The sequence below is a fragment of the Arthrobacter sp. SAFR-044 genome (assembly GCF_051965175.1).
Taxonomy (GTDB): Bacteria; Actinomycetota; Actinomycetes; order Actinomycetales; family Micrococcaceae; genus Arthrobacter.
This window is the reverse complement of sequence record NZ_JBQCMK010000018.1, coordinates 1-57,173: the sequence shown is the minus strand read 5'-3', so window position 1 is coordinate 57,173 and position 57,173 is coordinate 1. Positions and strand designations below refer to the sequence as shown.

50 protein-coding genes and 1 pseudogene are annotated in these 57,173 nt (G+C 66.2%); 34 read left to right on the top strand and 17 right to left on the bottom strand.

Annotated elements, in window-relative coordinates; translation table 11 throughout:
- Positions 1–69: 69 nt before the first annotated feature.
- Positions 70–1,005 (bottom strand): PaaX family transcriptional regulator, encoded by a 936-nt coding sequence (locus tag ACTHQS_RS19885; protein ID WP_440172318.1) that lies wholly within the window; start codon positions 1,003–1,005, stop codon positions 70–72.
- Between the two features lie 170 nt (positions 1,006–1,175).
- Here ACTHQS_RS19885 and ACTHQS_RS19880 point away from each other — a divergent pair, with 170 nt between their 5' ends.
- The 6 genes from ACTHQS_RS19880 to ACTHQS_RS19855 all read left to right on the top strand — a co-directional run bounded on the left by ACTHQS_RS19880 (position 1,176) and on the right by ACTHQS_RS19855 (position 7,222).
- The gene (locus tag ACTHQS_RS19880; protein WP_440172316.1) at positions 1,176–2,546 is read left to right on the top strand and encodes an MFS transporter; all 1,371 of its coding nucleotides are present in this window, start codon (positions 1,176–1,178) and stop codon (positions 2,544–2,546) included.
- Between the two features lie 31 nt (positions 2,547–2,577).
- Positions 2,578–4,323, top strand: a complete 1,746-nt coding sequence (locus ACTHQS_RS19875; protein WP_440172314.1) for a CocE/NonD family hydrolase — start codon at positions 2,578–2,580, stop codon at positions 4,321–4,323.
- A complete protein-coding gene (locus ACTHQS_RS19870; protein ID WP_440172311.1) occupies positions 4,320–4,787 on the top strand; it encodes a DUF3237 domain-containing protein in 468 nt (155 codons plus the stop codon). Before ACTHQS_RS19875 ends, ACTHQS_RS19870 begins: the two co-directional genes overlap by 4 nt.
- A gap of 105 nt (positions 4,788–4,892) precedes the next feature.
- The gene (locus ACTHQS_RS19865) at positions 4,893–5,717 is read left to right on the top strand and encodes a class I SAM-dependent methyltransferase (RefSeq protein ID WP_440172309.1); all 825 of its coding nucleotides are present in this window, start codon (positions 4,893–4,895) and stop codon (positions 5,715–5,717) included.
- A 148-nt stretch (positions 5,718–5,865) separates the two neighbouring features.
- Positions 5,866–6,582 carry a Pr6Pr family membrane protein gene (locus tag ACTHQS_RS19860; RefSeq protein WP_440172306.1) on the top strand — a complete coding sequence of 239 codons (717 nt, stop codon included), beginning with the start codon at positions 5,866–5,868 and terminating at the stop codon, positions 6,580–6,582.
- 160 nt (positions 6,583–6,742) lie between these two features.
- Positions 6,743–7,222, top strand: a complete 480-nt coding sequence (locus ACTHQS_RS19855; RefSeq protein WP_440172304.1) for a hypothetical protein — start codon at positions 6,743–6,745, stop codon at positions 7,220–7,222.
- Between the two features lie 102 nt (positions 7,223–7,324).
- Here the strand turns inward: ACTHQS_RS19855 and ACTHQS_RS19850 are convergent, their stop codons facing one another.
- Positions 7,325–7,792 (bottom strand): MarR family winged helix-turn-helix transcriptional regulator, encoded by a 468-nt coding sequence (locus ACTHQS_RS19850; RefSeq protein WP_224027260.1) that lies wholly within the window; start codon positions 7,790–7,792, stop codon positions 7,325–7,327.
- Positions 7,793–7,922: 130 nt separating this feature from the next.
- Here ACTHQS_RS19850 and ACTHQS_RS19845 point away from each other — a divergent pair, with 130 nt between their 5' ends.
- The 9 genes from ACTHQS_RS19845 to ACTHQS_RS19805 all read left to right on the top strand — a co-directional run bounded on the left by ACTHQS_RS19845 (position 7,923) and on the right by ACTHQS_RS19805 (position 18,731).
- Positions 7,923–8,864, top strand: a complete 942-nt coding sequence (locus ACTHQS_RS19845) for an SDR family NAD(P)-dependent oxidoreductase (RefSeq protein ID WP_440172302.1) — start codon at positions 7,923–7,925, stop codon at positions 8,862–8,864.
- A 2-nt stretch (positions 8,865–8,866) separates the two neighbouring features.
- Complete coding sequence (locus ACTHQS_RS19840; RefSeq protein WP_440172300.1) at positions 8,867–9,757, top strand: amidohydrolase family protein; 891 nt, start codon at positions 8,867–8,869, stop codon at positions 9,755–9,757.
- A gap of 1 nt (position 9,758) precedes the next feature.
- On the top strand, positions 9,759–10,988 hold the full coding sequence (locus ACTHQS_RS19835) for an acyl-CoA dehydrogenase family protein (RefSeq protein WP_440172298.1): 1,230 nt from the start codon (positions 9,759–9,761) through the stop codon (positions 10,986–10,988).
- A gap of 53 nt (positions 10,989–11,041) precedes the next feature.
- Complete coding sequence (locus tag ACTHQS_RS19830) at positions 11,042–11,497, top strand: MaoC family dehydratase (RefSeq protein ID WP_440172296.1); 456 nt, start codon at positions 11,042–11,044, stop codon at positions 11,495–11,497.
- Positions 11,498–11,621: 124 nt separating this feature from the next.
- Positions 11,622–12,947, top strand: a complete 1,326-nt coding sequence (locus ACTHQS_RS19825; RefSeq protein WP_440172294.1) for an MFS transporter — start codon at positions 11,622–11,624, stop codon at positions 12,945–12,947.
- Positions 12,948–12,954: 7 nt separating this feature from the next.
- Positions 12,955–14,517, top strand: a complete 1,563-nt coding sequence (menE, locus tag ACTHQS_RS19820; protein WP_440172292.1) for an o-succinylbenzoate--CoA ligase — start codon at positions 12,955–12,957, stop codon at positions 14,515–14,517.
- 111 nt (positions 14,518–14,628) lie between these two features.
- Positions 14,629–15,645, top strand: a complete 1,017-nt coding sequence (locus tag ACTHQS_RS19815; protein WP_440172290.1) for a bile acid:sodium symporter family protein — start codon at positions 14,629–14,631, stop codon at positions 15,643–15,645.
- Between the two features lie 141 nt (positions 15,646–15,786).
- Positions 15,787–18,252 (top strand): molybdopterin oxidoreductase family protein, encoded by a 2,466-nt coding sequence (locus ACTHQS_RS19810; protein WP_440172286.1) that lies wholly within the window; start codon positions 15,787–15,789, stop codon positions 18,250–18,252.
- Positions 18,249–18,731 (top strand): hypothetical protein, encoded by a 483-nt coding sequence (locus tag ACTHQS_RS19805; RefSeq protein WP_440172284.1) that lies wholly within the window; start codon positions 18,249–18,251, stop codon positions 18,729–18,731. Before ACTHQS_RS19810 ends, ACTHQS_RS19805 begins: the two co-directional genes overlap by 4 nt.
- Positions 18,732–18,734: 3 nt before the next feature.
- Here ACTHQS_RS19805 and ACTHQS_RS19800 read toward each other — a convergent pair whose 3' ends face one another.
- Positions 18,735–19,520 (bottom strand): MerR family transcriptional regulator, encoded by a 786-nt coding sequence (locus tag ACTHQS_RS19800; protein WP_440172281.1) that lies wholly within the window; start codon positions 19,518–19,520, stop codon positions 18,735–18,737.
- 236 nt (positions 19,521–19,756) lie between these two features.
- On the opposite strand from ACTHQS_RS19800, the gene ACTHQS_RS19795 reads away from it, so the two are divergent.
- From ACTHQS_RS19795 to ACTHQS_RS19780, 4 genes are read left to right on the top strand one after another with little or no spacing between them, the layout of a single operon-like run.
- A complete protein-coding gene (locus ACTHQS_RS19795) occupies positions 19,757–20,638 on the top strand; it encodes an alpha/beta hydrolase fold domain-containing protein (RefSeq protein WP_440172279.1) in 882 nt (293 codons plus the stop codon).
- Between the two features lie 59 nt (positions 20,639–20,697).
- Entirely contained in the window at positions 20,698–21,573 is an 876-nt protein-coding gene (locus ACTHQS_RS19790; protein ID WP_440172276.1) for a fumarylacetoacetate hydrolase family protein, read from the top strand.
- 26 nt (positions 21,574–21,599) lie between these two features.
- Positions 21,600–23,339, top strand: a complete 1,740-nt coding sequence (locus ACTHQS_RS19785) for an FAD-dependent monooxygenase (protein ID WP_440172274.1) — start codon at positions 21,600–21,602, stop codon at positions 23,337–23,339.
- On the top strand, positions 23,317–24,552 hold the full coding sequence (locus tag ACTHQS_RS19780; RefSeq protein ID WP_440172272.1) for a DUF3500 domain-containing protein: 1,236 nt from the start codon (positions 23,317–23,319) through the stop codon (positions 24,550–24,552). Before ACTHQS_RS19785 ends, ACTHQS_RS19780 begins: the two co-directional genes overlap by 23 nt.
- A 75-nt stretch (positions 24,553–24,627) precedes the next feature.
- Here ACTHQS_RS19780 and ACTHQS_RS19775 read toward each other — a convergent pair whose 3' ends face one another.
- The 4 genes from ACTHQS_RS19775 to ACTHQS_RS19760 form a co-directional block, all read right to left on the bottom strand.
- Positions 24,628–25,698 (bottom strand): quercetin 2,3-dioxygenase, encoded by a 1,071-nt coding sequence (locus ACTHQS_RS19775; protein WP_440172269.1) that lies wholly within the window; start codon positions 25,696–25,698, stop codon positions 24,628–24,630.
- 120 nt (positions 25,699–25,818) lie between these two features.
- Positions 25,819–26,118 (bottom strand): DUF4193 domain-containing protein, encoded by a 300-nt coding sequence (locus ACTHQS_RS19770; RefSeq protein WP_141158469.1) that lies wholly within the window; start codon positions 26,116–26,118, stop codon positions 25,819–25,821.
- A gap of 73 nt (positions 26,119–26,191) precedes the next feature.
- On the bottom strand, positions 26,192–28,123 hold the full coding sequence (locus ACTHQS_RS19765; RefSeq protein ID WP_440172266.1) for a glycoside hydrolase family 15 protein: 1,932 nt from the start codon (positions 28,121–28,123) through the stop codon (positions 26,192–26,194).
- A 10-nt stretch (positions 28,124–28,133) separates the two neighbouring features.
- Positions 28,134–28,610 (bottom strand): hypothetical protein, encoded by a 477-nt coding sequence (locus ACTHQS_RS19760; RefSeq protein WP_440172264.1) that lies wholly within the window; start codon positions 28,608–28,610, stop codon positions 28,134–28,136.
- A 196-nt stretch (positions 28,611–28,806) separates the two neighbouring features.
- On the opposite strand from ACTHQS_RS19760, the pseudogene ACTHQS_RS19755 reads away from it, so the two are divergent.
- Positions 28,807–28,911 (top strand): annotated as a pseudogene (locus ACTHQS_RS19755) (SDR family NAD(P)-dependent oxidoreductase); the annotation flags it as partial.
- 328 nt (positions 28,912–29,239) lie between these two features.
- Here the strand turns inward: ACTHQS_RS19755 and ACTHQS_RS19750 are convergent.
- From ACTHQS_RS19750 to ACTHQS_RS19740, 3 genes are all read right to left on the bottom strand, one after another.
- Positions 29,240–30,619 (bottom strand): MFS transporter, encoded by a 1,380-nt coding sequence (locus ACTHQS_RS19750; RefSeq protein ID WP_440172262.1) that lies wholly within the window; start codon positions 30,617–30,619, stop codon positions 29,240–29,242.
- A 270-nt stretch (positions 30,620–30,889) separates the two neighbouring features.
- Positions 30,890–33,067, bottom strand: a complete 2,178-nt coding sequence (locus ACTHQS_RS19745) for an amylo-alpha-1,6-glucosidase (protein ID WP_440172260.1) — start codon at positions 33,065–33,067, stop codon at positions 30,890–30,892.
- 265 nt (positions 33,068–33,332) lie between these two features.
- A complete protein-coding gene (locus ACTHQS_RS19740; RefSeq protein WP_440172258.1) occupies positions 33,333–33,896 on the bottom strand; it encodes a hypothetical protein in 564 nt (187 codons plus the stop codon).
- A gap of 332 nt (positions 33,897–34,228) precedes the next feature.
- On the opposite strand from ACTHQS_RS19740, the gene ACTHQS_RS19735 reads away from it, so the two are divergent.
- Complete coding sequence (locus ACTHQS_RS19735; RefSeq protein WP_440172256.1) at positions 34,229–35,437, top strand: aspartate transaminase; 1,209 nt, start codon at positions 34,229–34,231, stop codon at positions 35,435–35,437.
- A 45-nt stretch (positions 35,438–35,482) separates the two neighbouring features.
- On the top strand, positions 35,483–36,178 hold the full coding sequence (locus ACTHQS_RS19730; RefSeq protein ID WP_306863596.1) for a 4-carboxy-4-hydroxy-2-oxoadipate aldolase/oxaloacetate decarboxylase: 696 nt from the start codon (positions 35,483–35,485) through the stop codon (positions 36,176–36,178).
- A gap of 150 nt (positions 36,179–36,328) precedes the next feature.
- On the opposite strand, the gene ACTHQS_RS19725 is transcribed toward ACTHQS_RS19730, so the two are convergent.
- Both ACTHQS_RS19725 and nac read right to left on the bottom strand, forming a co-directional pair.
- The gene (locus tag ACTHQS_RS19725; RefSeq protein WP_307487537.1) at positions 36,329–36,571 is read right to left on the bottom strand and encodes a hypothetical protein; all 243 of its coding nucleotides are present in this window, start codon (positions 36,569–36,571) and stop codon (positions 36,329–36,331) included.
- Between the two features lie 122 nt (positions 36,572–36,693).
- Entirely contained in the window at positions 36,694–37,644 is a 951-nt protein-coding gene (nac, locus tag ACTHQS_RS19720) for a nitrogen assimilation transcriptional regulator NAC (protein WP_440172254.1), read from the bottom strand.
- A gap of 392 nt (positions 37,645–38,036) precedes the next feature.
- Between nac and ACTHQS_RS19715 the strand changes: the two genes are divergently transcribed.
- From ACTHQS_RS19715 to ACTHQS_RS19670, 10 genes are all read left to right on the top strand, one after another.
- Positions 38,037–38,822 carry a LamB/YcsF family protein gene (locus ACTHQS_RS19715; RefSeq protein WP_440172252.1) on the top strand — a complete coding sequence of 262 codons (786 nt, stop codon included), beginning with the start codon at positions 38,037–38,039 and terminating at the stop codon, positions 38,820–38,822.
- Positions 38,823–38,824: 2 nt separating this feature from the next.
- Positions 38,825–39,556: a 5-oxoprolinase subunit B family protein gene (locus tag ACTHQS_RS19710; RefSeq protein ID WP_440172250.1), complete on the top strand. Its 732-nt coding sequence runs from the start codon at positions 38,825–38,827 to the stop codon at positions 39,554–39,556.
- A complete protein-coding gene (locus ACTHQS_RS19705) occupies positions 39,553–40,566 on the top strand; it encodes a biotin-dependent carboxyltransferase family protein (RefSeq protein ID WP_440172248.1) in 1,014 nt (337 codons plus the stop codon). The genes ACTHQS_RS19710 and ACTHQS_RS19705 overlap by 4 nt, the downstream gene beginning before the upstream one ends.
- A 141-nt stretch (positions 40,567–40,707) precedes the next feature.
- A complete protein-coding gene (locus ACTHQS_RS19700) occupies positions 40,708–41,469 on the top strand; it encodes an SDR family oxidoreductase (RefSeq protein ID WP_440172246.1) in 762 nt (253 codons plus the stop codon).
- Between the two features lie 46 nt (positions 41,470–41,515).
- Positions 41,516–42,469, top strand: a complete 954-nt coding sequence (locus ACTHQS_RS19695) for a 2-hydroxyacid dehydrogenase (protein WP_440172244.1) — start codon at positions 41,516–41,518, stop codon at positions 42,467–42,469.
- Between the two features lie 54 nt (positions 42,470–42,523).
- On the top strand, positions 42,524–43,294 hold the full coding sequence (locus ACTHQS_RS19690; RefSeq protein WP_440172241.1) for an SDR family oxidoreductase: 771 nt from the start codon (positions 42,524–42,526) through the stop codon (positions 43,292–43,294).
- Complete coding sequence (locus ACTHQS_RS19685) at positions 43,294–44,370, top strand: L-idonate 5-dehydrogenase (protein WP_440172239.1); 1,077 nt, start codon at positions 43,294–43,296, stop codon at positions 44,368–44,370. The genes ACTHQS_RS19690 and ACTHQS_RS19685 overlap by 1 nt, the downstream gene beginning before the upstream one ends.
- Complete coding sequence (locus tag ACTHQS_RS19680; protein WP_440172236.1) at positions 44,367–45,002, top strand: gluconokinase; 636 nt, start codon at positions 44,367–44,369, stop codon at positions 45,000–45,002. Before ACTHQS_RS19685 ends, ACTHQS_RS19680 begins: the two co-directional genes overlap by 4 nt.
- 65 nt (positions 45,003–45,067) lie before the next feature.
- Positions 45,068–45,679, top strand: coding sequence for a TetR/AcrR family transcriptional regulator (locus ACTHQS_RS19675; RefSeq protein ID WP_440172235.1), 612 nt, complete (start codon positions 45,068–45,070; stop codon positions 45,677–45,679).
- Positions 45,676–46,686 (top strand): DMT family transporter, encoded by a 1,011-nt coding sequence (locus tag ACTHQS_RS19670; RefSeq protein ID WP_440172233.1) that lies wholly within the window; start codon positions 45,676–45,678, stop codon positions 46,684–46,686. Before ACTHQS_RS19675 ends, ACTHQS_RS19670 begins: the two co-directional genes overlap by 4 nt.
- Positions 46,687–46,731: 45 nt before the next feature.
- Here the strand turns inward: ACTHQS_RS19670 and ACTHQS_RS19665 are convergent, their stop codons facing one another.
- The 3 genes from ACTHQS_RS19665 to ACTHQS_RS19655 all read right to left on the bottom strand — a co-directional run bounded on the left by ACTHQS_RS19665 (position 46,732) and on the right by ACTHQS_RS19655 (position 48,768).
- Positions 46,732–47,028, bottom strand: coding sequence for a DUF3040 domain-containing protein (locus ACTHQS_RS19665; protein WP_440172231.1), 297 nt, complete (start codon positions 47,026–47,028; stop codon positions 46,732–46,734).
- A 92-nt stretch (positions 47,029–47,120) separates the two neighbouring features.
- Entirely contained in the window at positions 47,121–47,645 is a 525-nt protein-coding gene (locus ACTHQS_RS19660) for a DUF488 domain-containing protein (protein ID WP_440172230.1), read from the bottom strand.
- Positions 47,646–47,721: 76 nt separating this feature from the next.
- A complete protein-coding gene (locus tag ACTHQS_RS19655; RefSeq protein ID WP_440172228.1) occupies positions 47,722–48,768 on the bottom strand; it encodes an aldo/keto reductase in 1,047 nt (348 codons plus the stop codon).
- Between the two features lie 368 nt (positions 48,769–49,136).
- On the opposite strand from ACTHQS_RS19655, the gene malQ reads away from it, so the two are divergent.
- Positions 49,137–51,359 (top strand): 4-alpha-glucanotransferase, encoded by a 2,223-nt coding sequence (gene malQ, locus ACTHQS_RS19650; RefSeq protein ID WP_440172226.1) that lies wholly within the window; start codon positions 49,137–49,139, stop codon positions 51,357–51,359.
- A gap of 69 nt (positions 51,360–51,428) precedes the next feature.
- Here malQ and ACTHQS_RS19645 read toward each other — a convergent pair whose 3' ends face one another.
- On the bottom strand, positions 51,429–54,581 hold the full coding sequence (locus tag ACTHQS_RS19645; protein ID WP_440172224.1) for an alpha-amylase family glycosyl hydrolase: 3,153 nt from the start codon (positions 54,579–54,581) through the stop codon (positions 51,429–51,431).
- Positions 54,582–54,767: 186 nt separating this feature from the next.
- Positions 54,768–55,829, bottom strand: coding sequence for a lactonase family protein (locus tag ACTHQS_RS19640; RefSeq protein WP_440172222.1), 1,062 nt, complete (start codon positions 55,827–55,829; stop codon positions 54,768–54,770).
- Positions 55,830–55,983: 154 nt separating this feature from the next.
- Here ACTHQS_RS19640 and ACTHQS_RS19635 point away from each other — a divergent pair, with 154 nt between their 5' ends.
- Positions 55,984–56,907 carry a putative protein N(5)-glutamine methyltransferase gene (locus tag ACTHQS_RS19635; RefSeq protein ID WP_440172220.1) on the top strand — a complete coding sequence of 308 codons (924 nt, stop codon included), beginning with the start codon at positions 55,984–55,986 and terminating at the stop codon, positions 56,905–56,907.
- The last annotated feature ends 266 nt before the right edge of the window (positions 56,908–57,173 follow it).

The following is a 57,173-nucleotide window of genomic DNA, read 5'->3' as shown; positions in this document are numbered from 1 at the left end:
CTGTCAACAGAACCACGACCGGGTAGGACAAGCCACGACTGGGAAAAGCGGCCCACCGGCAAGGAGGCTTTAGCCCTTCAGCACGAAGGCCCTGCTGTGCCCGGCCACCTCGGGCGCCAGCCTCGCAGCCTCCTCCTCCGCGTAGGAACGGGCATCCTCCAGCAACGGGTTGTAGAGGGCGACGAGGATGCGGCGCGCCTCGAACAAGGGGAAATCGCGGGGCAGCAGCTCCGGGGGGAGCCCGGGGTCCTCCCAGGGGAACGCCCGCCAGGCGTCCATCACCTCGGTCCTCAACCGAAAAGCCTCTTCCCCCGGGAGGCGTCCTTCGGCCAGGACCTCCGCTTTCTGGCGGTAGGCGTTGATGAAGGGGGTGTACTGCCGGCGCACTTCGTCCAGGTCCCAAGCCTCAATCAGCGGCCGCCCGCGGAGCCCTTCCCCGGCACTGCGGAAGATGACGTAGTTCTCCACGCCCAGGTGGCGGCAGGAATCCTCCAGATCGTCCGCGGTATCCCACGCGGAAACCCACACCGCCCCATACAGGGGGGCGAATCCCAGCCATTTGAGGCGGCTCCGCAGCAGTTCGCGCAGTTCGCGCGAGCGCTCCGGAACACTGAAGGCAACCACGGTCCACATGCCATCCCAGGGGCGGTCCTCGGAGCCGAAGCCGCTGATCTGGCGCACACCGATTTCCAGGCGGGCCCTCGCCTCCGGGGTGAACCTGTAGCGGGAAGCACGCCCGGCACTCGACTGTTCCAGGACGGCGCGCCCTGCGAGCCTGCTGAGGGCTGTTGAGGCAGCGGAAGAGCTGACGCCCAGGGCCGCGGCCAGGGACACAATCAGCCGGGAGGGCAGCCACCCGGTGTAGTCGCGCCAATAGTCCGCCAGCATCGTGACCACCAGGTGCTGCGACGCCGAGCCCTTCAACGGGCGCGGGAAGTTGACTTCCTCGGCGGCCACACGGGGCTCGGTGGGCCCGCCAGGGAAAGGATGCGGCTCAGAAGTCACACCCCATCTTCGCAGGCTGACACGTCGCAGCAAATTTACTTTGCACATTTATTGACGGTCGTCGTAATAAGCGCATAACATTTAGCTCAGTGATCCGGCCCACATCCCGCGCCGGCACGCACAGTCCCCAGCAGGCGCCTGCTGAATCATCACTTTCCAGGAGATCCGCAATGACCGCAGGTCCCATCGGCCCGGTGACACCGTTGTCCCCGAGTGCCACACCAGTTTCCACACCAGCGCAGGCAGGCAGCGCCAACGCCCGCCGGGCCGCCATGGCCAGCTTCATCGGAAGCACCCTTGAGTACTACGACTTCTTCATCTACGGATCAGCCTCCGCCCTGATCTTCAACAAGATCTTCTTCCCGGGCATCGACCCGTCGCTGGGCATGGTGCTTTCCATGGCCACCATCGGTATCGGATATGTTGTGCGGCCCGTTGCCGCAGCCGTGATCGGACACTTTGGTGACCGCGTTGGCAGGCGCCAGATGCTGGTCCTGACGCTCGTCCTGATGGGCATCGCGACGTTCCTGATCGGCTGCCTGCCGCCGGCATCGGCCATCGGGGCCGCCGCACCAGTCCTGCTTGTCTTCCTCAGGGCCGTGCAGGGGGCGTCGGCCGCCGGCGAATCCGTTGGCGCAGTGACCATGACCATGGAGCATGCCCCCAGCAACAAGCGCGCCTTCTACGCCAGCTGGGTCAATACCGGCGCTGTGGCAGGCATCATGCTCGCGTCCCTCGCCTTCCTGGCCGTGTCACTCCTGCCTGAGCAGGAACTTCTTTCCTGGGGATGGCGGCTCCCGTTCCTGGCCAGCCTGCTGGTGGTCGGCATCGGCCTTTACATCCGCCTCCGCCTGCCCGAATCCGAAGTTTTCGAAGCCGCCAAGGAAACAGGAAGCCAGCGGGAGCTGCCCATCAAGGTAGTGCTTCGCGACCACTGGGCAACCATCCTCAAGGTGATCCTGTTCGGCTTGTGGAGCGTCGTCTCCTCGGTGTTTGCGGCTTTTGGCCTCGCCTACGCCGGAAAGCTCGGAGTTCCCGCCGCCGTGATGCTCACCGTTACCATCGTCACCGCCGCCCTCGGCATCGTCGTCCAGCCCTACGCCGGCATCCTGGCGGACCGGATTGGACGGAAACCGGTGTTCATCACAGGCAACATCATCTGTGCAGTGGCAGCCTTCGCCTTCTTCTGGTCAATCAGCATCGGATCGGTCCCGCTGATCTTTGCCACCGCCATCCTCTTCATGACGGTGGGCTACGGCATGGTCAACCCGCTGGGCCCGTCCATGACAGCGGAAATGTTTGAAACCAGGATCCGCTACACGGGGGCCGCCACCGCATCCCAGCTGGGCCTGGTGGTGACAGGCTTCGCGCCCGCCATTGCCGCGGGAATCGTCCAGCCCGGCCCCGTCGGCTGGCTTCCGGTGGCCATCTTTACCGCGGCATGCTGCCTCATCTCCGCCCTGGTGACAGCCGTGTGGGTCAAGGAAACATACCGTGTCCGCACCGAAGACCTCGGCAGGCAGCCTGCCGCCACGGCCTAGGCACCCCACAACGCAAACGAAAGGCACGCACGTGCGCTACCCGGTCGTCGTCGACGGCGATATTGAAGCAACCATGACCGACGGAACCATCCTCCGGTCCACCGTCTACCGGCCGGACGCGCCGGGCGGCACCTTCCCGGTGCTGCTGACGCGGACTCCCTATGGGCGGGACCTGGCGGTCAACTCGGCCTACTTCAATCCCGTCACCGTTGCGGCGGCCGGGTACGTGGTGGTGATGCAGGACTGCCGCGGCAGGTTCGGCTCGGACGGCACCTTTGAGCCGTCCGTCAATGAAGCGTCCGACGGCGCCGCAACGGTCGAGTGGGCCGCGCACCTGCCGTGGTCCAACGGCGCGGTAGGCATGTGGGGCCGGTCCTACTTCGCGGAAACCCAGTGGCGGGCGGCCCGCTTGGCCCCCGCCGGGCTCAAGGCCCTGGCGCTGGGTGTCTCGGCGGGCGGCAACGCCAACAACGGTGCCCTGTACCGTGGCGGCGCGCACGAGCTCGGCAGCCGCCTCGCCTGGGGCCACGCCTCGATATCGCTCAACGAGCTGATGCGTGAGCATGGCGACGATCCCGAACGGCGCGGCAAGGAACTCCGGGAATGGCTTGCCCTGGACGCTGGATTCGCCGACGGTTCCTGCTACGGGGTCCTGCCTCTGCGGGACTTGGAACCCCGGGTGGGGACCTTCCTCCGCACCCATGTGACGCCATCCGCCGGCCAGGATCCGGGAAGCAGCTTCTGCCGGCTGTGGGATGCCGCGTCGGCCGAACCCGTGCGGCTGCCAACCCTCCATATCGGTGGATGGTTCGACATCTTCGCACCGAATACCCTGGACCAGTACCGCCGCCAGGCAGCCCTCAGCCGCACCCTCCACGGCATCGAACCCCGCCTCATCCTGGGGCCCTGGACGCACACCAACCTCTCCGGCGGTTACCCGGACATCCACTTCGGGGCGGCCGCTTCCGCCGGCATCGTCGACGGCCATGGAGACCTTTCCTCCCTCCACACAGCGTGGTTTGACGCCGTCCTCAAAGCGGATGAGCAAGCAATGGCGGACGTCCCCAACGTGCTGGTCTATTTCCTGGGCGAAAACCGCTGGCGGGCCTTCGACACGTTGCCGGAACCGTCACGGCAACAGTCGTGGTTCCTTTCCGCCGCAGGGGAGCTGCTTGACCACGCCCCGGATGACGGTGCCGTCGAGTACGCCTACGACCCCCTGGATCCGGTGCCCACCACCGGAGGGGCCACCATGCTGGCCGGGCCGTTTCCGGCTGGTCCGGCGCGGCAGGACGCGGTCGAGGCGCGCGAGGATGTGGCAGTCTTCACCTCCCGGCCGTTCGAGGAACAGACCACTATATTTGGCGCCGTGACCGCCACACTTTTCGCCTCATCGAGCGCCGTGGACACTGACTGGGTGGTCCGGCTCTGCAGGGTGTCGGCAGACGGAGTCTCCCTTGGGATCGCCGACGGAATCATCCGCGCTTCCTGGCGGGATGCCTATGCCGGAACCGGGCTTTTCTCGGAGGGGCATCCGCCGGCGCCCATCGATCCTGGCCGGATCTATGAGTACACCATCAGCCTCTGGGAGACAGCCCTGACCTTCGCCCCTGGGGAGCGGCTCCGGGTCCAGGTCACCTCCAGCTGCCATCCGCGCTGGGACCGGAACCTCAATACCGGCATGCTGGCATATGACTCCGGGACGGCTGTCACCGCCAACCAGCGGATCCACGCGGGCGCCGCGTTCCCCAGCCGCCTGACAGTGGGGATCCTGTGAGGACGCCCGCCCCGCCGCCGCTGGAGTTCCTCGCCGAGCTCAGCGTCAACGTGCAGGCGCCCATCGACGCCGGGCCCGCCCCCACCGGCCACCGCAGGATTGTGCCGATCACCGGGGGTACCGTAACCGGGCCCTCGCTCTCCGGCACAGTGCTGCCCGGCGGTGCCGACTTCCAGCTCCTGCACAGCCCGGAACTGACCGAGCTCGACGCCCGCTACATGCTCGAAACCAGTGACGGGGCCTTGATCCACGTGCACAACAGCGCCTTGCGGCATGGCTCGGCGGCGGACATCGCCAGGCTCAACCGGGGCGAAGCGGTGGATCCGGCCGGCATCTACTTCCGGTGTTCACTCCGGTTCTCCACGGCGTCCAAGGAATGGTCGTGGCTCAACCACGTGGTTGCCGTCGGCACCGGCGAGCGGTACCCGGACGCAGTGAGGATCGCCGTCTTCATCGTCCGCTGACGCCGTGGCGGAGGGTTTTCGTCGTCGGGCTCCATTCCTGCTCCGCGCCCCACCTGGCAAGGGCTTCACGTTGACCCTGCGGCCACCCGGTGTGAGGATGGCGCAATGAACCAGGTTTCGGCGTTCTACACCGGCCCCGGCGGACTTGTGGCTGCCATCGGTTCTGCCTTGGACGCGGCCGGTGTGGACCGCACGGCGCTGCGGCCGGCCGACCTCGCTGCTGTTGACGAGTTCCACATCCGTGGCCGCAGGGCAACCCTGGAAATCATCGAGGCGCTCGCCCTCACTGCCGATTCCCAGGTGCTCGACCTCGGCAGCGGATTGGGCGGCCCCGCGCGGACCCTCGCCGAGTTGACCGGGTGCACGGTGACAGGGGTGGACCTCACCCCGGAGTTCTGCCAGGTAGCGACGGCGCTTTCGGAGTGGACAGGATTGTCCGGCCGGACCCGCTTCCAGGTTGGGGACGCCACAGCCACCGGCCTTCCCGACAAATCTGTGGATGCGGCGATGACCGTACACGTGGCGATGAACATTCCCGACAAGCACGGGCTGTACGCGGAAGCCTTCCGGGTCCTCCGGCCGGGCGGCAGGTTCGTGGTTTATGACGTCCTGCAGGGTGAAGGGGGTGAAGTACACTACCCGGTCCCGTGGGCCGCTGACTCCTCGACAAGCTTTCCCGCGACGCTGGAGGAGATGCGCGAGCTCCTCCCGTCGGCAGGTTTTGATGTCGTCTCGGAAAACGACTCGTCGGAGGAGAGCCTTGCTTGGTTTCGGCAGATGCTCGCCAAAACCCATCGCGAGGGGCCACCACCGGTGACCTTCGCGACCTTCCTTGGCGACAGCTTCGCGCAGATGACGGCCAACCAGGTGGCCAACCTCGCCGAGCGGCGCATCAGGACCGTCATGTTCGTGTGCTGGCGGCCGTCCTGATCTCCAGAGCGTCCCAAACACTTAGCTTCCGCGGGACTTCATGCCGCACACGTGCCTCGTGACGCGACTCGTGGCTGACGCGGCGGTTGGTGGTAACCCGGTCCTTTTGACCCTGGGGCCTGGCTTGACGCAACACTACGCTGATGCCATGAGCGACGTGCCGACGCTGAGTCCTCCGGTTCAACGCAACGTGGGCGCCAACCGGGCGCTGCATCCGGACCGTCTCTGGATCCGTCTAGTACGCGGCGGCGCCGGACTTGCCATGCTCGCGGCTCTCGGCCAGGAGCTATACGACGCGACCCAGCCCGGCAACTCCGTCGACATCCCCCAGCTCATCTCCCAGTTCACATTCCAGTCAAACCTCGTCCTCGGACTCGTGTTCCTTGTGTCCGTCGTGCGGCCGCGTGCGCGGCTGCCGCGGTGGTGGGATCACCTCTTCGGCGCCCTCGCGTTCTACCTGGTGATGACGGGCATTATTTATGTGGTGCTCGTGGCTCCGCCAGACGAACCGTGGTGGACGCTGGACATGTACTGGCCGTGGATGGTCACCCATCGCATCGCACCGCTGGTCGCGGGGCTCGACTGGCTCCTGGTCACGCGCACCGTCCGAGGCCCGTGGCGGCGGCCCCTCGTCTGGCTTTGCTACCCGGGGGTGTTCCTGATCTTCTCCTGGGTGCGCGGTGCCCTCGACGGCTGGTACCCCTACGACTTCCTCAACCCGGGGCTCGACGGCGGCTGGCCAGCGGTCATCGCCACCAGCGCCCTGGTACTCGCCGCGTTTCTCTTGGTCGGCATACTCGTGCACCTCACCGGCAATATCCGGGTCGGTCTCGCCCGCGGAGCCGGAAGGGAAGCCCGGTCCTGATCTAGCCGGCCCGAACCTGCCGGCTGGATGCGTCGTCACGCTTGGTCCTGGTCGGAACGCGGCTGCCCCGTCTTAAGAACGCTGTCAAAGCACCAAAGACCCTTTCCAGGCTGTTCCGGCGGGCCTAGCCTGTCCCCACTACCATCCACAGGAGGCATCGATGCGGACAGCAAAACCACTGACGGAATCCGAGCAGGTTCATCGTCTTTCCGAGAACCTCATGACGCAGCTGGCCAAGGGCAGGGAATGGGCCACCCCTGGCGTCCAAACGGCCCTGCAGAGAGCGGTCGCCGGACTCGATACCGGCATCGAAACCGCCTCCCCGCGGCTCCAGGCGCTGTTGCGGCGGTTGGCCGACGAGCTTGCCGGGGGCGTGGAAACCATCACTCCCAGGGTCCATGAGCAACTGATGCGGGTCGGACCTAGAGCTGCTGCCCCGGCCCCGATCCAGGCCAAGAAATCCCCGTCCAGGATCTGGTGGTTGATCACAGGAATCGCCGCCCTGGCAGCGGGGGCGGCCGTGTGGCGGTCCATGAAGGGTTCCAGATCCGAACCCTCATCATCGGAAAGCCCCCAGGAGCAGGAAGCCAAGCGCACTGATCCGAACGTCGACGCGGACCTGGCCGCGGGCCGTATGTAGAAGCCTGTTCCGGGGGGAGCAATAAGTGGCAGGCCGGCCGGCAGTCTGAGACCAAACATCATCAGGGAACGGTGCAACGCCTTGCACCGTTCCCTTTGCCGCCTACTCCGCCGCGCCCCACAGCGCCTTGCGGAGCAGGCGCTTCAATTCCTGCGACTCCTCCCCGGACAGCACGGCCAGCTGGTTCAGCTCGGCCGCGTCCATGGCGGTGCGGGCCTTCGCGTGCATCTTCCGCCCCTCGGCTGTGGAGACGATGATCTTGGCGCGCCGGTCCTGCTTGCCCTGCGCCCGTTCCACCAGGCCGCGGCGTTCCAGGTCGTCCACAAGGGTGACCACCTGGCTGGGGTCCAGGCTGAGGAAATCCGCCAGTTCCCGCTGCGTGGGCTCCAGTCCGCTGCACGCCAGCGTCAGGATGGAGAAGGACCGCTCGCGCAGCCCGAAGTCAGCCAATGCCTTGTTGTTCAGTACCGAGCCGGCGGCGTGCAGCTTGGCGAGCAGCAGGCCCACATCGCTGCCGATCCTGGCTGCCGCAAGGCGGGGGGTCTGAACTTCGGTGCCCAAGGTGGCCATCACAACTCCGGTGTAAAAAACAATCGTTGACTTTTTCAATGATCCGTAATTTCATTGATTCCAACAAGGATCTCACACCGCAGTGGGACCACCCCAACGGCTTCGGCCGGCGCATGCGAAGGAGCAGGCCATGAGCTTGAACGGCAAGGTTGCAATCGTCACCGGAAGCGGGCAGGGCCTCGGCCTTGCCTACGCCAGGGAACTCGCCCGCCAGGGTGCCGCCGTCGTCATCAATGACGTAAACGCCGAGACCGCCGCACAGGCCGTCGCGCAGATCGAGGCCGACGGCGGCCGCGCCACAGCCGTGGTGGTCCCGGTGGGAACCACCGACGCGGCCAAGGCCCTGGTGGCCGGCGCCGTGGACGCCTTCGGCGGCCTGGACATCCTGGTCACCAACGCCGGGATCCTCCGCGACAAGTCCCTGCTGAAGATGACGGACGAGGACTTCGACCTGGTGATCAACGTCCACCTCAAGGGCACCTTCACCTGCGTCCGCGAGGCCTACGCCTACTTCAAGGAAAACAACGTCCAGGGCCGCATCATCACCATCGGTTCGCCCACCGGCCAGCGCGGCAACTTCGGCCAGACCAACTACGCCGCCGCCAAGGCCGGCATCGTGGGCATGGTCCGCACCTGGGCGCTGGAAATGAAGAAGGCCGGCGTGACGGTCAACAGCGTCATCCCCGTGGCCGCCACCGCCATGACCAAGACCGTGCCGTACTTCCAGAAGGCCGTGGAGGCGGACGAGCGCGGCGAGGCCATGCCGTCCTTCTTCCGCCACGACCTGGGCTTTGGAACGGCCGACGACGTCTCCGGACTGGTTGCCTTCCTCGCCTCCGACGAGGCAGCCAACATCACCGGCCAGGCCATCGGCGCCGGCGGTGACCGGCTGCAGGTCTGGACCCACCCGGAAGCGGCCACCACCGAGTACCGTGAGGGCGGCTGGAGCTATGAGGCGCTGCAGGAAAACGCCGGCCAGCTGTTCACCGCCGAAACGCTCCAAAGCTACGGCGAGGAATTCCTCCCGCTGCCGGAGGACCTGAAGCCCGCACAGGCCGCCGAGGCCCGCTGACCATGGCCGACCGTTACGAACTGGGCATCGACCCCACAAAGCTCGATGCCATCGACATGCACGTCCACCTTGAGGTGGACAGCTGCGGCCACGGCTCCCTGCCGGAAGAACTGACCGAAGCCTCGGCCAAGTACTTCAAGGCCGAGGACCGCACCCCGTCACTGGACCGCATCGCCGAGGTCTACCGCGAACTGAACATGGCCGCCGTCGTCTTCACCGTGGACGCCCGCACCCAGCTCAAGCACGAACCCAACAGCATCCCCGAACTCATCGCCGGTGCCGCCCGGAACAATGACGTCCTGATCCCGTTCGGCAGCGTGGACCCGCGCACCGGCGAGGATGCCATCGCCGGGGCCAAGCACCAGGCCATTGAACTCGGCGCGCGCGGCTTCAAGTTCCACCCCTCCCTGCAGGGCTTCGACCCGTCCAGCGAGCGCTTCTACCCGCTCTGGGAAACCCTCCAGGAACTGGGCCTGCCCGCCATCTTCCACACCGGCCAGAACGGCATGGGTGCAGGCCTTCCTGGCGGCTACGGCATCAAGCTGGCCTACTCCAACCCGTTGCTGCTGGATGCCGTGGCCGCGGACTTCCCCGGCCTGCAGATCATCATGGCCCACCCGTCCGTGCCATGGCAGGACGAGGCCAACTCCATCGCCACGCACAAAGCCAACGTGTTCATCGACCTCTCCGGCTGGTCGCCCAAGTACTTCCCGGAATCCCTGGTCAAGGCCTCCAACTCCTACCTCCAGGACAAGGTGCTGTTCGGCACAGACTTCCCGCTGATCACCCCGCAAAAATGGCTCGGCGCCTTCTCGGACCTGCCGCTGAAGGACGAGGTTCGGTCCAAGATCCTCAAGGACAACGCGGTCCGCCTCCTCGGGCTGGGGGCCTGACATGGGCGCGCTTACGACGGCGGATGCCGCCCTGGGTGCCCGGCTCTACGAAGCAGCGGACTGGTACGAGGCCGAGTCCCTCCTCACGCCCGAGGAGCGCCAGGTCCTGTCCCGGCTGCGGAGTTTCCTCGACTCCGAAGCCAAACCCCTGTTGGCGGAGTACTGGGAACGCGGTGAGTTTCCGGACCAGCTCGCCCGGCCGCTGATCGACCTGGACCTGATGGAACCGGCCGAACTCACAGGCGCCACCGGTGCAGAACACGGTCCGGCCCGCGGCATCTACCAGGGCTTCCGGATCTTCGAGCTTGCCCGCACGGACGCGTCCCTGGCCACCTGGTACACCGCCCAGGCAGGCCTGTTCCGAACCTCCATCCGCGTTGGTGCCTCGCCGGAACAGCAGGCCGAATGGATGCCCAAGGTCATCGACTTCTCGCTCAAAGGCGTCTTCTCGCTGACCGAACCGGAATCCGGATCGGACATCGCCGGCGGACTCTCCACCACCGCCAGGCGGCAGCCCGACGGCAGCTGGATCCTTGACGGCGCCAAGCGCTGGATCGGCGGCGCAGCCACCGCGGACGTCCTCGCAGTATTCGCCCGGGACACCGCGGACGGGCAGGTCAAGGCCTTCCTCGTGGACCGGACAGCCGACGGCGTCACCCTGGAGAAAATCCAGGGCAAGACCTCGCTGCGGATGATGCAGAACGCCCACATCACCCTCACCGGTGTCCGGGTCCCCGAGGCCATGCGCCTGCACAACGTGAACTCCTTCAAGGACGTCGCGGCAATGCTCCGGGCCATGCGCTCGGACGTGGCCTGGATCGCCGCCGGCATGGCTGCCGGCGCCTTCGAGGCCGCGCTCGCCTACGTCAACGAACGCAGGCAGTTCGGCCGCACCCTGGGCTCCTTCCAGCTGGTCCAGGAGAAACTGGCCCGCATGCTCGGCAACGTCACCGCCAGCCTGTCCCTGGTGGTCCGGCTTACCGAGCAGCAGGCAAAAGGCATCTACCGCGACCAGGACTCCGCCCTGGCCAAGATGCAGACGTCCCTGTTCATGCGCGACACCGTAGCCCTGGCCCGCGAAGTGGTGGGCGGCAACGGCATCACCCTGGCAACCGACGTCGCGCGTTTCCATGCCGACGCCGAAGCCGTCTACTCCTACGAAGGCACCCACGAGATCAACGCCCTTATCATCGGCCGCGCCCTCACCGGCGAGAGCGCCTTCACCCGCTAAGTCCTGCAACACCTGCAAAGCACCTCAACCACACACCAGCCCAGGAGGCAACGATGCCCAATCTCGTGGTCGATTTCGACACCCTGCTCACCATGTCCGGCAAGGACCTTGGCACTACCGACTACCGCCAGATCACCCAGGAACAAATCAACCTGTTCGCCGACGCCACGGATGACCAGCAGTGGATCCACACCGATCCGGAACGTGCGAAGGACGGCCCGTTCGGTGCCCCCATCGCCCACGGTTTCCTCACCCTGTCCCTGATCATCCCGTTCTGGGGCGAGCTGTTCGATGTCGACGGCGTCACCACCAAGGTCAACTACGGGCTGGACAAGGTCCGCTTCACCTCACCTGTGAAGGTGGGCTCCAAGGTCCGCATGCAGGCCACCATCGCGGAGGTGACTGAGGTTAAGGGCGGCGCGCAGATCAAGGTCAACGCCACCATCGAAATCGAAGGGCAGGAACGCCCGGCCGTCGTTGCCGAATTCCTGGCCCGCTTCTATAAGTAGGCCCCTTCTTAGGCAAAGCGCACCACCGGCAGTAACCCCTTCACTGCACCGGCGGGGCCCCTTTCGGCGCCGCCGCCTCAGGCAACCCCAAAAACCCCGAATTCCTCCGTCTTTAGGAACAGCCATGTCCGGACACACCACGCTCGCACCTGCGGGTACGGCCGCAAAGCGCAAGGAAGCGCGCACGGTCATCCTGTCCAGCTATCTGGGCAGCACCATCGAGTTCTACGATTTCCTGCTCTACGCCACGGCCGCAGCAGTGGCCTTTCCCAAGGTCTTCTTCGCCGGCACGGACGAATGGGTGGGCGTCGTCGCCGCCTACGCCACCTTTGCCGCCGGGTACGTGGCCAGGCCGCTGGGTGGCGTGATCTTCGGCCACTTCGGTGACAAGGTGGGCCGCAAGGGGATGCTGATCATCTCCATGGCCATGATGGGCATCGCTTCCACCCTCATCGGCGTGATTCCTGGAGCCAGCGTGATCGGACCGTGGGGCGCTGTGCTCCTGGTCTTGCTGCGGGTCTGCCAGGGGATCGCCGTCGGCGGTGAATGGGGCGGCGCCGCGCTCATGGCGCTGGAGCACTCCGACCCCAAGCGGCGCGGCTTTGCGGCATCGTTCGTCAACGCCGGCGCCCCCACCGGTGCCGTGCTGGGCACCGTGGTGATGGGCATCTTCTCGGCCCTGCCGCAGGATGCCTTCCTGGCCTGGGGCTGGCGAGTGCCGTTCCTGCTGTCCTTTGTGCTCCTCATCGTGGGCATGTTCGTCCGCCTCCGGGTCTCCGAAAGCCCCATCTTCGCCGAGGCAGTGGCCAGGGAAGAGGCCCAGGGTGCCAAGCGCAAGATCCCGCTGCTGGACGTACTCCGCCGGCCCAAGGCACTGATCATGATCATGTTCGCCGGCGCTGCGGGGTTCGGCCTGCAGGTGGTGCTTCCCACGTTTTCGGTGACGTATGCCGTGTCGAAGGGGGCGCCGCAGCAGGGCGTGCTCTATGCCTTCGCGGGAGCCTCGGCCATCTCCATCGTCTTCGTCCTGCTGGGCGGCCGCCTGTCTGACCGTTTCGGCCGCCGCCCCGTGATGATTTCAGGCCTGGCCCTGTTCATCGCCTACCTCTTCCCAATGTTCGGGATGCTCGGCTCGGGCAACGTGGGCCTGGTCTTCCTGGCCTTCACCGTGGCGCTGATCCTGCACTCCTCCCTTTACGGGCCACTGGCGGCCTTCGTCTCCGAACAGTTCGGCACCACGTCCCGCTACACCGGCGCTGCAGTGGGCTACCAGCTGGCCACGCTCATCGGCGCAGGCTTCACCCCGGGCATCATCGCCGGCCTCTACAAGGACTCCGGCCAGAACATCCTCCCGGTGGTGGTGTTCCTGTCCGTCATGGCGCTGGTCTCGATTGTCTTCATCGCCCTGACGCGGGAATCTAAGAACAACGACCTCACCACGGTCCGTTAGGAGAACCATGGACAACAACGGAGTTGGCTCTTGGCTGCAGCGCCGCCGCCGGAAGTCGGGCGCCAAGACGGCCCTGCTGTCAGCAGCGGGCACCCTGAGCTACGAAGAGCTCGCCGAACGGGCCGGGCGTTTGGCCAACGCGCTCGGCGACAGGGGAGTGGTCAAAGGCGAGCGGGTGGCCTACCTGGGCGATAACCACCCCTCCTTCGTGGAGACGTTCTTCGCCTGCGGCCTCCTGGGCGCCATCTTCGTGCCGCTCAACACCCGGCTTGCCCCGCCCGAGCTGCAGTTCCAGCTGCAGGATTCCGGAGCACGGCTCCTGGTCAACGCGGGCGCCCTGGAAGCGCCCGCATCGGCCGCCGTGGAAGGGACAGTGGTGACCCACCGCCTGGTCGTAGCGGCCGACGGCGGGACGGAACCTTCCACCGTGACGTCACCCGCCGCCGTCGGACACTTTGCAGCGGTTGAGCGTTATGAGGAGGCGCTGCAGGCGGCAGCCGCCGAACCCGTCGACGTGCCGGTGGGCCATGACGACGGCGCCATGATCCTGTACACCTCCGGGACCACAGGCAAGCCGAAGGGTGCGCTGCTGACGCACGGGAACATCACGTGGAACTGCATCAACACCATCGTGGACATGGACCTGAACCGCAACGACGTGGCGCTGATGATCTCGCCGCTGTTCCACGTGGCGTCCCTGGACATGGGGCTGCTGCCCATGCTCCTGAAGGGTGCCACCGTGGTCCTTGAGGCCAAGTTCGATCCCGCCAGGGTCCTGGGACTGATCCAGGAGCACAAGGTCACCACCCTCAACGGGGTGCCCACCACGTTCCAGCTGCTCTGCGAAGATCCCGGATGGGCAACTGCGGACCTTAGCTCCCTGGACAAGCTGACCTGCGGCGGCTCCGCCATTCCCCGCCGGGTCCTGGACGCATACGAGGACCGCGGCATCGGCTTCACCAACTGCTACGGCATGACCGAAACGGCCCCCGGCGTCACCATGCTTCCCGTGGACCGGTCACGGGAAAAGGCCGGTTCGGCAGGCCTGCCGCACTTCTTCACCGACGTCAGGATCGCCGACCCCATGGGCGGTGCGGTGGCGCCGGGCGAGGTGGGGGAAATCCAGATCTCCGGCCCCAACGTGATCAAGGAGTACTGGAACCGGCCGGAGGCCACTGCCGCCAGCTACGCGGACGGGGCGTGGTTCCGCTCGGGCGACATGGGCTACCGGGACCAGGAAGGCTTCCTGTTCGTCTCGGACCGGCTCAAGGACATGATCATTTCCGGCGGGGAGAACATCTACCCGGCGGAGGTGGAAGCGGTCGTCTCCGAGCACAGTGCCGTGGGCAGCGTGGCCGTCATCGGCATCCCCGATGACAAGTGGGGTGAGGTCCCCCAAGCGATCGTCACGCTGCGCGAGGGGGAATCGTTGACCGCGGAGCAACTGCGCAGCTTCCTTGACGGCCGGCTTGCCCGTTACAAGATCCCTAAGTCGCTGGTGGTGGTGGAGGACATGCCGCGCACTGCCAGCGGCAAGATCCGCAAGATGGAGCTCCGGAAGCAGCTCTGACGGAGGAACATCCCACGGTCCACATTGCTGGGGGCCGTGGGGGTTTCCGCCGTTGTTACCGTTCACGGTCATCAATTGGCGGAATCTTATAGGACAGTGCACCATTATTGGATGCTTGAGGCAACTAAACCCCAAAATTCCCCGGACGGGACACCCGTCAACCCCGCGCTCGAAGCGGAAAGCAGGATCGCCCGCATCGCGGTGACGGTGTTCCCCATCCTGGTGGTCGTCGCAGGCATCCTCGGTTTCCTGCTCCCCGGAGTCTTCAAACCCATGGCCCCCAGCGTGCCCTACCTGCTGGGCATCATCATGTTCTGCATGGGCCTGACCCTGACCCCGCCGGACTTCGCCGCGGTGGCCAAGCGGCCATGGGCCGTGGCCTTGGGGATCGTGGCGCATTACATCATCATGCCCGGCGCCGGCTGGCTGATCGCGGGCGCGCTCAACTTGCCGCCCGAACTGGCCGTCGGCGTGATACTGGTGGGCTGCGCACCCTCCGGCACGGCCTCGAACGTCATGGCCTTCCTGGCCAAGGGCGATGTTGCCCTCTCCGTGGCGGTGGCCTCCGTCTCCACCCTGATCGCCCCGATCGTCACCCCGCTGCTGGTCCTGTTCCTTGCGGGTTCGTACCTGCAGATCGACGCCGCCGGCATGGTCCTGGACATCGTAAAAACGGTACTGCTGCCGGTGGTGGCCGGCCTCCTCGCCCGCCTGTTCCTCAAGAAGCTCGTCGCCAAGGTGCTGCCCGCGCTTCCGTGGGTGTCCGCCGTCGTGATCTCCCTCATCGTGGCCATCGTGGTGGCCGGGAGCGCCAACAAGATCATCGAGGCCGGGGCCATCGTGTTCCTCGCCGTGGTGCTGCACAACGGCTTCGGGCTGGGCCTCGGCTACCTTGCCGGCAAGCTGGGCCGCCTGGACGACAAAGCCCGCCGCGCCCTCGCCTTCGAAGTCGGCATGCAGAACTCCGGCCTGGCAGCGACGCTGGCCACCGCCCACTTCACACCCCTGGCCGCGCTGCCGTCCGCTGTCTTCTCGCTGTGGCACAACATCTCCGGGGCCATCGTGGCGGCCTGGTTGGCCCGGCGTCCGCTGCAGGACAAGCGGGTGCTCCAGGAAGAGCGGGCTTAGCCGGGAAGCAGGCCTGACCAGCACCGCCATCGCCCCCAGCCCGCTAGCCGACCGTTTCCGCCAGCCCATTCTGGGTACGGGAGCCGGTAGGGACAGCGCCGTTTCGGCGCTGCCCACCAGTTCCTGCGAGGAGATGGACAGATGGCTCGGATTGACCGAATAGCTGAACCATGGGGGACCAGGACGCCGTACGGCAGCGGCGGTGATTGGCCGGTCAGGGTGGACACCCACCTGGCCGAAGGGGTGGTGCCGGAAGACGTGGACCGGTGGGTCCAGACGGCCTCGCTCCTGCACTCCAACGGCGACGCCATGGACATCGCCGTCAAGGACAACAAGATTGTCGGCGTGCGGGGACGGGCCGTGGACCGGGTCAACCACGGCCGGCTGGGACCGAAGGACCTGTATGGCTGGCAGGCGAACGGGTCGAAGGACCGGCTCACCAAACCCCTGATCCGCGAGGGCGGGAAGCTGGTGGAAACGGACTGGGACACCGCCATGCAGCGCATCGTGGACCGCTCCAAGGTGCTGCTGGCCGAGCAGGGCCCAAGCGCACTCGGCTTTTACACCACCGGCCAGCTCTTCTCCGAGGAGTACTACACCCTGGGAACGATGGCCCACGGAGGCATCGGCACCAACCACGTGGACGGAAACACCCGCCTCTGCACTGCCACTGCGGGGGAGGCGCTGAAGGAATCCTTCGGCTGTGACGGCCAGCCCGGCTCCTACACGGACGTGGACCACGCCGACGTGATCGCCCTGTACGGGCACAACGTGGCTGAAACCCAGACCGTCCTCTGGACCCGGATGCTGGACCGGCTGGCAGGCCCCAACCCGCCCAAGATCATCTGCGTGGACCCGCGCATGACGCCCGTGGCCAAGGCCGCCACCGTGCACCTGGCCCCGCGGCCCGGCACCAATGTGGCCCTCATGAACGGCATCCTGCACGAAATCATCACCAACGGCTGGGTGGACCAGGAGTACATCCAGGCGAACACCGTGGGGTACTCCGAGCTCGAAAAAGAGGTCAAGAACTACCCGCCGGCCCTCGTGGCGGAAATCTGCGGTGTCCCGGCGGAGCAGATCTCCGAGGCAGCCAGCATCATTGGCCACGCCCAGCGGCTGCTGTCCACGGTGCTGCAGGGCTTCTACCAGTCCAACCAGGCCACCGCCGCCGCCGTGCAGGTCAACAACGTCAACATCATCCGCGGCATGCTGGGCAAACCCGGCTGCGGCATCCTGCAGATGAACGGCCAGCCCACGGCCGAAAACACCCGTGAATGCGGGGCCGACGGCGACCTCGCCGCCTTCCGGAACTGGTCCAATGACGCGCACATCCAGGACCTGGCCCGGGTCTGGAACATCGATCCCATGTCCATCCCGCACTACTCGCCGCCCACCCACGTCATGCAGATGATGCGGTACGCCGAGGACGGCTCCATCCGGATGCTCTGGGTCAGCGGAACCAACCCCGCCGTCTCACTGCCCGAGCTGGCACGCATCCGCAGCATCCTGGAACAGGACCGCCTGTTCCTGGTGGTGCAGGACATCTTCCTGTCCGAGACCGCCCAGCTGGCCGACGTCGTGCTTCCCGCCGCCACCTGGGGCGAAAAGACCGGCACGTTCACCAACGTGGACCGCACCGTGCACCTCTCTGAGAAGGCCGTCGACCCGCCGGGCGAGGCCAAGGCCGACCTGGAGATCTTCATCGATTACGCGCACCGGATGGGGCTGCAGGACAAGGACGGGCAGCCGCTGATCAAGTGGCATGATTCGGAGTCCGCGTTTGAAGCCTGGAAGGAATGCACCCGGGGCAGGCCGTGCGATTACACCGGCATCACGTACGACAAGCTGCGCGGCGGTTCCGGCATCCAGTGGCCCTGCAACGAGGAAAACCCGGACGGTACCGAACGCATCTACGCTGACGGAAAGTTCTGGGCGCACCCCGAGTACTGCGAAACCTATGGCCGCGACCTCATCACCGGCGCGCCCGTGGAACCCAAGGAGTACAAGGCGCTCAACCCGGAGGGCAAAGCCATCATTAAGGCCGCCGAGTACATGCCGCCGCATGAGCTGCCCAGCCGGGACTTCCCGCTCCAGCTCATCACCGGACGCACGCTCTACCAGTTCCACACCCGCACCAAGACAGGGCGGGCGCCGGAGCTGCAGGCCGCCGCGCCGGACGTCTGGGTTGAGTTGTCAGCGGACGACGCCGGCGCGTATGGGATTGCCGAAGGCGACCTTGCGGAGGTGGAGACACCCCGCGGTTCCGTCCGTGCGAAGGTGCGGATCAGCGGCATCAGGAACGGCGTGCTGTTCCTGCCTTTCCATTACGGCTACTGGGACACGAAGGGCGGACACCAGCCGGACGGGGCCGGGCGGGCAGCGAACGAACTGACCATCACGGACTGGGATGCGGCCTCCAAGCAGCCCATCTTCAAGACGGCGGCAGCCCGCATTACCCGTCTTTCCGGCGGTGACGGGCCCTCCCCGGCGCCCACCAACACCGCCTCGGCGCCGGCCGGCGACTTCCCGGACGACGCCAGGACCAAGGGCATAGCCACCGCGTTGGCCGACGAGACCGCCGGCACGGCAGGAGGGGAACGATGAAATTCGGGCTGGTACTGGAGGAAATGCACCGCTCAGAGAATGACCTGGCACACCACCTGCTGGTCATCTCCGAGCGGCACAAGGTGGACCACGAGATCTACCACCTTGCCCGGGACCTGGCGCGCTGGTCGCAGCAGCACGTCCGGGACATTGCGGACATCGCCAAGAACTACGGCCAAGACCTGGACCCGGAGCCGCGCAGCGAAGCAGGGCTGATGGAAACGATCCGGGAGAAGGGCAGCGAGATGGTGGGCCGGCGTCCCGAAACCGGAATGCTGCTGCTGCGCGACCTCCGCGAGCTCTACCTGAAGGCCTGCGGGGTATCGGCTGACTGGGAACTGCTGGCGCAGGCCGCCCAGGGGATGAAAGACCGCAACCTGCTGGACCTGGCCGAGAAGTGCCATCCGCAGACCATCCGCCAGATGAAGTGGGCCAACGGCAAGCTCAAGGAATCCGCCACGCAGGTCCTGGTCAGCTAAACGTCAGCTGAGACCGCCGTCCGCCGCCGTGTCCTGGCCCGTGCCGCGGGCCGCCTCCAGGTGCGCCACCAGCGCCTGCATCTGCTGCGCGGTCCACGGCAGGGCCTGGCTCAGTTCGGCACTGTTCTCTGCCCACATGCTGCGGGCTGCCGCTTTGGTGCCCTCGCTGCTGTGGAAACGGGAGCCCAGCTCATCCCAGCGGTGCACCAGCTCGCGGGCCTCGGGGCTGGTGGCGGGGACACCGCCGTCGACCTGCCGCAGGCCCTCCTCAACCAGGCCCACCCACTCGGTCCGTGATTCATCCGCAGCTTCCCGGCCCAGGCGGGCACGCTGCTCGTCCAGCTCCCGGCGCTGGTCCTCGGTGAAGTAGTTCTCAAACATGGTCATCCTTTCCAAAACGGTCGTGAAATAGGCGGGCTCTGCGTGCCCCTGTCCGCTGAGGCGTGCCAGCAGCTCCCGGATGGTCCGCTGGAGCTGCTCCAGCTGCAGCGCCTGCTCACCCAAGGCATCGAGCTGCCGCAGCAACAGTTTTTGCAGGGACTCCGGATTCCCGCCCGATTCGTCCAGCACCGGGGCGATCTCGCCGAGCGGCACGCCCAGGCTGCGGAGCGTCCGGATGCTGTAGAGCCGCCGCAGGTCAGGCTCGGTGTAGCGGCGGTGGCCGGCGGCGGTCCGGTCGCTTGCGTGGAGCAGTCCGATGTTGTCGTAGTGGTGCAGCGCCCTGACGGTGACTCCCGTTGCGGCCGCCAGTTCGCCAACGCTCCAGCGGGGTTTTTCCGGTTGTTCCATACCGCCAACCGTAGGACCTGACGCCACGTCAGGTTCAACCCCGTCTCACGCCAATCGTGGGCAGGCTCCCGCGCGGAGCGAACCAGTTTCATTCAGTGAAACTGGCCGCGCGTGCGGTCGCAGGCATGGCCCAGAGTTGAGTCCATGGACGCGGGTGCCGGTGTGGGCCCGGGCCAGCCCCTTCAGCAGTTCGGTAAACACAGCACAGAAACGGCGCGCTACACATGGAGTCAACGATGACGGGATTGCGGATCCTCAAGGGGATCGAGTTCGCCCGGCCACGGAACGCGGAGCCGCTGCTGCTGGACCTTTACCTTCCCGCAGGAGAAACGCACCAGGGAGGCCGGCCTGCTGTGGTCCACCTCCACGGCGGCGGCTGGCGGATGGGGGAGCGGTCCTCACTGGGCCCCGCTGTTGATGGCTTCGGGCTCAGCCCCCTCAAGCTGTTGGCGGATGCGGGGTTTGTGGTGGCCTCGGCCGACTATCGCCTCAGCACGGTTGCCACCTTCCCCGCCCAGCTGCTGGACGCCAAGGCAGCCGTCGCCTGGCTCCGTGCCCACGCGGCTGAATACGGCGTGGACCCGCAGCGGGTCTATGCCTGGGGAGACTCGGCAGGTGGCCACCTCGCCAGCCTCCTGGGCCTGACCGCGGGGACAGCGGATTTTGCCGGCCACGCTGGCAATGACGGGCCGGACGGCGACGACTCCGTTGCCGGCGTCGTGGCCTGGTACCCGCCCACCGACCTGCTGCGCATGGGTGAACAGGCACGGCCGGACGCCGTCGCCCGCGCGGATGATCCCGGTTCGCGCGAAGCACTGCTCATCGGTGCGCAGCCCGCCGACGCCCCGGACAAGGCCAGGGCCGCGAGCCCCCTCACCTACATTCACGCAGACGCCCCGCCCTTCCTCCTCATCCACGGAACCGCAGACCGGTTCGTCCCGGTAGCCCAGTCCACATCGCTGGCCGAGGCACTGGAAGGCGCGGGCAACGACGTCGAACTCCTCCTGCTGGACGGCTCGGACCACATGTGGGCCAACCCGGACGGGAGCAGCGAAGCGGCGGAAAAGGCCATAGCTGCCACCATCGATTTCCTCCGCCGCCAGGCAATGCGGCACTGATTCCGCACCACCATGCCGGGGGAGCACGCGCACCCCGGACCAGACCCGAAAGGCCTCCCATGCACTTCATCGGCATCACCCACCACGGCGGACCCTGGGCAGCGGCGCTCGCCGGTTCCCGCGTCCTCCCGCTCACGTCCGTCAACGACTTTTGGGCCGACGCCGAGGGCTGGCAGGACAAGGCGGCAGCGCTGGTTGCGGGAGACACGGAAACGTCCGACGCCGGCCGCTGGCTTGAGCGCGGCAGCGTCACCGAAGTGCCGCTCGTCCCGGCCTCCGCACGAGTGATCTGCGTAGGGCTGAACTACAAGGCGCACGCGGCGGAGGGCAGCTTCAAGGACCAGGAACTGCCGCCGTACCCCGCCCTGTTCGCCCGCTGGACCGCGTCCCTTTCCGTGGGCAACGTGCCCGTCCCGGTCCCCGCGGGCGAGGCAGGCCTGGACTGGGAGGGCGAGGTGGCCGCCTACATCGGCCGCCGCGTGGAGTCCGCCGACGAGGACACCGCGGCGGATGCCGTCTTTGGCTACTCCACGTTCAACGACATCACTTCCCGCAGGGCCCAGAAGCTCACCTCGCAGTGGACGTTGGGAAAGAACGGCGACTTCAGCGGCCCGTTGGGACCCCTGGTCACCCGCGACGAGGTTGGCGACCTGCGCGACGGGCTGCAGGTCCGCACCCGCGTCAACGGCATCGAAGCCCAGAACGGCAACACCCGGAACATGATCTTCTCAGTCCCGGCCATCATCTCGCTCATCAGCGAAACCTTCACTTTGCACCCAGGGGACGTCATCGCCACCGGCACTCCCGAAGGAGTTGGCTACGCACGCACCCCGCAATGGCTGCTGCAGCCCGGCGACACCGTGGAAGTGGAGATCGAGAAGCTGGGCACCCTGACCACGCCGGTGGGCGGTCTTTCGCTCCGGAGCCGTGCCTGATGAACGCATACCATCACACTGCCGACGTGCCATCGGAGGTACAGGTCCTGATCGCCGGCGGCGGCCCCAGCGGACTGTTCCTGGCACTGGACCTCGCCTCCCGCGGCGTGCCCAGCACCGTCATTGAACCGCGGACCACGCTGGACCACACCCGGCCCCGTGCCAAGACCACCAATGCCCGCACCATGACGCACCTGCGCCGGCTGGGCCTCGCCGAGGTCCTCCGGGACGCGGCGCCGCTGCCGGTGGAGTACGCCCAGGACGTCATCTTCTGCACCGGCCTCACCGGACCTTCCGCCCATGAGCTGCGCCGGTTCCGCAACGCCTTCCAACTGGTTTCCGGCCGTTACGGGCCGCAGCCGGAGTGCGGCCAGCAGGTGCCCCAGCCCGTCCTCGAGGAGGTGCTCCGGGCCGCCGTCGCAGACCACCCGCTGGTGACCTTCGTGACGGGCTTGACCGTCACTGGCGTCAGTGTCCCTGAAGGCGGGGCAGCCGCGGCACCCTGCGCCGTCGTCGTCATGGATTCCGAAGGGGCCGAACGCATCATCGCCGCGGAATACGTTGTGGGGGCCGACGGTGGGTCCTCCGCCGTGCGCCGCAGCCTGGGGCTGCGGCTGGAAGGCGGCTCCGCCGAGCTGTCCAACATCAGCATCCTCTTCCGCTCGGCGTCGTTGGCGTCCGCTGTCTCCTTGGACCCGGCGGTGCAGTACTGGGTGGTGGGCTCGGAGACCTCGGGCATGGTGGGACCCATGGACCGTGAGGGCATGTGGTGGGCAATCGTCCAGGGCGTGGATCCGTCCGTCACCGTCACTGCGGGGGAGGCAGCCGCGATGGTCAGCTCCCTGGTGGGTGCGGACGTGGAGATCGAGGTGGTGGCCACCGACCCGTGGACGGCCCGGATGCTGCTTGCTCCCGAGTACAGCCGGGGCAACGTCTTCCTGGTGGGGGACGCCGCCCATCTCAACCCGCCCTGGGGAGGCCACGGCTTCAACACCTGCATCGGCGACGCCGCCAACCTGGCCTGGAAGCTCGCCGCCACGATCAACGGCTGGGCTGGGCCCGGACTCCTTGCCAGCTACGGGGAAGAGCGGCGGCCGGTGGCTGCACGCACCATCCGTGACGCTGCGGAGAACGGCAAGGCCCTTGCCTACCACTTCGCGGACCCGGAGCTGGTTGCGGCCGGGTCTGCGGGGGATGCCGCCCGCGGGGCTGCGCACCGGGCGCTCGCCGTGAAGCAGAGCGAGTTCGATTCCCTGGGCCTGGTGCTGGGCTACGACTATGGCGGTTCATCCGTGGTGGTGCCGGACGGTTCGGCCCTCCCCGACGAGGACCCCATCCGGTACGTTCCGTCCGCTGCTCCGGGGGCCCTGTTGCCGCACGCCTGGCTGGCGGATTCCCGGTCCCTGTACAGCGCCCTGGGTGCGGGCTTCACACTGCTGGCCGACGCCGGGGCGCTGGGAGGGGTGCCCGCCGCCGAGGTTTTCGAGCCGGTGCTGGCAGCCGCTGCCCGGCAGGGCATCCCGGTGACGGTCGCCGCCGTCGGGCCTTCCGACGACGGAAGGCACCTCGCAGAATTGTGGGGCGCAAGTGCGCTGCTGGTCCGTCCCGACCAGCACGTGGCCTGGCGCGGCAACTCCCCGGGCGAGGCCGCCCGCGCGTTGTCCGTCGCTGCGGGCTGGGCGCCGGCTTTTCCTCCCGCACGTCCTGAAGAACCTGAACCTTCCATCGAGACCAGGAGCGCCCGTGTCGACGCCGTCATTCCGTGAATTCCTCTTTGCCCCGGACCACCCCCGCGTGGCGGGCATCCGGGGGCTGGACGCCCGAGAGTACGCCGACTTTGCCAAGAGCGATGCGTTTGCCGGGCCCATGATCGAGGGCTGGCGGAAGCTCTATCCCCAACCGTTCAGCGGCATCACCAATGACGGCGTCCGCCGGGAAGGCCTGTACCCCCTGGTGCCGGCCCGGCCGGGGGAGGAAGCACCTACCGCGGACATGGTATCCGCGGCGCGGAAGCTGCTTGGCACTGTCACCGCGGACCAGGCCCGGAAGCTTTGCTACGCCGTGGACGCGCCGGAGTGGCAGAGCTGGGCCAACCCCGAGTTCATGCAGCACGACACCGGGCTGCGGTTGGACGAGCTGGATCTTCCTGTCCGGGATGCCGTGCTGGGGGTTGTGGAGGCTTCGCTGAGCCCGGCCGGTTTTGAGCTGGTGCGGAACCTGATGCGGATCAACGGTTTCCTGGGCGACCTGGTGGAGCTGCCGCTGCTCCTGAACGAGTTCAGCTACAACTTCGCCCTGTACGGGGAACCGTCCGAAACCGAACCTTGGGGGTGGCAGCTGTTCGGCCACCACGCGGCGCTGAACTGCCTGGTGGCCGGGACGCAGCTGGTGATTTCGCCGGTGTTCATGGGCGCCGAGCCGGACATGATCGACGCCGGCCCGCACCAGGGCGTCAAGGTGTTCAAAGAGCGCATCGCCCTGGCCCGGCAGCTGATGGCCGCCTTGCCTTCGGACCTGCGGGCCCGCGCTGTTGTTTATGCGGAGATGGTGGACCTGGCCATGCCCGAAGGGCGCCTCCACCCGGGCGACGAGCGGCACCTGGGCGGCTGCTTCCAGGACAACCGGGTGATCCCTTACGAGGGGATCCGTGTGGCGCGCATGCCCGCCCGCGCCCGGGAGCTGCTCGACGCCGTTGTGGAGGACTTCATCGCCTACCTGCCGGACGGTCCCCGTGCCGCCCGCCGCCGGGAGATCCAGGAGCACTACGGTGAGACGTTCTTCAGCTGGATCGGGGGCTGGGAAGGTGAGGAAGCGTTCTACTTCCGGGTGCAGAGCCCGGTAGTGGTACTGGAACTGGACCACCACACCGGCGTCTTCCTCAGTAACGATGAGCCCGCCCCGTTCCACATGCACACAGTGGTCCGCACCCCCAACGGCAACGACTACGGCCGCGAACTGGTCAGGCAAGCCGCCTCCTGACCCACCCCTCATCGACTGCTCCGTAATTGTCGTTTTCAGTGCTTAAAACGACAATTACGGAGCAATGGATGTGGCTTAGGCGATGTCCAGTGCTGTGCGGCGCTGGGGCGGGGGGCCGACGACGGTCAGGTCCATCTCGGCCTGGGCGCGGCCGAAGCCTTCCATGTCCATGTAGGGCTCGCCCCCCTCGGTGTACATGTAGTCCTCGGTGGGTTCGTTGAAGTACTCAAAGAAGCCGTTGAACACCGACGGCGTCAGGAAGCCCACCATCTGGGTGTTGTGGGCATCGAGCGCAAACGAGTGGATGGTCCCGGCGGGGGCGTGCACAAAATCGCCCTTCGTCAGGAGCATCTCGCGGCCGTTGGCGTAGAGCCACATCCGGCCCTCGGTGCAGAGGAAGTTCTCCGTGTGCTGGGAGTGGAAGTGCAGCGGAATGTAGGGGGATTTGGCGCCCTTGGTGTGCACGGCGAAGTAGTTGGAACCGGTGTTGGCGGGCCGGGACAGGTAAGTGAACATGGTCTGGTAGCTGACCATGCGCTCACCCTCCCCGGCACTGAGGAAGTACGGGCTCTGCGTTGGCGGCAGGCCGGCGTCGTGCTTGAACGACGGCGCCACACGCTCAACGTCGGGGAACGTGATGCCAAACTCGGCGCCCACCTCTGCCTGCTCCTGCAGGCCGGCCTTGTGGCCGGGCCGGACCGGCGGGACGTGCGAGTCGATGGGCGTGCCCACCCGCTCGTAGTACGCCTCGCCGCCCCCGGGGGTCATCCAGTTCAGGAAGCGGGTGTAGTGGCTGGCCATCCGGTAGGTGTGCGGGGTGTTCGGCGGGATGACCACGGAGTCGCCGGGAGTGAGGATGCGGCTCTCGCCCGGCAGCCAGACATGCAGGATCCCGTCGAAAACGTAGAGCGTCTTGTGCTCCACCTTGTGGCTGACGAACGGGGACTCAGCGCCCATGCCGCCGGAGATGTAGGCTGCGCTGAAGATGCCCCCGGTGTCGGCGGCGCGTGCGATGACCGTGACCAGCTGGCCGTTGATCTCGTAGCGCGCGCCTTCGCCCGACGCCATGTAATACGGGACCGCCTCGCCGGGCAGCGTGTTGGCCGCCGGGAGCTGCTTGTTCATTTCCTCAACGCTGAGGGACATGGGTTTCCTTCTTTCCAGTCGGCCGGACTTGCCGGAGCGTGACCTACATCATGGCTGTCCCACGCTCCGGCCACGAGCCCGGATTCCAATGATTGAAACCCAAACGTGGCCGGCCCCCTGCTACCCCTCACATTCCTTGCAGTACTTCTTTCCATCCTTTTCCCGGGCCAACTGGCTGCGGTGGTGGACCAGGAAGCAGGACATGCACGTGAATTCGTCTGCCTGCACCGGCACCACCTGGATGAGGAGTTCCTCGTTGGAGAGGTCTGCGCCGGGCAGCTCGAAGCTGTCCGCGAGGTCCGTTTCGTCCATGTCGGGAGCGGCCTCCCGGCGGCCGGACTTATCGGACTTCAGCTCCTCCAGGGCGACGTTCGGCTCTTCCTCGGGAGCCACCCGCGGAGCGTCGTAGTCAACTGACATGTGGTGTGTTCTCCTGTCCAGCTGCTGATGTCCAGATTGTTCTGGACAGATCGACAACGCCGGATGGGCGCAACTAATTCCCATTCCGGGTGGGGCTGTTTTTCCTTAGGGCCAGCGCGGCCTGGACCAGGGCGGCGTGGGTAAGGGCCTGGGGGTAATTGCCCAGGAAGGCACCGGAGGCGGGATCCAGTTCTTCGCTGAAGAGTCCCAGCGGGGAGGCCAGGTCCAGCAGCGCGCCGAAGGCGTCCACCGCCTCCCTGCACCTGCCGGTCAGGGCCAGGGCCTGTACCAGCCAGAAGGAACAGGGCAGGAAAGCACCCTCGCCGCCTTCCGGGCCGTCCTGGCCGGGCGGATACCTGAACACGAGAGGGTCGCCGGCACTCAGTTCGGCGCGTACTGCGTCAACGGTTTGGCGGACAACATCAGCCTGCGGGTCCTCCAGCCCAATCAACGGAAGAACCAGCAGTGCCGCGTCCAGGTCCGCTGATCCATAGGTCCGCGTGTAGGTGCCCCGCCCGGGGTCGACGCCCCTGCCCCGGATCTCCGTGCCCAGCTGGTCCCGCGCGGACAGCCAGCGCTGCCGCTGCCGGGCGCTTAGGCGGTGGGTGGCGCCAATGCGCAGCGCCCGGTCCAGGGCGAGCCACGCCATGAGTTTGGAGTGGACGTGGTGCGCGGCATCATCACGGATTTCCCAGATGCCCGCATCCGGGGCGGCCCAGGACGCGGCCACCCTGTCGGCGAATCCGCGCATGGCCCGCCAGGTCTCCGAGTACAGCCGGTGGCCGCCCTGCACCAGCACCCATGCCGCGTCCAGCACCCACCCGTAGCCGTCCAGCTGATGCTGCCCAGCCGCCCCGTTGCCCGTGCGCACCGGTACGCTCCCTGAATACCCGGGCCAGCCACGCAACTCGCGCTCGCGGGGGACCGGCCGGCCGGATAGTGTGAGCAGTGCCGGAAGCCGGGGCCGTTGAAGCCGGCTCGCGTGCAGCAGCCAGCCGAAGAAGTTCAGGGCCACATCCGTTTTGCCCGCGTGCAGGAATGCGGCGACACCGATGCTGGCGTCCCGCGGCCAAGCAAACCTGTAGTCCCAGTTCCGGATGCCGCCGGGATTTTCCGGCAGCGACGTGGTGGGTGCTGCCACTGGGGCACCGGACGGTGAATAGGTGAGCAGGCGCAGGGTGAGCAGGCTCCGCAGGACCTGTTCGCGGAACGGGATGTCAGCGTCCACCTCCTCCGACCATGCCTCCCACCGTCGCTCGTCCTCAAGCACCAGGTGCCAGGCCGCCTCGGGGTCAACGTGGATCAGCGGCTCGCCGTACGCGACGGACAACACCAGGGTCACGGGACGGCCGGGGTGCACCACCAGTGTCTCTTCTTCGCCGTCGGGGAGCGGGCACCCCTCGCTGGAGCCCAGCGACAACGCCAATGGTCCCCATTCACACACGAGGTCCCGCGCCCTCCGGCTGGTCCGTGGCACGCGATGCGTTTCTCCCAGCCGTGGAATAAAGCGGACGACGGCGGCTGCCGGGCCGCCGTGGGCGCTGAGCCGCCGCACCAGCAGCGTTGTGGGGAGCAAGGCGCCGGACACTTCAGCAACCATCGCTTCGGTGAGCGTCAGCCGGGCCCCGCCAGTGGACCACGTTGTTTCCAATGTTGCGGTGTTCCCGCGGTAATGGCGCTGGAGCAGGTGGGCGGGTCCGGCGGGTCCGGCGACGAACTGGCCTGCTTCCAGTCCGCCCAGCAGGGCACCGAAGATAGGCTCGCCGTCGAACGCCGGAGCGCACATCCAGTCCACCGACCCCTTGGAGGACACCAGGGCAGCGGTCCTGGTGTCACCGAGCATGCCGTAGTCCGCGATGGCAGCGGGCTGCCATGGCGAGGGCTCGGGTGCGGGCGCGGGTGCGGGGCCGGGGAAGGGGCCGACGGCGGGCTGCGGCTTCGGCGGCTCGGTCACGGAGGATTCTTCCATCGAACGGGAGCGCTTCCGCTCGAATGCGATGCTCATAGCGGCCTGCTCACAGCGCCCTCAGCAGAATCCCCAGCAGGGCCCCGTAGGCTACATGCGCCACGATGGCTACTGCAGGCGTCTGGATGCCGTAATTCAAACCAAGCAGTCCAGGCGGCTCCAGCACGGCAGTGGTGGCCAGGCCCGCCCGGGTGGATGCCATTCTTGGGTGAACGCCGGGCAGCAGCGGCAGGATGACCGTGAGGGCCACCGCCACGTGCAGCAGGCCCAGCAACGCGCCGATCCACCAGGTGGCCCGGCCCAGAAGGGCGAACGCCGCGGCATAGCCAAGGGCAAACATCTGGCCGACCGCCAGATGGATGAAGAAGCCGGCAACACGTGCCCGGTCAGGATCGGGTGTCACCAGGGTGCCCAGGACCAGTGGCAGGTCCAGCCGTGTCAAGCCGGCCATCTGGGCCGCAATCATGATGATCGTCAGGACTGCAGTGGCCAGGAGCCCGAACAGTCCCCATCCTTGCCAGTCCATGTCATGCCGTCCGGCCTTGGCGCAGCCGGGTCTGGCAAGCGGTGCCATGCGCCGGAGGCCGCAGGTGAATAGTCATGGGAACCTCGCTCTAAAAACGAATATCTTGAATTTAGAACGCCGTTGCAGCTAAGTCAAGAGCAAAAGTGGCGCCGGCGAGGACTGCTCGGACCTCGCCTAGTGCCTGGGCCCCAGTCCTGACCACATTGTTAACGCCCTTGATTACGCCATTGAGCCGTCGCGGCAGGTGAATGTTGGCATGCTTGAATTCATGCCTACCTTCCAAGTCCCGGGCGGCCTGACAGCATCGACGGCGTCATCCTTCCCTACCTCAACGCCGGGGCAGTGCTGGGTTCCCTGGGCAAGGTCCCGGACCTCAAGTTCGTGCAGACGCAGGTCCTCACCCTTGGGTCAACGGCTCCCGCGGGTCCTCGCATTCACCCGACCAACGTCCCTGGGCAGTACAGCCAGGGGGCATTACAGGCGGAACAGGAAGACCTCTTAGTGGATGGCTGTGTTGGGGCCGTCACTAAGAGGTCTTCACTTTGTTCACAACGGAATCAATGTCGTGGCCCGTGCAGCTGGTAGGCGATCAGCTCAGGGGCGATAACCTGTCACCTCTGCTTTTCGGGCTAACCAGCGAGGCCGCGGGCAGCTGTGCTTGGGGACATGGCCGCGGCCGTGAGGACGGACGTTTCCCGCTCGCTCTGCTGCACCTCGTCGAGCTCCTTGAGCGTGTACTTTTTGGTCTCCTTGGCGGTGAGGGCTGAAATTCCTGCCAGGACCATGAACCCGAGCGCGACCATGGACGGTCCGATCCAATCTTTCAGGTCGGGGCCAGCGAGTGCTGTCGAGAGGACGGGGCCGATGACGCCCGAGATGGCGAAGCCGATCTGGGTGCCAAGGGCGAGCCCGGAGACGCGCAGCCGGCCGGGGAACATCTCCGCGAAGAATGACGGCCAGGACGCGTTCACCATTGAGTAGAAGAGGGAATAGTTGATGATGCCAAACAGGAAGATCAGCGACCAGTTGCCGGTCGTAATTGACCACAGGTAGGGCACCATAGTGATGCCTGCACCGCCCGTTGCGATAAGGAACATCGTTTTGCGGCCGATCTTGTCTACAAGGAATCCCGCCAGGGGCGTGATTCCGAGGGCGATCACGGCCGAGACTGTGGTCGTCAGGAGCATGGTTGGCTTATCCAGCTTGTACCCGGCGGTCCCGAATGCTACCGAGAAGGTCTGCATCATGTAGCTGGTGCCCGCGATGAGGGCACAGAATACGATCCGCAGCACCGCACGCCAGTGGAAGCGCAGAAGATGCCGGAGTGGGGCAACGTTCACGTTGGCGGCCTGGGCCTTTACGAACTCGGGCGGCTCCTGGATGTGGCGGCGGATCAGGTATGCAGCGACGACCACGATGGCGGAGGCCCAGAACGGCAGCCGCCAACCCCAGCTCAGCAACTGCTCCGAGGGCATAGCGGCGATGGGGATGAAGACCAGCAGGGTGAGCAGCGTGCCTGAGGAGGAACCCAACGTGGTGAAGCTCGCGAGGAACCCGCGTCGGCCTTCGGAAGCATGCTCCAGGCTCATGGTAATGGCACTGGGCTGCTCGCCGGAAAGGCACAGTCCCTGGATGACGCGGATTAGCACGAGCAAGACCGGAGCAAGAGGACCGATTTGAGCGTACGTGGGCAGGCACCCGATCAGGAAGGTGCAGCCGCCGATGCCGAACAGTGTGATCATCATGACGAACTTGCGGCCGCGGCGGTCACCCAACGGCCCCAGGATGAGGGAGCCGAGGGGGCGTACCGCGTAGCCGACCGCGAAGGTGATCATGGCGAGCAGCACGCTGAGGCCCTGGGGCAGCTCGGGTGAAAAGAAGAGGACGTTCAGAACCAACGCCGACGAGGTGCCATACACCGCGAAGTCGTAGTACTCCAACGTCGTGCCGATCCAGGCCGCGATTGCGGCTTTGACCGGGGTCTTCCTGGGAAGTGTGGTTTCTGTCATTTCGTCTCCGTTGGTGATGGGTGAACACCGGCTGCCGCTGCATCTGGGCTCTCGGAAAAAGATCTCGGGTGGAATATCCGGTTGGTCCTGCTGTGAGCTCTCTCGCAAGTCGTGTTTACGGCTTTGCGGCGGCCCCAGACATCAAGTTAACGTTTGCGGTGTGGGTCACACAAAGTCGGCTTTTATGTACCTACATAGCGATTTGTTATGGCTTGGAGTCGAAGAACCGGAGACCTTGGACAACAGGAAGCCCGCCGTGGAACGGGGACTTTAACGAGGGTTTGCCGTGGGGCGGGTGTTTCCACGACGTCGCACCGCTTCCTCGACCAGTTCGGACATCCAGGGTCGGTGGCCGCGATGAAGCACCATGCCCGGGGGTAGTCCCTTGATGGAGGGGAGGGAGTCCGCGATATCGATGGTGATGCGGCCGTTGCCAAGCGGGGCGTTGGAAATGTGCAGGTCCCCGAAGGAATGGGGGAGGACGGGATCGAGCCACACTCCACCGGCTGACACGACCGGGTCGTAGCGCATCAGGCTGGACACGATCTGGATGGGTGCGGTGGCTGCCCACGCCTGTGGTGAGCAGGCGGTGGGGTATGGAACGGGGGTGGCGAGGTGGTCCCGGCTGAAGCCGCAGAACAGTTCCGGCAGGCGGCCGTCGGAGAACTCTGCCGCGTCCATCATGCCGGTGGCGATTCTTTGCGCTTCGGCGACAAAGCCGTACCGGAGGAGCCCTGCGACGATGATGGCGTTGTCGTGGGGCCAGACGGACCCGTTGTGGTAGCTGGCCGGGTTGTAGGCGCCCATGTTGCTGGCCAGGGTGCGTACGCCCCAGCCGCTGAACATTTCCGGTGACATCAGATGCGCGGCGACTTGGGGGGCTTTGTCGTCGTCGATCAGGCCTTGGAGCAGGCAGTGTCCCATGTTGGAGGCGCAGGCATCGACCTGCCGTTTCCTGCCATCGAGGGCGATGGCGTAGTAGCCGCGCTCGGGGATCCAGAATTGCTCGTTGAACTGCTTCTTCAGCCGGGCAGCGCGGCCCGTGAGGTCTTTGCCCAAGGTGATGTCACCGGCGTCGTAGGCCAGCCATGCACGTGAGAGGTAGGCGACGTAGACGTAGGCCTGTACCTCGCAAAGCGCGACCGGCGGCTCCGCCAGGGTTCCATCGGCAAAGTTGATGCCGTCCCAGGAGTCCTTCCATCCCTGGTTGATCAGTCCCTGGTCATTGAGCCGTTGGTACTCAACGAAGCCGTCGCCGTCCTTGTCGCCGTAGTTCACGATCCAGTCCACTGCCCGGTCGGCGTGGGGTAAGAGAGCCTGGATGGTATCGGCTGCGAATCCCCACCGGCTCACCGCTCCAAGCACCATCAGGAACAAGGGAGTGGCGTCCACGCTGCCGTAGTAGTTCGACTTGCCGCCCAAGGACAGGCCGCTGGAGACATCGAGCCGGACCTCGTGGAGGATCTTGCCTGGCTCCTCTTCGGTCATAGGGTCCACCACGGAGCCCTGGCGGTCGGCGAGGGTCTGGAGTGTGCCCAAGGCGAGCGACGGGTCTACCGGCAACGCCATCACCGAGGCCCACAAGGAGTCCCTTCCGAACAGGGTCATGAACCAGGGTGCCCCGGCGGCGACGACAACCCGCTCCGGATGGTCGGGGTCCTCGATTCTAAGAGCGCCCAAATCGTCATAACTGCGGCGCAGGGTCCGTTCCACCGAACGGTTGGCCACCTGCAGTATGGGGATTTTTGCCACCCATTCCCGCCGCCGGCGGTCTCGGGGGGACAGGGTGTCTCCCCCGGAATGGGCGAAAGCCGGTGCGTGGTCTCCATCGTCAGTGGGCAGAACGGTCAGGACCGTGCTCCATTGCCCATGAGCGAGTACTGACACCCGATATTGGACGGTGTTACCGAAAATTTCGGCACCAGGTGCGTGGATAGCGGTGCCTTTGCGGACGTCCTGCCAACTGCCCCGAATGGTGAGCAGTCCATCGTCGGCTTCCTGTGTTTCCTCCCACCGTCGCCGGATCCGTGCTTCCTTCACTTCGAAGAGGTCCGCGAAGTCGGCCCCTACTTCCAGGACGACGAGGCACTCGGCCGGCTCCTGGGAGTAGTTGTAGATGGTGAGCTGCTCCTGGAGGCCGGCCCCGACCTCCCGCAGCCGTTCCACGATCAGTGGGCTGTCCGCGTAGCCATCGGACCGTGGGATCCTTGCTACAAATGCTGCACGGAAGGGCTCCTTTGTCTCCGCCGTGAGTGTTTCAAGCGCCTGTCCGCCCACTGTCAGTCGCCAGATTGAAAGGATCCTGACGTCAGCCACGAAGAGGCCATGCGGACGATCGGCCTGAATATCCCCGTTCGATGACGAAATACAGAAGGATGAGCCCTCGACCAACGTCATAGAGCCGGCTCCTAGCGGACCGGCGGCCGTATCCGCATTCCATCCCACCATTCCGGCCTCCTCCGCGGCTCACCGAAGCGCCGAAAAGCAGACACCGTGCTTGCGGCGGCCTCTTGGAAAAGACGCTACGCTTGCTTGCCAGTCGTCGCCAGAGCGGAGAGGCAAAGCTGCGCCGGGACTCCTCCATACCGGCGGGCAAGGGACTGGTATGACGAGTGCGCCTCAGTTGATACACGGCCCGCCAGGCCGAGGTGGGCGACGCATGAGGACTCTTTGGGAGGGCGGAAGCCCGCCGGCAGCGGATCAGCCGGGACGATCATTGCGGCTGGGCCACACGCAAGCCGACGCCCCTGGTCATTTTGCGGATTTCGTCGGACTTCAGGCCGCTTGCCCCGGCAAGTTGGTAGTCGTCAAGGAGCTGGGCTTTCCTGGCCAGGGCCAGTACTTGCGTTCGTTGTTCTTCCGCATCACTCCGGGCGCCTTCGGCTGCCGCCAGCTCCGAAGCCAATCCCGCAATGAGGTGAAGATGCCCGCTTCGGGTTTGGCCGGACGGGTACAGCTCGCCGCGTGCCAGCGTGGCAGACCGGATACTGGCGGCAGGCTGGCCGGCGGCCTTCGCGACGGCGGCAACCTTCACACCATCGCACACGGCCTGGGCAAGGCAGTCACCCAGCTCGGCGGTGAGGGCACGTACCCTGCTGGAGCGAAGTGCGAGGGTCGTCCGCAGCTGGGCCAGCATGGCCAGGGCTTGTTGGGCGCGGGCCGGGGCGGGGTCCGGCTTCGGGACGCCCCGGTACCGGTACGCTGCTACGCCGGCCCCGCCCGTCCCGGTGCTGGCTGTACGCGGAGGTATCCGTTCCTTAATCTCTCTGCCGGGCACCTCTGCTCCTTGTCTCCGTTGGTGTTTCCATGCCCGCGCGGCTTCACGCCGGCGGGCGTACCTCTCCCGCGGTTCGGCCTGCCGGCCTGGAAGGCGTCGCGGGGGCCGATGCTGTGCCTTCATCGGGCCCGTTATCCACCCTGGAGGTTACGCCGTCGGCAAGCCTGGAAGGCAATACCGAAAGTGCGTGGAGCAATAGGCGAAAGTTCTGGCTGCTCCTGTCATAAGGGCTGCTTATCTGTCCACGCACTTTAGGTCTTATCCAAGAGGGCGGCTCCTTCCCTAGGCTCGAATGAGCCACCCTCATCCGTACCGGAAGCCTGGAAGAAACCATGCCTGAATTCGTGCCCGCATCACGCGTAACCCGTATCAAATCCTCACCCAGCGTTGCCGCGGCGGCCCGCGTGCGGGAACTCAAGGCCGAGGGCCGCCGGATCCTGGACCTGACGGTCGGCGAGCCGGATTTCGACACGCCCCAGCACATCAAGGACGCTGCCATCGCAGCCATCGGCCGCGGTGAAACCAAGTACACCTCGGTCACCGGGACGCCCGAACTGCAAAAGGCCATCCTGCAGACGCTGCATCGCAAAACCGGCCAGCAGTACGGGCCCGGCGAGATCACCATCGGAGGGGGCGGGAAGCAGGTCATCTTCACCGCGTTCATGGCCACACTCGATGCAGGCGACGAGGTTGTCGTTCCCGCACCGTACTGGGTCTCCTACCCGGACATGGTGCTCGCCAACGAAGGCACCCCCGTCATCGTTTCCTGTGGTGAGGACACCGGTTTCAAACTCACCCCTGAGGTACTGGCAGGGGCACTGACGGAGCGCACCAAGTGGGTCATCCTCAACACGCCCTCCAACCCCACCGGAGCGGTGTACTCCCGCGAAGAACTGGCAGGCCTGGCCGCCGTCCTCACGGACCACCCTGCCGTTTACGTCCTCACTGATGAGATCTACGACGAGATCCACTTCGGCAATGAGCCCATCACCAGTCTCGTGGCCGTTGCCCCTGAGCTTAAGGACCGTGTGCTGGTCACCAACGGGGTCTCCAAGGCCTACGCGATGACCGGATGGCGGCTGGGTTACGCCGGCGGACCGGCGGCCCTGGTGGCTGCCATCAACAAGCTGCAGTCCCAGATGTCCTCGTGCCCGTCTTCCATCAGCCAGGCAGCTGCCGCCGCGGCTCTCACCGGAGACCAGGCATTCGTCCGCGAGAGCGTCGAGGTGTACCGCGAACGGCGCGATGCGGCAATTACCGGGCTGAACGCCGTCAAGGGCCTGCAGTGCACGACGCCGGAAGGTGCCTTTTACGCGTACGTCAACTGCACCGGGGTCATCGGCAAGACGACGCCCGACGGCAGGCAGATCACCAACGACGAGGACTTCACGCTGTACCTGCTGGAAGCGGCGTCTGTTGCCGTCATCCAGGGTTCGGCGTACGGACTGAGCCCCTACTTCCGGATTTCCTACGCCACCGGGCTGCCGGTGATCGAGGAATCCATCGCTGCCATCGAAAAGGCCGTCACGGCTCTGGCCTGACCCGACTATCACATTACCCACGCTTTCCAACAACAGGAGCACCCCATGATCCACGTCAAGACGAAATTCGACCGGCCTTCCGAAGACGCCGTTCAGCGGCTTTCCAAGTTCTCCTCCGCCACAGTCCACGAAGCACAGGGCCGCAAAGGTGCCCTGAGTTCGAAGATCAAGCCGATCGACCGCAGCATGTCCTTCTGCGGCCCCGCCGTCACCGTGGTCTGCGCCCCGCGGGACAACCTGATGCTCCAGGTGGCCATCCATTACGCCCAGAAGGGCGACGTTGTCCTGGTGGCAGCCGGGGAGTACGAGGAAGCCGGGACGTTTGGCGACGTGCTGGGCAACGCCATGAAGGCGAAAGGCCTGGCCGGTATGGTCACGGATTCGGGTGTCCGCGACACCAAGGACCTGATTGAACTCGGACTGCCGGTGTTCTCCGGCAGTGTCTGCATCAAGGGGACCGTCAAGGAAACCATTGGCCCCATCAACCATCCGCTGGTGTTCGGCGACGAAATTGTCTACCCGGGCGATGTCTTGCTGGGTGATGCCGACGGCGTGGTGGTGGTCCGCAAGGATGAGATCGAGGAAGTCATTAAGCTGTCGCAGGCGCGCGTGGACGCTGAGGACGACCTCATCCGCCGCTACAAGGAAGGCGGCACCACCATCGAGTTGTGCAAACTGACGGACGTGCTGAAGGCCAAGGGCCTGCTGGTGGAGGACGCCGAACTGGAGCCAGCGCTGTAGCTCCACACCCATCGATTGCTGCGTAATTGCCGTTTTGAGCCCTCATAACGGCAGATACTCAGCAATCGATGGGGTTTATACGACAGAGGCCCGGGGTTCCTTTCGGAACCCCGGGCCTTTCCTCTTGCCGCTCTAAAGTCAATGAGCCGATCAGTTCATGCCGGGCAGCAGGTGGGCGGGCGGTCCCACCTGGGCGTCGTCCAGGTACCACATCGTGGAGCCGCGTTTTCCGGGTGGCATCATGCTTCCCTCGAACACGAAGACCGGTTCCGTGGCGGGCGCGTCCTCTGGACGCCAGAAGCCGTTGGTGGGGCAGTGGGAACCGGTGCCGGCTTTGAGCTGGATCCTTCTTTCAGCCGATTTCCGGTACTGCACGCTGGTGATCTTTTTCATGGCGGGACTCCAGGGAAATTAATTGCCGCGGTTGCGCCTTTGGCGAACCTTTATGGCTTTTATCCTAGGACCTGCTGAATTACCTGAATAAGACTAAAGCAGAGTGACCTGATAAGGCACGCTTATGATGCCGTGAACGGCGTGGTGGGGAGCGCGGAATATTTACTCCGGAGTATTTCCTGCAGCATTTCCTTGAGTACCAGCAGGACGGCAGACGCGGCTTCGGACAAGGGCTCGTGGTCAGGAGTGCAGAGTGCGATCCTGCACTGCAGCGCGGGTTCAACGATCCGCAGCACCCGGAAGTCCTCCTCGTGGAACAGGGCGTCCGCAGCCGACTTTGGCAGGATGGTGGCTCCGAGGTCCGTACGGAGCAGCCGGGTGAGGGAGGGGACCGATTCCACCTCGCCCACCAGCTTCAACTTCAGGCCCCTGCTGTCGATGCCCGCCTGAACCACCTGCCGCAGCGTGTGGATCTGTTCCGGCAGGAAGAGCCCGACGTCGGCCACCTCGTCCAGGGTGATCGTGTCCGCGTCTGCCGCTACCGGGAGCTCCCGCCGGGAGTTCACGATCAGGTACAGGTCCTCGACGATCAGGGTGGTGAACTGCACCCCGCGAATGGGCCCCGGCTCGTAGATGAGTGCCATGTCCAGCCGCCCGTTCTTGATGGCCTCACTGAGCACGCCGCCGTAAATCTCGGTCAGGTGCAGCACGATGTCGGGGTAGCGCCGCCCCACCTCGCTGATAATCCTCGGGGTCAAGCTGGACGCCATGCTGTAGGGGGCGATTGCTATGGATACGCGGCCGGAAGGCGCCGCCCCTGAAGCTGCCACATCGATCCTGGCCTGCTCCACGAGCCGCAGGATGGTCTGCGCGTGCCGGTACAGGGTATGGCCGGCCGCCGTCGGCTCCACGCCCTGCTTGCTCCGGATCAGGAGCCGCTGCTTCAGCTCCGTTTCCAGGGCCGACACCTGCTGGCTCAGCGCCGGCTGGGCCACGTGGAGGGCGGCGGCCGCCTTCGTGATGCTTCCTGAGTCGACGATCTTCACGAAGTACGCCAGCTTCCGGGTGTCCATAGAGCTCCTCTTTTCCAGCCGGGGACGATACAGCATGCGGGGTCATACGTTGGCGCTATGGCGGGACAGGCATTACGTCTTTGTGTGATCCGAGTCTCGGGCATAGGTTAATTGCAGATGACTTTCCAGTGACCAGAACATTCTATCCCCGCCCCAGCCATCGCCGATTTTGATGGCGGCATATGTTTTGCGCATAAGCAGGAAAACGGTTTATTGGAAGCATCATTCTTATAGTCACGAAATAAGGACCCCGTACATTCTTTGGGCTGCCATAGCGCCCGGAGAAGGTCATAACTGTTCCCTATAGCGTGATACCGCATTCGTCTTTGTGTGGCTCCTATCCCGATGCCACACTGATTTACACCAGCAGTACCAGCAGAGGAAGGCCCGTAATGCCCACAGTCGATCTCGTAGCGGATCTTGGTGAAGGTTTTGGCGCCTACTCGATGGGTGACGACAAAGCCCTGCTGGAAATCGTGTCCAGCGCCAACATCGCCTGCGGCTTCCACGCAGGGGACCCTGACATTATGGACGCCACCGTGGCTGAATGTGTCAGGACGGGAGTCGGCATCGGTGCGCATCCGAGCTTCCCGGATCTCCGCGGCTTCGGCCGCCGGGCCATGGACCTCACAGCTGACGAAGTCCGCACCGACGTCATCTACCAGCTGGGAGCCCTGTCGGCGTTTGCCGCCTACCACGGCGGTTCCGTCTCCCACCTGGCACCGCACGGCCGCCTGGGCAACCTGGTGGCAACCCGGGCGGACTATGCCGGAGCCGTAGCCGATGCCGCCGTCCGGGTGGACCCGAAGCTGATCATCCTGGCGCAGGACGGTGAACTCGCCACCGCGGCGGTAGAGCGCGGCCTGCGGGTGGCCATCGTCGGCATCGCGGACCGCGCCTACCAGGATGACGGGACACTGGTGCCGCGCAGCGAGCCCGGCGCCGTAATCCACGACCCCTCCGTCATCGTCCAGCGCACCGTGCGGATGGTCACCGAAGGCCTCATCGAGACTGCCTCCGGCAGGGACATCGCCATCCAGGCAGACACGGTGCTGCTCCACGGCGACAACCCGGGCGCCGTCGAACTGGCCCGCCTGATCCGCCGCGAACTGATCGCCGCAGGCATCACCATCGCCCCATTGGCAGAGGTCCTCTCTGCAAAGCAGAGGGTTTCCTGACCATGGCCGCCACAACGACGACCAGCCGGACAACGCTGGACATCTACGAGTCAGGTGACGCCGCCCTGCGCGTGGTGGCACGGTCCGGTGACGCGGAAGCGAACTGGTCCACCGTCCACTCCCTTGCGGGTTGGTTGGCTACCGCCGGCGTCGACGGCATTTACGGCGCCGTTCCCACCTACGACTCCGTCCTGGTCGAATTCGACCCCTACCTCACCTCAGCGCGCCAGGTCCGGGCGTTCGTCCTCCTCGGAATGCGCCAACTGGACTTTGTTGGTACCACCCTGCGGGAACCGCGCCAATTCGAAGTGCCTGTGGTGTACGGCGGCGACTACGGGCCCGACCTGGACCGCGTGGCAGAGCACCAAGGCCTCGACATTGAGGACGTCATCGCCAGGCACACGGCCAAAACCTACATCATCCGCTGCCTTGGGGCCCCGGCAGGATCGCCCATGATGGACGGGCCGGACTTCCCGGCCCCCGTTCCCAGGCTCAAGGACCCGCGGCTGTCCGTTCCCGCCGGTGCCGTATCCGTGGCCGGACGCCAGGCCGTCATCGCGCCCGCAGTGGCGCCGGGTGGCTGGTGCGTCATCGGCCAGACCCCCTTGACGGTCCTGGACGCAGCACGCGAACCCCTGGTGCCCTACGTTCCCGGCGACGAACTGCGCTTCTACCGCATTCCCGCCGAGGACTTCGGAAACTTCGCCGGGCAGTTCCTGGAGGCAAGGCCATGACCGGGTCACTGATCATCCTGCAGCCTGGCCACTCCGTGGTCACCGACCTCGGCCGGACGAAGGGCCCCGCCTACGGCCTCCCCGTCAACGGCGCCCTGGACCAGTACTCCGCCAAAGCCGCGAACATCCTTGCCGGCAACGAAGACAACGACCCCCTGCTGGAACTCACCGCGCTGGACTTCCGGATGCGGGCCACCACCGACCTGCTCATCGCGGTCACCGGTGCACCCCTGGACCTCACGGTGGGCGGCCGTGAATGCCCGCAATGGGAGCCGGTATCTGTCCGGGCTGGCGAAACAGTGACTGTCCGCGGAATCCGCACCGGTCTCCGGGCCTACATCGCCGTCCACGGATCCTTCACGGTCCCCAGCCTGCTGGTCAGCTGCGCCCCTGACACTGTGGTGGGCTTCGGGTTGAAGCTCGTGGAGGGCTTCCGCCTGGAAACCCGGAAGACCACCGCGCCGATCACCCAGCCACACTTTGGCCTGCCGCTGTTCCGGCTGGGCCTCACCAAACCCGACTTCACCACCAACCCGGTCATCGATGTCACCGACGGGCCGGACGTGGCGGAATTCGGGGACACGGCCGACTTGCTGTTCACCACGCAGTACACCGTAAGCCCCCGCAGCAACCACATCGGACTGCGGCTCGGTGGTGCCCTTCCCGAGCGCCAGCTCACGTCCGAAGTGCTCTCCCGCGGCGTTCCGGTCGGAGCCATCGAGGTCCCATCCCGGGAGGAACTGCTGGTGCTGCACCGGGGACGCGGCGTCACGGCGGGCTACCCGGTCCTGGCAGTGGTCACAAGCCGCTCCCTGGACCTCCTGGCCCAAGCCAGGCCTGGACATACCGTCACCTTCAGAAAGACAACCGTCGCTGAAGCAACAGCCATGCACCGCACAGCCTGCCTGGAACTGGACAAATTACGGAACACCATCAACACAGTCTTCGGTCTCCTCGGGATCGGCGCCGGCCAGCGCTGGTACGAACTCAGCCCAGCGTCAGGAGCCTGAACATCATGAATGCTTTTCCCACCGCCAAGGACCGCGCCCACAAACCGCTACGCGATCCCTAACCCCTGCCAACCCGGGGCTACTACGTCCAGCCCATTGCCGGACGCAAGAGCCCGCCCATTCGCACTTTTTGGAGTACCAATGCCTTTTTCCGACTACACCACCGCCCTCGTCACCGGTGCATCCACCGGCATGGGCGCCGCCATCGCCGAACGGCTGGCCAAGCGCGGCCTCACCGTCCACGCGGTGGCCCGCAATGAGGAACGCCTCGCTGAACTGGCGGACCGTACGGGAGTCGTCCCGCACGTGGTGGACCTGACAGACACCGCCGCCCTGACCGCCGTCGTCAATGACCTGAAAGTGGACGTCCTGGTCAACTGCGCGGGTGTGTCCCGGCCCGGCAACATCCTGGATTCCTCCGAGCAGGACATCGACGAGCTGGTGGACGTGAACCTCCGCGGGCTGCTGCAGCTCACCCGGCTGGTGCTGCCCGGCATGGTGGAGCGCGACCTGGGCCACGTGGTGAACATCAGCTCGATCGCCGGCGTCTACAACTTCTACGGCCACACGGTCTACCACGCCACCAAGGCCGCCGTGCACCAGATCTCCCGCCAGCTCCGCAACGACACCGTGGGCAAGCGCATCCGGGTCACCGAAATCTGCCCGGGCCGCGTGGAAACCGAAATCTTCGGCCGCAACCTGGGCGGCAGCCCCGAGGCCATGGAAGAAGCCTGGAAGACGTACTACGAAGGCTACGAATCGCTGACTACCGACGACATTGTTAACGCCCTTGATTACGCCATTGAGACGCCGCGGCACGTGAATGTTGGCATGCTTGAACTCATGCCCACCTTCCAGGTCCCGGGCGGCCTGACCTTCGACCGCCGCGAGCCCACCGCCTGACACCCGTCCCGCTCTTCAACCACCACCAACCGATAGGTCCCCACCAATGCAGCACGTGCACACCGTCAGCTTTCCCGACCCCCAGCTCCTGGCTGACCTGTCGCCGCTTCCCGGCGGCCTGCACGGGGTGGTATGGGACATGAAGGAAGCCCCCGGTGGGGACCTGGGCAGCATCGACGGCGTCATTCTGCCCTACATCAATGCCGGGGCAGTGCTGGGTTCCCTGGGCAAGGTCCCGGACCTCAAGTTTGTGCAGACGCAGTCAACAGGGTACGACGGCGTCTGCGAGGCCGCCGGTCCGCGCGCCGCAGTGGCAAACGCCTCGGGCGTCCATGCAGCTGCCACCGCGGAACTGGCCGTTGGCCTCATGCTCGCCAAGCTGCGCGGCATCGACCAGGCCGTTAAGGACCAACAGGTCGAAAGCTGGAAGCCGCAGCGCCGCCAGTCCCTGGCCGACCGCAAGGTCCTGCTGCTGGGCATCGGCGGAATCGGCAAGGAACTGGCCCGCCGCCTGGAACCGTTCGAAGTCACTATCACCCGGGTGGGAAGCACGGCCCGCACGGACGCCGACGGGCAGGTCCATGGCCCGGACGAACTGGTGGCCCTCGCCGCGGACCACGACATCCTGGTCTCCGTCCTGCCCGTGAATGACAACACCCACCATCTGGTGGGCCGGGACGTCCTGGCCGCCCTGCCCGACGGAGCCCTGGTGGTGAACGTGGGCCGCGGCGCCGTCATCAGCACCGAGGCCCTGACCCGCGAAGTGGTCTCCGGCCGCCTCCAGTGCGCCATCGACGTGGTCGATCCGGAGCCGCTTCCCGCCGGCCACCCGCTGTGGTCCGCGGAGAACGCCCTCATCACCCCGCACGTGGGCGGCAACGCCTCGGCCTTTGAGCCCCGGATCCTGAAACTCCTGAAGCAGCAGCTCGAGGCGCTGGCCGCCGGCCAAACCCCGGCCAACCTGGTGCAGAACGGGCCCTTCCAGCAGGGCCCGTTCTAACGGCCGCCGCCGGGATCTGATGCAAAACGACTATGAAGAGGAAGTAGCCAGGATATGACAGGGCTTTTTGATCTCACGGGGCGCGTAGCCCTGGTCACCGGTTCGAGCAGGGGCATCGGTTCGGCCCTTGCCAAAGCGCTGGCCGACGCCGGGGCGACGGTGGTGCTGAACGGCGTCAACGAAGAACGTCTCAAGGATGCAGCGGCTGCCATGGCGGCGGAGTTCCCGCCGGGCCGGATCCACAGCATCGCCTTCGATGTGACCGACGACGGTGCTGCCGCCCGCAGCATCCGCTGGATCGAGGACAACGTGGGTCCGCTGGAAATCCTGGTGAACAACGCCGGCATCCAGCACCGGGTCCCCATGCTGGACCTGGACGTGGCCGACTGGGAACGCGTCCTCTCCACTGACCTCACCAGCGCCTTCCTGGTGGGCCGCGAAGCCGCCCGGCACATGATCGGCCGGGGCCGGGGCAAGATCATCAACATCTGCTCCGTGCAGGCCGACCTTGCCCGTCCCACCATCGCCCCGTACATCGCCGCGAAGGGTGGCCTGCGGAACCTCACCCGCGCCATGACCGCCGAATGGGCAGCGTCAGGGCTGCAGATCAACGCCGTTGCACCGGGCTACATCCACACCGAAATGACCCAGAACCTGGTGGATGACGAGGAGTTCAACTCCTGGATCCTCGGCAGGACGCCGGCCCACCGCTGGGGCACCGTGGAGGACCTGGCCGGTCCGGTGGTGTGGCTGGCCTCGGACGGCTCCAACTTCGTGAACGGACAGACCATCTTCATCGATGGCGGAATGACGGTGGTGGTCTGATGGCAACGTCCCTTGATATCGCATTGCCCGCCACCGGGCCGGCGCTGGTGGCCCATGCCGCGGGCGACCTGCGGATCGACGAGGTCCCGCTGCCCAAGCCCGCACCTGACGAAGCGGTGGTTGAGGTCCTCTACGGCGGGATCTGCGGCTCGGACCTGCACTACTGGCTGCACGGTGCGGCGGGGGAGTCCATCCTCAAGGCGCCGCTGGTCCTGGGCCACGAAATCTCCGGCGTGGTGGTGCGCGCAGCGGCGGATGGCTCCGGTCCGCAGGCAGGGACCGCCGTCGCCGTCCACCCCGCAACGCCCGGTCCCGGCGCCGCGCGCTACCCGGCGGACCGGCCCAACCTGTCGCCGGGCTGCACGTACCTTGGCAGCGCCGCCCGCTACCCGCACAAGGATGGTGCATTCAGCCGTTACGTCACGCTGCCTGTCCGGATGCTCCGCCCGCTTCCGGACAGCATCGACCTGCGCACCGCGGCACTGATCGAACCCGCGTCCGTCGCCTGGCACGCAGTGTCCAGGGCCGGGGATGTCCGCGGCAAAACTGCGCTGGTCATCGGCTCCGGCCCCATCGGTGCCCTCGCCGTCGCCGTCCTGAAGCGTGCCGGCGCCGCGCGGATTACCGCCGTCGACCTCCATCCCAAACCGCTGGAGATCGCCACGGCCGTGGGCGCCGACCAGGTGATCAACGCCGCGGACACCGAAGCCATCGCCACCGTGGAGGCCGACGTCGTGATCGAATCCTCCGGCAACCACCACGGGCTGGCCTCGGCCATCCGCGGCGCGGTGCGCGGCGGCACCGTGGTGATGGTGGGGCTGCTGCCCACCGGCATGCAGCCGGTGCCCATCTCCCTGGCCATCACCCGCGAACTTCAACTGCTGGGCTCCTTCCGCTTCAACGATGAAATCGACGACGTCATCACTGCCCTGGCCGACGGGACCCTGCACATCGAGCCCGTCATCACGCACGAATTCCCGCTGGCCGACGCGCTCCACGCCTTCGAAGTAGCCAGGGACTCCACGAGCTCCGGCAAGGTGCTCCTCTCCTTCGGCGATGCGGGGCAGGCCCAATGAGCGGGCACCTGCCTCCGCTGGTGGTGATGGGAGTCTCCGGCTGCGGCAAGTCCACCGTTGGTGCCCTCCTGGGCCGGCGCCTGGGCAAGCCGTTCTTCGACGGCGACGACTTCCACCCGGCCGGCAACAAGGAAAAGATGGGCGCCGGGATTCCGCTGACCGACAGCGACCGGGAACCATGGCTCGCCGTCCTGGGCGGGCTGCTTGCAGGACAGGGTGTGTTGCCTGCGGAACAAAACGGCGTGCTTGCAGGAGAGACCGGCCTGCTTGCAGGAACGGACGACGGCGGGCCAGCAGTGCCGCCGATTGTCGCCTGCTCCGCGCTCAAGCGCCGGTACCGTGACCTGCTGCGCGGCTACGCGCCGGACCTGGTGTTCGTCCACCTCGCCGGCAGCGCGGAAACCATCGGGGTGCGGATGGACGCCCGCGCCCACGAATTCATGCCGCGCACGCTGCTGGACTCGCAGTTCGCCGCGCTGGAGGACCTGGAGGAGGGCGAAGCCCACGTTCTTGCCGACATCACGCAGCCTCTCGATGTCCTCGTGGAATCGGTGGTCCGGCAGCTCGAGGCAGGTGAACCGATGGCGCAGGCAAGACCCGTGTCTTCCCTGGACGCTCTCCGCTCCGCCTGAGGACTTTCCTTGAAATGTGGGTGGTAGGTAGACTGGTCTACCTACCACCTTTGCGAGGAGTGCCCATGGCTGCTTCAGGCCTCTCGACCCCTTCCCGCTCGAGCCCTGCGCGGCCTCCCGCCCGCGAGCTCCTGCTCGAGGCTGCAGCGCGCCTTTTCTATGCGAATGGTGTCGCCGCCACCGGGATCGACACCATCACTGCCGAGGCTGGAGTGGCCAAGAAGAGCCTCTACAACAACTTCAGTTCCAAAGCGGACCTGGTGGCTGCATATCTGGAGGCCCGCCACGAGGAATGGCTGAGGCTCTACCGCAAGCGGCTGGAAACGGCGACGACACCGCGTGGCCAGGTCCTGGCGGTCTTCGATGCCTATCTGGACCACGCCAACTTCGCTTACGAGCACGGCTTCCGGGGCTGCGGCCTGCTCAACGCCGCGGCGGAACTGCCGGCCGGGGACCCTGGCAGGGACGCTGTGCGCCGCCACAAGGAAGAAGTGCAGGAACTCCTCGCGCGGCACGTGGCGGGGTTGTTGCCGGGCCGGAAAGAACAGGCCCCCGCAATCGCTGCGCACCTGGCGTTCCTGCTCGAAGGCGCCATGGCCAGGGCCGGCCTGGAAGGCTACGACGGCCCGCTGAAGGAAGCCGGCCGCATCGCCGGACAGCTGCTGGACGCCCTATGAACACCAGCCGCAGCCATCCCAAGGCACAGCTGTGGGGAGCGATGTCCATTGTGGCTGCCTCCGTCCTTTGGGGTACCACCGGGACCGCAGCCACCTTTGCCCCCGCCGTGAGTCCACTGGCGATTGGCGCCGTCGCAATGGGCTTGGGCGGCCTGCTGCAGGCCCTCTTCGCCGCACGGCACATCGCCGTCCAGTCAGGCAGCCTGCTCGAACGGTGGCGCCTGCTGTCGCTCGGTGCCGCGGCGGTGGCCACCTACCCGCTGGCCTTCTACAGCTCCATGCACCTCTCCGGCGTGGCAGTGGGAACCGTCGTCTCGATCGGCTCGGCCCCCGTCGCCGCAGCCCTCATCGAACGCTTCGCGGACAGGAAGCCGCTGAGCCGGCGATGGATTCTTGGCGCCCTGCTGGGAGTCAGCGGCTCCGCGCTGCTGTCCTTAGCCGGTCACGCCCCGGCAGGATCAGTTTCTCCCGCAGCTGCGCCGGCGGCTGCGGGAGCGTTCACGGATTGGGGTTCAACGGTGGGAATCCTCCTTGGGCTGCTGGCCGGCACCACGTATGCCCTGTATTCCTGGGCGGCACACCGCCTCACCGGTCAAGGGGTCACCCCCAGGGCGGCCATGGGAAGCATCTTCGGGCTGGGCGGGCTCCTCCTGATGCCTGTCCTCGCCCTGACGGGCGGCCCGCTTTTGGAGTCCTGGGGCTACGCGGGCGTGGGTGCCTACATGGCAGTGGTGCCGATGTTTGCCGGGTACCTCCTGTTCGGCTGGGGCCTGGCCCGGGTGGGGGCGAGCACGGCCACCAGCATCTCCCTGCTGGAAACCGTGGTGGCTGCCGTCCTGGCGGTACTCGTGGTGGGCGAAAGGCTTCCGGCACTCGGCTGGCTTGGCGCCGCCGTCGTTCTGGCCAGCCTGTTCATCCTAACCCCACGCACCCGCCCGGCAGCAGAACCAAAAGGAACTCCAGGGCTGGCGGCGGCAATGCCAGGACCACGCCCGACAAAGCAATGAAGGCAACGGCATAGATAACGCACTGGGGCAGGAACCGCTGCGGGATCAGCCGGTGCGCTGCCGCCCAGCACTCCGGGCCAGGACCGTGGGGCCCAGCAGCAGGCAGGCGCCCAGCCCCAGCAGCAGGATCCCCAGCACTACCGCACCCGGAGCGGGGATCCCGGCCCCGGCGACGATAAGCACTATGCCGATCAGCGCCGACACCATCCCCGGCAACAGGCCTGCGGGGAAACGGCGCGCCGGGTAGCCGGACAGCAACTCCATGGCCAGATGGGGATCGTCCGCGATCAGCCCCAGTTCGAGCTCCTTGAGCAGGCGTCGCTCCTCATCGGACATTGGCATGGCGGGCCCCTGTTTCCCTGGGAGGCGGTGACGGTATCGACCGTAGGAGCCTTCTACCGGTTAGTCAATAGTTTCAACGGCCCAGGCTGCCCTCATTCCAGGACGTCGTAGCGCAGCTCATTCCCCAATACCCGTACGCCTTTGGTGGGAACGTGCGGAACTGCCTTGGCGGGCGGCATCAGGTGTTCAACGGGCAGGCTGGCCAGCAGGACGCAGTGGTCCGAGATGAGGCGGCGGTGGCAGCGCCACCACAGGGTTTCACTGCACATAATGGCGGTCCGTGCCGCTTGGGAAGCGGCCACCAGCTCAGCGGCGGCCGTCAGGAAGTCATCGCTGCGCATATAGCCGGCGTATGCGCGGAATGACTCATTGCGAAGGGCCGTATCCGGAGAGTCCGGGAGCAGCTTGCGGAAGCCGCCCAGCCGCTTCTCCCAGCGGTAGCCGATGCCAGCCTCCGGAAGCCACACGGCCAATTGGTCCTTGCCGAAATGCGGATGCTTGCGGCTGCCCGGCCCGATCCGCACATCCACCAGCGACGTCACCCCCGCGGTCTGCAGCAGCGCTGTGAAGTCCTCCTGGGAGGCGGTGCCGTGGCCGATCGTGAACAGCGTTTCCATCCCGGCCATCATAGGCAGGTGCCTTCCGCCGTGCCCCGGTTCCGCGGCATTGTGGCATCAGGCCCCGGAAAGCCGGTTACCGGCGTCGTAATTCCGCGAACTCGATGGACGGCACGATGGCGCCCGCGTCCCGCTCCACGAAGTTGGTTCCCGGGGGCACCAGGTCGTCGATGGCATCCAGCACCGATTCGCCCAGCCGGACGTCCGCCGCGCGCAGGTACGCCTGGAGATGTTCCTCGCTGCGCGGGCCGATGATCACGCTGCTGATGGCGGGGTGGGCCAGGGCGAACCCAACGGCCAGGTCCACCAGTGACATCTCCAGCTTGTCAGCCAGGCGGGCCAGCGAGTCTGCGGCGAGCAGCTTGCGCTCGCTGGATGGCCCGGACAGGTCGTACCGGCCGGGAAGCGTGTGGACCCGGGTGGGCGGCCTGCCCGATTCCAGGACGAAGCTGCCCGAAAGCCAGCCGCCCGCCAACGGGCCGTAGGCAAGGACACCCAGCCCGTACTGCTGGGCGATGGGCAGCACATCGCGTTCGTTGCCGCGGACCAGCATGGAGTACGGAACCTGGTTGCCCAGCGGCGGGACCAGGTGGTTGGTGGTGGCCAGCCACTGCGCCTCCACAAGCTGTGCCGGCGTGAACACCGAGGTGCCGTAGTACAGGATCTTGCCCTGGCGGATCAGGTCATTCAGGGTTGTGATGGTTTCCAGGACGTCCGTGTTGTAGTCCGGCCGGTGCGCCTGGTAGAGGTCGATGCGGTCCGTCTGCAGCCGGCGGAGGCTGCCCTCCACCGCCTGGGTGATCCAGCGCCGGGAGTTTCCGGAGTGCGCCGGGTTGGGGCTCATCTGGCCGTGGAACTTGGTGGCCAGGAAGACGTCATCCCGGCGGCCGCGCAGCGCACGGCCCACCACCTGCTCCGATTCACCTTGCGAGTAGACGTCCGCGGTATCAATCGCGGTGATGCCGGCGTCCAGTGCTGCATGGATGATGCGGATGCCCTCATCAGCCCCCGTGGGGGCGCCCTGGCCATTGCCGGTCCCCTCGCCGAAATTCATGGTCCCAAGGGTGAGGGGACTGATGGGAGTACCCGACCGTCCGAACACCCGCAGCTCGCTAAGGCTCATCTCCGGTCTCCTCCACTCAGTTGCCGTGCCCTGGATCGGTCACGACGCTACACAGATTCGGCAGGCAGCCGCAGATTCGTGTTTTAGTCCTTCGCTTTTCGTCGCATGGAGTAACCGGGACCGCCGGGATGACGTTTTGTGGCGAGCAGCCGGGCCGCGTAAGCGATGGAGCGTGACCCCGCACTTCCATCCGTAGCAGCCAGGATCCACACCTTAAGCCCGTCTTGACGCGCCTGGCTGCGGCGTGGGTTTCGCCTCCGCGCCGCCCTGCAATAATCTGAACCAACGGTTGTGCACTGGGGTGTGAGCGCCCGGCACGACAGGCAGCACTGTAAGTTCCGGGACCATCACAGACGAGGCGGACACCCATGACGGCTTCAGACCAGCAGCACGCAGCACGGCCACCGATTCCCGCAGGCCCTCCAGCCGATGCCACGGGGCCGGTGGATCCGCACCTGCTGCAGCAGCTGGCCGACGCGCATGGCGTGGGCACGTCCTTCCAGGGCTGGGACGGCCTTCCCCACTCCGTCGCCGAGCCGACGCTGATCAAGGTGCTGGCGGCGCTGGGAGTGCAGGCGCACACCAACCAGCAGATCGAGGCCGCCCTGGCCGAGGTGGAACTGGCGCCCTGGCGCCGGATGCTGCCGCCCGCCGTCGTCGTCAAGGAGGGCGAACCGGCGCAGGTGCCGGTCCACGTACGGGACGGTGCCACCGCGAGCTTGAGCATCATCCTTGAAGGCGGAGCGGGATCGCGGGAAGCAGCCCAGCAGGACCTCTGGATCGAGCCCAGGGAGGTCGACGGCGTCTCCACCGGACGTGCCACGTTCTCCCTTCCCGAGGACCTGCCATTGGGCTGGCACACCCTGCAGGCAGAGTCGGAGGGTGCCACGGCCACTGCCGTCCTGGTGGTTACGCCCGCCCGGCTGGGCACCGCCAAGCCACTGGAGGAGCGCCGCGGCTGGGGGCTGGCCACGCAGCTGTATTCGCTCCGGTCGAAGCGGTCCTGGGGCATCGGGGACTTTGCCGACCTGGCGGACCTGGCGGCGATCAGCGGCGCCCGAGGTGCCGACTACGTACTGGTCAACCCGCTGCACGCCGCCGAGCCCGTTCCGCCCGTCCAGCCCTCGCCCTACTCGCCCTCCACCCGCCGGTTCTTCAACCCCCTGTACATCCGCGTGGAGGCCATCCCCGAGCTGGCGTACCTCCGGCCCCGGAAACGTGCGGCGCTGGAAAAGCTGCACGAGGAAGTGGCAGGACTGAACAAGGAAGGCGAACGGCTGGACCGGGACGCCGTCTTCGCAGCCAAGCTGCAAGCACTGGAGATGCTGTACCACACGCGGCGCTCGCCCTCCCGGCAGGCAGCGTTCGATGAATTCTGCCGCATCTCCGGCAGCGGCCTGGACGATTTTGCGCTGTGGTCCGCCATCCGCGAGGACCTGCCGCCGGGCGATGCCCTGTGGACGGATCCGGCCTACGCCATCGGTAGACCGGAGGCGGAGGCGCTGCGTGAGAAGCTGGCGGACCGGATCGGGTTCCACCGCTGGCTGCAGTGGATCTGTGACGAGCAGTTGGAAAACGCCCAGCAGGCGGCGCTCCACTCCGGCATGCGGCTGGGCGTGGTGCACGACCTCGCCGTCGGCGTGGACCACAGCAGTGCCGACGCGTGGACGCTGGGCGGTGTACTGGCCCCGAACACCAGCGTTGGCGCGCCGCCGGATATGTACAACCAGCAGGGCCAGGACTGGGGCCAGCCGCCCTGGCACCCGGCGCGCCTGGCCGAGGCCGGCTATGAACCGTTCCGCAACATGCTGGCCAACGTGCTCCGGCATGCCGGCGGCATCCGCGTGGACCACATCCTTGGCCTGTTCCGGCTGTGGTGGATCCCCATGGGGAACGCCCCCGGGGACGGTGCCTATGTCCGGTACGACCATGAGGCCCTGATCGGAATCCTCGCCTTGGAAGCCCACCGCGCCGGGGCCGTGGTCATCGGGGAGGACCTGGGCACCTTCGAGCCCTGGGTGCGTGACTACCTCGCCGCCCGTGGCATCCTGGGCACCTCCATCCTCTGGTTTGAGTACGACGGCGATTCACCCCTTGCGCCGGAGAAGTACCGAATGCAGGCGCTCGCCAGCGTGAACACCCACGACCTCCCGCCCACGGCCGGCTACCTGGCCGGAGACCACGTGGGTCTGCGCAGCCGGCTGGGCCTGCTGGAGCGGTCCGAACAGGAGGAACGCGCCGAGCACAACGCGTCGCTGGAGAAGATGTTTGCCCTGCTGCGCGAACGCGGGTACCTCTCCGAGGGGACTGCTGGCGGGGCCGGTGCACAGTCGGCGGAGGAGCACACCATCGAGGCGCTGCACCTCCTGCTGGCCCAGGCGCCGTCAGTGCTGCTGGGGGTGGCGCTGGTGGACGCGGTGGGGGAGCGACGGGTCCAGAACCAGCCGGGAACCACCGAGGCGCTGTACCCCAACTGGCAGGTTCCGCTGGGCGGCCCGGACGGCAGGCCCGTCTACCTGGACGACCTTCCCGCCAATAAGCGTTTCAACGCACTGCTCGCCGCGGTGGAGGGGGCCATACACGGGTCCTGAACAGCTGGTTAAGCACCATGGCCCCGCCGCTTCCTTAAGCGGCGGGGCCCTGGTGTTTGTTCCGCAGGCCTAGCCTGCAGTGATCACGTGCGTAAAGTGGTTGTACCGGAAGGTGACCGGGCCGCCGTCGTGCTCAAACACGATGTTGGCCCCAGGCGTTGCCCCGCCGGCCCCGTAACTGACTTCCCAGGATTTATTCAGGGCCGCTTTGAACTCATAGCTTCCCGCCGGCAGGTCCGGCACAGTGAGCTTCCAGACGAGGTCTGCAGGGTCCAGCACCAACTGCGCCTGGGCGCAGGACGGTTCCCAGTCCGAGGCGCAGCCAAGCTCGCTGTCCATGCTTCCGGCCGCTGCCACGGCAGATGGCTGCTGTGACGCGTAGACGGCGCTGAGAAGGTGCGTGCTGTTGTCGTACCTGAAGGTGACCCGGCCACCGGGGTGGTCCAGCACGATGTTCTGGCCATTCAGCTGGCCGTCGGCACCGTAGTTTTCGTCCCAGCTGCCGTTGAGCGCGGCCTTGTACTCATATTTCCCGGCCGGCAGGTTCGCGGTCAGCCGCCATATGCGGTCCGCCGGGTCCAGGACCATCTTTGCCTGCGGGCAGGCCGGATCCCACTGCGCCGTGCAGCCCATGGCCTGGTTCAGTGATCCGGCCACCGTGACCGAGTCAGGCTGCGGCGCCTGGCCTACCGTGACGGTCCTGATGCCGCTGGTGACGCTGAAGCCCGTGCCGGTCATGGCGGCCCGGTACTGGACCTTGGTGCCATCAGCCAGGGCGGAGATATCATCGGTTGCCGAGTACACGGGCGACGACGAATCGGTCCCCACCGCCGTCCACTCCCCGCCGTTCACGCTCCGCTCAAAGGACACCACATAGCTGGCCTTCTCCGGATCGGCGGTGGCACTTAGTTCCACCTTGCCTTCCACGCTGCTGCCCTCGGCCGGCTTCTGCAGGGCCAGGACGGGCGCGGGGACGCTTGCCGAACGGCTCCGGCTGGTGGCGGTGTGCCCGCCGTTGTCCAGCACGGTGGCGCGGTACTCCAGGGGCGTGCCGGCGTCCAGTGCCGCGACGTCGTGGAACACCTGGTACGGAGCAGTGTCGTCCGTGCCGATCTGCTGCCATGCGCCGCCTGCCGTCCTTGCTTCGAAGGTGACCTCGTAGAACGAAGTACCGTCGACGTCGGCCGTTACGTTGATGCGCCCGTTGTCACTTTGCGCTGGAGCCGGCTGCTGGAGGGCGACGGCGGGTGCAGCCTTTGAGTGCGGGATCCGCCCCGAGGATTCGTAGACGACGGCGGAGAGCGGCGGCACGGTCACCGTCAGCTTGGCGTCTTCCGAGGTTTTGGCCTCGTCGGCCCCTTCGCCGTAGATCCGCGTGTAGCTGCGCTTGGCAATGTAGGTGGGGATTGCCGCCGTCTGTGGCTGGGCGCTGTTGTTCAGGGCCACCACGTATTCGCGCTGGTCCTGCGCATCGGTGCGGGAGAAGGCGTAGATCCCCGGTCCGTCCGAGGCGTAGCGGTGCTGGTGGGCGCCGTTCCGCAGCGCCGGGTGTTCCTTGGTAAGGGCTGCCAGTTCGTGGATCTTGGCGTACAGCGGGTGGCCTTGGTTGAAGTTGTCCGTGGCGTGGGTGGCGTCCGTGCCCAGCAGGTCGTCGTCGAGGTACTCCGGCACCTTGCTGGCGAAGAGTGTCTGGCGTGCGTCCTGGTCACCGCCCGGCCCGGTGAAGCCCTGCTCGTCGCCGTAGTAGACCACCGGGTTGCCGCGGGAGAAGTACATCAGCTCGTGGGCCAGTTCGTCACGGGATACCTTCTCGGCGTCGCTGGCGGCGGGGTTGTCCTGGCTGATGAAGCTGCCGATGCGGCCCATGTCGTGGTTGCCCAGGAAGGTGGGCAGTTCGTAGACGTTGGAGTCGGCGTCGGTGTACCAGTCGTCGCCGGCGAAGAAGGTTTGCAGCGCCGTGGCGTCCTGGCTCTTGGAGGCGAAGTTGCGGGCCGCGTCCTGGAAGGGGAAGTCCAGGACTGCCTGCATCTTGTTGCGGGTGGTGAACTGCGAGGTGAAGCTCTTGCTGGTGTCGAAGACCTCGCCGAACATGAAGAACTCGTCCTTGCCATGCTCCTTGGCGTAGCTGAGGACGTTGGGACCGAATTCCTGCCAGAACTCGTTGTTGACATGCTTCATGGTGTCGATCCGGAAGCCGTCCACGCCGAAGTCGCCGATCCACGACTCGTAGATGTCTTCCATGCCGTGCACCACTTTGGGATTTTCGGTGAAGAGGTCATCCAGGCCGAAGAAGTCCCCGTACATGGAGTCCTCGCCGGTGAAGGTGGTGTCGCCCCGGTTGTGGTACAGCGTGGGGTCGTTCAGCCAAGCCGGCACTTTGAGGTTCTCTTCGCCGGGAGCCAGGACGGGTTTGTAGGGGAATGAGGTGTTGGCGTCCAGTTGGGGGAAGGTTCCGGTTCCGGCGTAGTCGCGGTCATCGAATGCTTCGCCGGAGGCCGTCCTGTACGGGACGGCGTCCTTGGAGACGTAGCCCTTGCGGTCCCCTTCCTGGTAGCCGATGACGTCCGCCGTGTGGTTGGTGATGATGTCGAAGTACACCTTCATGCCGCGGGCGTGGGCTTCGTTGATGAGGGCCTTGAGTTCGTCATTGGTGCCCAGGTGCGGATCGATCTGGGTGAAGTCGGTGACCCAGTAGCCGTGGTAGCCGGCTGACTTGTCCTCGGGCTGGACTGCCTTGTTCTTGAAGCTGGGGGTCAGCCAGATCGACGTGGTGCCCAGGCCCTGGATGTAGTCGATCTTGCTGCGCAGGCCTGCGAGGTCGCCGCCGTTGTAGAAGCCCTTCTTTGTGGGATCAAAGCCGGAGACCATGGGGTCTGGGCCCAGCCCGCCCTGGTCATTGGCGGTGCTGCCGTTGCTGAACCGGTCCGCCATGACGAAGTAGAAGTTCTCATCCGTCACGGGACCACGGAGCGAATGGAGGGCCGATGCGGATGCCTGGCCCTTGCCGCGGGCATCCTTCAAGCCCGGATCGTCGGAACCAGGAGCGCCGTGGGCAGGAAGGACTGCCGCGGAAACGGCAACGGCGGCGGCCAGGAGGCCGGCGGCCGACGTGGCTGCGAGTCGCCTGCCGGTGGGTAGGCCAGCGGCGGGGGGTTGTGTTCCTGCCGGGCTTGCCGGCAGTTTGGCGCGTGGGGGTGCGCCGGGAGGGGTGCGGAATAACAAGGGTGAGACCTTCCTGGGAAGCAGCGCTGCTGTACAGGCATGCCGTTGACATGGGGATGCGGCAGGAGGATTCCAAAAGACAGCATGCTGTCCATGTGAATCAAGTCACAACTGTAAGCGCTTGCACTGGATTACTCCAGTGTTTAGGGAACGCAGCGTACTGGGAAGTTCTGCGGGAGGGTCCTGCTAGTCGGCGGCCACCAATGCGGTGGGTGACGGGGTCTGCAGGTTGTGCAGTGCCGGTCCTGGGAGGCCGGTGATGGGGTCCAAGTCAAACGTGGTGATGTTGTCCGAGCGTTCGTGGGCCACGTGGAGCCAGTTTTCACGGAGCAGGTGATGCCGCGGCCAGTTCCCGCCGCTGTCAAAGTCCTTGACAGGAATGAGCTCCGTACCTTCCCCGCCAACTTCCAGGACACTGATGAGGTTCGAGCCGCGGACGCCGGCGTAGGCGAAGTTCCCCTGGAGGCCGAGGCAGATTTCAGCGGCAGAATCGCCTTCCTGGCTTCCGCCGACGGTTGCGGGTCCCCGGAATACCAACTCGAAGGTGCCTGCCTCGGGCCGGACCACGAACACCTCCACCGAGTATTCCGACACGATGAAGACGTTCCCGCTTGGGTGTTCCACCATGTGCCGCGGGCCGCTGGCGGCGGGGAGGACCACCTCGTGGTCGGCCACCAGTCCCGCGCCCGGCTGGTAGTTCCAAATGCGGAGGGTGTCATGGCCCAGGTCCGTGGTCATGATGCGGCCATCCTGGAGCACCAGGCTGGCATGGGCCCGGCTTTGCCTCGGGGCACCGGGAGAAAGGGCGGCGTGGGGATCAACCGAGGGCGCGGCGGGGAACCGCCCGGTCATGCCGCCGTCGGAATCCAGCTCGTAAAGGAGGACCTGCCCGTCGCCCCAGCACGCCGCGGTGACAAAGCGGCCGTGGGGGTCGACGGCGACATGGCAGGTGGCCTCGCCGGCAGGCTGCGGATTCCCGTAGGGTTCCAAGGCGGCTTCGCCGTGGCGGCGGTATGCCTTGACTTTCCCGCGCTGCTCGGCCGCCGCGTACACCACGGGAAGTGTTGGGTGGACAGCAACGAACGACGGCGATTGCGCCTCGACTGCCGTCCCTAACCATTCGAGGCTGCCGTCCGGGTGCTCACGGACAGCGCCGATGCCGTCCGCGCGGCCGCCGCCATCCGCGGTGTACGTACCGACCCAAATGATGTTGCTGGTTGCATTGCTGATGGCTGCCCCGTTGGTCATGGTCCAATCCTGCCAACACTTGGCCCTGTTGACGGTACCGGGCCACTGATTAGCATGGGATTTCCGGCAGTGCGGAAGGGAGATGCGTCGTGGTTATGGTTTCATTCATTTCGAAGGCCTTCCGACGTTCTTCGGAGATCCGGGCCTAGCCGGCGTGAAGGTGCCCGTCGGCTGCCCGGAAGGCGCTGCTCCGCTTCCTGCTGGACTACGGGATGTCCATGGCCAGTCCCCGCCGCTGGGTTTCGACCGGATCGTCTCCCAGTTGCGGTCTGTAGGCTGTGTTTTCGCCGAAGAGGAAGCCCGGCTTCTGCTGGCTGAGGACTCCGGCCCCTCTGAACTCTCCCGGAATGTCCAGCGCCGGATGGAGGGCGTCCCCCTGGAGCAGGTCCTGGGCTGGGCAGAGTTTGCCGGCGGCCGGGTTTTGGTTGAGCCCGGGGTTTTCGTACCCCGGCGCCGCACGGAGCTGCTGGTCAACCAGGCCCTTGTCTTGTTGCAGAACCATTTACTGCCGGTCTCCCCGGTTGTGGTGGACCTGTGCTGCGGCTCGGGGGCGGTCGGGGCTGCAATTCTTCGCCATGCCCCGCAGGTGGAGCTGCACGCGGCGGATATCGAGCCTGCTGCCGTGAGGTGCGCCCGGCGGAACCTGGAACCGCTGGGCGGCCACGTTCATGCGGGTGACCTGTTTGCGGCCCTCCCGCCCGCGCTGCAAGGCCAGGTCCGGGTGCTCGCCGTCAACGCTCCTTATGTACCCACCGAGGCCATCGGAATGATGCCGCCGGAAGCTCGGCTGTATGAGCCGGTCGTTTCATTGGACGGCGGGTCCGATGGGCTGGACTTTCATCGGCGGATTGTTGTCGACGCCATGAAGTGGCTGGCTCCCTCCGGTCATCTACTCATCGAGACCAGCGAGCGACAGGCCGGGGGCACCTCCGAAATCCTGGCCGCAGCCGGGTTCACTGTGCGCACAGTGCGGGCGGAAGAACTGGGCGGGACTGTGGTGGTCGGGCGCCGCACGGTGGAGGGAGTGCGGCGGCAGCACCCCGGTGGCGCCGTTCACCGGCAAGCTGATGGCCCTTGATCCCGGCATCACCGCAACGCCCCGGCCCGTAGATCCTCGACTTCCGCTTTACGTCAATCACGGCGCCCCTCTGGTGCGGTCAATTACAGGGGCCCTCTGGTGCGAATGAACTCATGTCTGACCGCAGGGGACCGTCGGGCCGCCACCAAGGAAGCAGGCCTCCGCGGACATTTCATTGTCGTTGGTGGAGTGGTGGGGGTGGTTTGAAGTAGTGGTTTTGTTGGGGTGTTTGGGTGGGGTCGATGTGGGGTGGGGGGATGAATGTG

Coding starts and splice junctions, on each gene's coding strand:
- ACTHQS_RS19880 (WP_440172316.1), top strand. CDS start 1,176: ATGACCGCAGGTCCCATCGGCCCGGTGACACCGTTGTCCCCGAGTGCC.
- ACTHQS_RS19865 (WP_440172309.1), top strand. CDS start 4,893: ATGAACCAGGTTTCGGCGTTCTACACCGGCCCCGGCGGACTTGTGGCT.
- ACTHQS_RS19860 (WP_440172306.1), top strand. CDS start 5,866: ATGAGCGACGTGCCGACGCTGAGTCCTCCGGTTCAACGCAACGTGGGC.
- ACTHQS_RS19855 (WP_440172304.1), top strand. CDS start 6,743: ATGCGGACAGCAAAACCACTGACGGAATCCGAGCAGGTTCATCGTCTT.
- ACTHQS_RS19850 (WP_224027260.1), bottom strand. CDS start 7,792: ATGGCCACCTTGGGCACCGAAGTTCAGACCCCCCGCCTTGCGGCAGCC.
- ACTHQS_RS19845 (WP_440172302.1), top strand. CDS start 7,923: ATGAGCTTGAACGGCAAGGTTGCAATCGTCACCGGAAGCGGGCAGGGC.
- ACTHQS_RS19840 (WP_440172300.1), top strand. CDS start 8,867: ATGGCCGACCGTTACGAACTGGGCATCGACCCCACAAAGCTCGATGCC.
- ACTHQS_RS19835 (WP_440172298.1), top strand. CDS start 9,759: ATGGGCGCGCTTACGACGGCGGATGCCGCCCTGGGTGCCCGGCTCTAC.
- ACTHQS_RS19830 (WP_440172296.1), top strand. CDS start 11,042: ATGCCCAATCTCGTGGTCGATTTCGACACCCTGCTCACCATGTCCGGC.
- ACTHQS_RS19825 (WP_440172294.1), top strand. CDS start 11,622: ATGTCCGGACACACCACGCTCGCACCTGCGGGTACGGCCGCAAAGCGC.
- menE (WP_440172292.1), top strand. CDS start 12,955: ATGGACAACAACGGAGTTGGCTCTTGGCTGCAGCGCCGCCGCCGGAAG.
- ACTHQS_RS19815 (WP_440172290.1), top strand. CDS start 14,629: ATGCTTGAGGCAACTAAACCCCAAAATTCCCCGGACGGGACACCCGTC.
- ACTHQS_RS19810 (WP_440172286.1), top strand. CDS start 15,787: ATGGCTCGGATTGACCGAATAGCTGAACCATGGGGGACCAGGACGCCG.
- ACTHQS_RS19805 (WP_440172284.1), top strand. CDS start 18,249: ATGAAATTCGGGCTGGTACTGGAGGAAATGCACCGCTCAGAGAATGAC.
- ACTHQS_RS19800 (WP_440172281.1), bottom strand. CDS start 19,520: ATGGAACAACCGGAAAAACCCCGCTGGAGCGTTGGCGAACTGGCGGCC.
- ACTHQS_RS19795 (WP_440172279.1), top strand. CDS start 19,757: ATGACGGGATTGCGGATCCTCAAGGGGATCGAGTTCGCCCGGCCACGG.
- ACTHQS_RS19790 (WP_440172276.1), top strand. CDS start 20,698: ATGCACTTCATCGGCATCACCCACCACGGCGGACCCTGGGCAGCGGCG.
- ACTHQS_RS19775 (WP_440172269.1), bottom strand. CDS start 25,698: ATGTCCCTCAGCGTTGAGGAAATGAACAAGCAGCTCCCGGCGGCCAAC.
- ACTHQS_RS19770 (WP_141158469.1), bottom strand. CDS start 26,118: ATGTCAGTTGACTACGACGCTCCGCGGGTGGCTCCCGAGGAAGAGCCG.
- ACTHQS_RS19765 (WP_440172266.1), bottom strand. CDS start 28,123: ATGAGCATCGCATTCGAGCGGAAGCGCTCCCGTTCGATGGAAGAATCC.
- ACTHQS_RS19760 (WP_440172264.1), bottom strand. CDS start 28,610: ATGGACTGGCAAGGATGGGGACTGTTCGGGCTCCTGGCCACTGCAGTC.
- ACTHQS_RS19750 (WP_440172262.1), bottom strand. CDS start 30,619: ATGACAGAAACCACACTTCCCAGGAAGACCCCGGTCAAAGCCGCAATC.
- ACTHQS_RS19745 (WP_440172260.1), bottom strand. CDS start 33,067: ATGGTGGGATGGAATGCGGATACGGCCGCCGGTCCGCTAGGAGCCGGC.
- ACTHQS_RS19735 (WP_440172256.1), top strand. CDS start 34,229: ATGCCTGAATTCGTGCCCGCATCACGCGTAACCCGTATCAAATCCTCA.
- ACTHQS_RS19730 (WP_306863596.1), top strand. CDS start 35,483: ATGATCCACGTCAAGACGAAATTCGACCGGCCTTCCGAAGACGCCGTT.
- ACTHQS_RS19725 (WP_307487537.1), bottom strand. CDS start 36,571: ATGAAAAAGATCACCAGCGTGCAGTACCGGAAATCGGCTGAAAGAAGG.
- nac (WP_440172254.1), bottom strand. CDS start 37,644: ATGGACACCCGGAAGCTGGCGTACTTCGTGAAGATCGTCGACTCAGGA.
- ACTHQS_RS19715 (WP_440172252.1), top strand. CDS start 38,037: ATGCCCACAGTCGATCTCGTAGCGGATCTTGGTGAAGGTTTTGGCGCC.
- ACTHQS_RS19710 (WP_440172250.1), top strand. CDS start 38,825: ATGGCCGCCACAACGACGACCAGCCGGACAACGCTGGACATCTACGAG.
- ACTHQS_RS19705 (WP_440172248.1), top strand. CDS start 39,553: ATGACCGGGTCACTGATCATCCTGCAGCCTGGCCACTCCGTGGTCACC.
- ACTHQS_RS19700 (WP_440172246.1), top strand. CDS start 40,708: ATGCCTTTTTCCGACTACACCACCGCCCTCGTCACCGGTGCATCCACC.
- ACTHQS_RS19695 (WP_440172244.1), top strand. CDS start 41,516: ATGCAGCACGTGCACACCGTCAGCTTTCCCGACCCCCAGCTCCTGGCT.
- ACTHQS_RS19690 (WP_440172241.1), top strand. CDS start 42,524: ATGACAGGGCTTTTTGATCTCACGGGGCGCGTAGCCCTGGTCACCGGT.
- ACTHQS_RS19685 (WP_440172239.1), top strand. CDS start 43,294: ATGGCAACGTCCCTTGATATCGCATTGCCCGCCACCGGGCCGGCGCTG.
- ACTHQS_RS19680 (WP_440172236.1), top strand. CDS start 44,367: ATGAGCGGGCACCTGCCTCCGCTGGTGGTGATGGGAGTCTCCGGCTGC.
- ACTHQS_RS19675 (WP_440172235.1), top strand. CDS start 45,068: ATGGCTGCTTCAGGCCTCTCGACCCCTTCCCGCTCGAGCCCTGCGCGG.
- ACTHQS_RS19670 (WP_440172233.1), top strand. CDS start 45,676: ATGAACACCAGCCGCAGCCATCCCAAGGCACAGCTGTGGGGAGCGATG.
- ACTHQS_RS19665 (WP_440172231.1), bottom strand. CDS start 47,028: ATGCCAATGTCCGATGAGGAGCGACGCCTGCTCAAGGAGCTCGAACTG.
- ACTHQS_RS19660 (WP_440172230.1), bottom strand. CDS start 47,645: ATGGAAACGCTGTTCACGATCGGCCACGGCACCGCCTCCCAGGAGGAC.
- ACTHQS_RS19655 (WP_440172228.1), bottom strand. CDS start 48,768: ATGAGCCTTAGCGAGCTGCGGGTGTTCGGACGGTCGGGTACTCCCATC.
- malQ (WP_440172226.1), top strand. CDS start 49,137: ATGACGGCTTCAGACCAGCAGCACGCAGCACGGCCACCGATTCCCGCA.
- ACTHQS_RS19640 (WP_440172222.1), bottom strand. CDS start 55,829: ATGACCAACGGGGCAGCCATCAGCAATGCAACCAGCAACATCATTTGG.